The 57,671-nt window shown below is 70.7% G+C and carries 48 protein-coding genes (2 of these 48 cut by a window edge); 12 read left to right on the forward strand and 36 right to left on the reverse strand.

The annotated features are described in order from the left end of the window. From chvE to NVV95_RS04570, 6 genes are all read right to left on the reverse strand, one after another. Positions 1-555, reverse strand: the 5' portion of a protein-coding gene (gene chvE / locus NVV95_RS04545; RefSeq protein ID WP_269909032.1) for a multiple monosaccharide ABC transporter substrate-binding protein. Its footprint begins 573 nt before the window's first position; the window shows 555 of its 1,128 coding nt (coding positions 1-555); it begins with the start codon at positions 553-555; the stop codon falls past the left edge of the window. Beyond that, positions 552-1,250: an L-ribulose-5-phosphate 4-epimerase gene (locus NVV95_RS04550; protein ID WP_259485360.1), complete on the reverse strand. Its 699-nt coding sequence runs from the start codon at positions 1,248-1,250 to the stop codon at positions 552-554. Before NVV95_RS04550 ends, chvE begins: the two co-directional genes overlap by 4 nt. 160 nt (positions 1,251-1,410) lie before the next feature. After that, positions 1,411-2,469 carry a LacI family DNA-binding transcriptional regulator gene (locus tag NVV95_RS04555; protein ID WP_259485361.1) on the reverse strand — a complete coding sequence of 353 codons (1,059 nt, stop codon included), beginning with the start codon at positions 2,467-2,469 and terminating at the stop codon, positions 1,411-1,413. Between the two features lie 197 nt (positions 2,470-2,666). Continuing rightward, a complete protein-coding gene (locus NVV95_RS04560) occupies positions 2,667-3,188 on the reverse strand; it encodes a hypothetical protein (RefSeq protein ID WP_259485362.1) in 522 nt (173 codons plus the stop codon). Between the two features lie 267 nt (positions 3,189-3,455). Then, positions 3,456-4,961 carry an MFS transporter gene (locus NVV95_RS04565; RefSeq protein ID WP_259485363.1) on the reverse strand — a complete coding sequence of 502 codons (1,506 nt, stop codon included), beginning with the start codon at positions 4,959-4,961 and terminating at the stop codon, positions 3,456-3,458. Next, positions 4,958-5,590, reverse strand: coding sequence for a PadR family transcriptional regulator (locus NVV95_RS04570; RefSeq protein ID WP_259485364.1), 633 nt, complete (start codon positions 5,588-5,590; stop codon positions 4,958-4,960). Before NVV95_RS04570 ends, NVV95_RS04565 begins: the two co-directional genes overlap by 4 nt. A 144-nt stretch (positions 5,591-5,734) precedes the next feature. On the opposite strand from NVV95_RS04570, the gene xylB reads away from it, so the two are divergent. The 4 genes from xylB to NVV95_RS04590 all read left to right on the forward strand — a co-directional run bounded on the left by xylB (position 5,735) and on the right by NVV95_RS04590 (position 15,155). Further along, entirely contained in the window at positions 5,735-7,174 is a 1,440-nt protein-coding gene (xylB, locus tag NVV95_RS04575) for a xylulokinase (RefSeq protein ID WP_259485365.1), read from the forward strand. 146 nt (positions 7,175-7,320) lie between these two features. Continuing rightward, a complete protein-coding gene (locus tag NVV95_RS04580) occupies positions 7,321-9,465 on the forward strand; it encodes a hypothetical protein (RefSeq protein WP_259485366.1) in 2,145 nt (714 codons plus the stop codon). A 198-nt stretch (positions 9,466-9,663) separates the two neighbouring features. Further along, a complete protein-coding gene (locus tag NVV95_RS04585) occupies positions 9,664-13,854 on the forward strand; it encodes a DUF5107 domain-containing protein (protein ID WP_259485367.1) in 4,191 nt (1,396 codons plus the stop codon). Further along, positions 13,851-15,155, forward strand: coding sequence for a cellulase-like family protein (locus tag NVV95_RS04590; RefSeq protein ID WP_259485368.1), 1,305 nt, complete (start codon positions 13,851-13,853; stop codon positions 15,153-15,155). The genes NVV95_RS04585 and NVV95_RS04590 overlap by 4 nt, the downstream gene beginning before the upstream one ends. Here NVV95_RS04590 and NVV95_RS04595 read toward each other — a convergent pair. The 6 genes from NVV95_RS04595 to NVV95_RS04620 form a co-directional block, all read right to left on the reverse strand. Next, positions 15,127-16,209, reverse strand: coding sequence for an acyltransferase family protein (locus tag NVV95_RS04595; RefSeq protein ID WP_259485369.1), 1,083 nt, complete (start codon positions 16,207-16,209; stop codon positions 15,127-15,129). The genes NVV95_RS04590 and NVV95_RS04595 overlap by 29 nt on opposite strands. A 171-nt stretch (positions 16,210-16,380) precedes the next feature. Then, complete coding sequence (gene nrdF / locus NVV95_RS04600; RefSeq protein WP_259485370.1) at positions 16,381-17,361, reverse strand: class 1b ribonucleoside-diphosphate reductase subunit beta; 981 nt, start codon at positions 17,359-17,361, stop codon at positions 16,381-16,383. A 34-nt stretch (positions 17,362-17,395) separates the two neighbouring features. Continuing rightward, positions 17,396-19,543 (reverse strand): class 1b ribonucleoside-diphosphate reductase subunit alpha, encoded by a 2,148-nt coding sequence (gene nrdE, locus NVV95_RS04605; RefSeq protein WP_259485371.1) that lies wholly within the window; start codon positions 19,541-19,543, stop codon positions 17,396-17,398. Beyond that, the gene (nrdI, locus tag NVV95_RS04610; protein ID WP_259485372.1) at positions 19,528-19,932 is read right to left on the reverse strand and encodes a class Ib ribonucleoside-diphosphate reductase assembly flavoprotein NrdI; all 405 of its coding nucleotides are present in this window, start codon (positions 19,930-19,932) and stop codon (positions 19,528-19,530) included. The genes nrdE and nrdI overlap by 16 nt, the downstream gene beginning before the upstream one ends. Positions 19,933-19,987: 55 nt before the next feature. Then, complete coding sequence (gene nrdH / locus NVV95_RS04615) at positions 19,988-20,227, reverse strand: glutaredoxin-like protein NrdH (RefSeq protein WP_194680452.1); 240 nt, start codon at positions 20,225-20,227, stop codon at positions 19,988-19,990. Positions 20,228-20,559: 332 nt separating this feature from the next. After that, on the reverse strand, positions 20,560-21,066 hold the full coding sequence (locus NVV95_RS04620) for a MarR family winged helix-turn-helix transcriptional regulator (protein WP_259485373.1): 507 nt from the start codon (positions 21,064-21,066) through the stop codon (positions 20,560-20,562). A gap of 39 nt (positions 21,067-21,105) precedes the next feature. Between NVV95_RS04620 and NVV95_RS04625 the strand changes: the two genes are divergently transcribed. Both NVV95_RS04625 and NVV95_RS04630 read left to right on the forward strand, forming a co-directional pair. Next, positions 21,106-22,065, forward strand: a complete 960-nt coding sequence (locus NVV95_RS04625) for a DMT family transporter (protein ID WP_259485374.1) — start codon at positions 21,106-21,108, stop codon at positions 22,063-22,065. Positions 22,066-22,078: 13 nt separating this feature from the next. After that, a complete protein-coding gene (locus tag NVV95_RS04630) occupies positions 22,079-23,881 on the forward strand; it encodes a M1 family metallopeptidase (protein ID WP_259485375.1) in 1,803 nt (600 codons plus the stop codon). A 157-nt stretch (positions 23,882-24,038) separates the two neighbouring features. On the opposite strand, the gene NVV95_RS04635 is transcribed toward NVV95_RS04630, so the two are convergent. The 4 genes from NVV95_RS04635 to NVV95_RS04650 all read right to left on the reverse strand — a co-directional run bounded on the left by NVV95_RS04635 (position 24,039) and on the right by NVV95_RS04650 (position 28,800). Beyond that, entirely contained in the window at positions 24,039-25,313 is a 1,275-nt protein-coding gene (locus NVV95_RS04635) for an FAD-binding protein (protein WP_259485835.1), read from the reverse strand. A 40-nt stretch (positions 25,314-25,353) separates the two neighbouring features. Further along, complete coding sequence (locus NVV95_RS04640; RefSeq protein ID WP_259485376.1) at positions 25,354-26,511, reverse strand: cystathionine gamma-synthase; 1,158 nt, start codon at positions 26,509-26,511, stop codon at positions 25,354-25,356. Between the two features lie 101 nt (positions 26,512-26,612). Next, the gene (locus NVV95_RS04645; protein WP_259485377.1) at positions 26,613-27,980 is read right to left on the reverse strand and encodes a cystathionine beta-synthase; all 1,368 of its coding nucleotides are present in this window, start codon (positions 27,978-27,980) and stop codon (positions 26,613-26,615) included. 235 nt (positions 27,981-28,215) lie between these two features. Next, the gene (locus tag NVV95_RS04650) at positions 28,216-28,800 is read right to left on the reverse strand and encodes a hypothetical protein (RefSeq protein ID WP_259485378.1); all 585 of its coding nucleotides are present in this window, start codon (positions 28,798-28,800) and stop codon (positions 28,216-28,218) included. Positions 28,801-28,953: 153 nt separating this feature from the next. On the opposite strand from NVV95_RS04650, the gene NVV95_RS04655 reads away from it, so the two are divergent. Beyond that, the gene (locus NVV95_RS04655; RefSeq protein WP_259485379.1) at positions 28,954-29,622 is read left to right on the forward strand and encodes a response regulator transcription factor; all 669 of its coding nucleotides are present in this window, start codon (positions 28,954-28,956) and stop codon (positions 29,620-29,622) included. Then, complete coding sequence (locus tag NVV95_RS04660) at positions 29,619-31,415, forward strand: sensor histidine kinase (protein ID WP_259485380.1); 1,797 nt, start codon at positions 29,619-29,621, stop codon at positions 31,413-31,415. The genes NVV95_RS04655 and NVV95_RS04660 overlap by 4 nt, the downstream gene beginning before the upstream one ends. Before the next feature lie 64 nt (positions 31,416-31,479). Here the strand turns inward: NVV95_RS04660 and araA are convergent, their stop codons facing one another. From araA to NVV95_RS04725, 13 genes are all read right to left on the reverse strand, one after another. After that, positions 31,480-33,003 (reverse strand): L-arabinose isomerase, encoded by a 1,524-nt coding sequence (gene araA, locus NVV95_RS04665; protein WP_259485381.1) that lies wholly within the window; start codon positions 33,001-33,003, stop codon positions 31,480-31,482. Continuing rightward, complete coding sequence (locus tag NVV95_RS04670) at positions 33,000-33,710, reverse strand: L-ribulose-5-phosphate 4-epimerase (RefSeq protein WP_259485382.1); 711 nt, start codon at positions 33,708-33,710, stop codon at positions 33,000-33,002. The genes araA and NVV95_RS04670 overlap by 4 nt, the downstream gene beginning before the upstream one ends. Beyond that, positions 33,707-35,353, reverse strand: coding sequence for a xylulokinase (locus NVV95_RS04675; RefSeq protein ID WP_259485383.1), 1,647 nt, complete (start codon positions 35,351-35,353; stop codon positions 33,707-33,709). The genes NVV95_RS04670 and NVV95_RS04675 overlap by 4 nt, the downstream gene beginning before the upstream one ends. A gap of 106 nt (positions 35,354-35,459) precedes the next feature. Continuing rightward, entirely contained in the window at positions 35,460-36,491 is a 1,032-nt protein-coding gene (locus NVV95_RS04680; protein WP_259485384.1) for a LacI family DNA-binding transcriptional regulator, read from the reverse strand. Positions 36,492-36,546: 55 nt separating this feature from the next. After that, complete coding sequence (locus NVV95_RS04685) at positions 36,547-37,623, reverse strand: LacI family DNA-binding transcriptional regulator (RefSeq protein ID WP_259485385.1); 1,077 nt, start codon at positions 37,621-37,623, stop codon at positions 36,547-36,549. A 62-nt stretch (positions 37,624-37,685) separates the two neighbouring features. Next, the gene (gene yjfF, locus NVV95_RS04690) at positions 37,686-38,732 is read right to left on the reverse strand and encodes a galactofuranose ABC transporter, permease protein YjfF (RefSeq protein WP_259485386.1); all 1,047 of its coding nucleotides are present in this window, start codon (positions 38,730-38,732) and stop codon (positions 37,686-37,688) included. Further along, complete coding sequence (locus tag NVV95_RS04695; RefSeq protein ID WP_259485387.1) at positions 38,729-39,781, reverse strand: ABC transporter permease; 1,053 nt, start codon at positions 39,779-39,781, stop codon at positions 38,729-38,731. Before NVV95_RS04695 ends, yjfF begins: the two co-directional genes overlap by 4 nt. Further along, positions 39,778-41,487: a sugar ABC transporter ATP-binding protein gene (locus NVV95_RS04700; protein WP_259485388.1), complete on the reverse strand. Its 1,710-nt coding sequence runs from the start codon at positions 41,485-41,487 to the stop codon at positions 39,778-39,780. The genes NVV95_RS04695 and NVV95_RS04700 overlap by 4 nt, the downstream gene beginning before the upstream one ends. A gap of 166 nt (positions 41,488-41,653) precedes the next feature. Continuing rightward, complete coding sequence (locus tag NVV95_RS04705; RefSeq protein WP_259485389.1) at positions 41,654-42,643, reverse strand: ABC transporter substrate-binding protein; 990 nt, start codon at positions 42,641-42,643, stop codon at positions 41,654-41,656. 468 nt (positions 42,644-43,111) lie between these two features. Then, on the reverse strand, positions 43,112-45,010 hold the full coding sequence (locus NVV95_RS04710; protein WP_259485836.1) for an ABC transporter ATP-binding protein: 1,899 nt from the start codon (positions 45,008-45,010) through the stop codon (positions 43,112-43,114). A 116-nt stretch (positions 45,011-45,126) separates the two neighbouring features. Further along, the gene (locus NVV95_RS04715; protein ID WP_259485390.1) at positions 45,127-46,110 is read right to left on the reverse strand and encodes a carbohydrate ABC transporter permease; all 984 of its coding nucleotides are present in this window, start codon (positions 46,108-46,110) and stop codon (positions 45,127-45,129) included. Beyond that, complete coding sequence (locus NVV95_RS04720) at positions 46,107-47,237, reverse strand: carbohydrate ABC transporter permease (protein WP_259485391.1); 1,131 nt, start codon at positions 47,235-47,237, stop codon at positions 46,107-46,109. The genes NVV95_RS04715 and NVV95_RS04720 overlap by 4 nt, the downstream gene beginning before the upstream one ends. A gap of 148 nt (positions 47,238-47,385) precedes the next feature. Further along, the gene (locus NVV95_RS04725; RefSeq protein ID WP_259485392.1) at positions 47,386-48,708 is read right to left on the reverse strand and encodes an ABC transporter substrate-binding protein; all 1,323 of its coding nucleotides are present in this window, start codon (positions 48,706-48,708) and stop codon (positions 47,386-47,388) included. A gap of 250 nt (positions 48,709-48,958) precedes the next feature. Between NVV95_RS04725 and NVV95_RS04730 the strand changes: the two genes are divergently transcribed. Then, positions 48,959-49,981, forward strand: coding sequence for a LacI family DNA-binding transcriptional regulator (locus NVV95_RS04730; protein ID WP_259485393.1), 1,023 nt, complete (start codon positions 48,959-48,961; stop codon positions 49,979-49,981). An 83-nt stretch (positions 49,982-50,064) separates the two neighbouring features. Here the strand turns inward: NVV95_RS04730 and rplL are convergent, their stop codons facing one another. From rplL to NVV95_RS04755, 5 genes are all read right to left on the reverse strand, one after another. Then, on the reverse strand, positions 50,065-50,451 hold the full coding sequence (gene rplL / locus NVV95_RS04735; protein WP_259485394.1) for a 50S ribosomal protein L7/L12: 387 nt from the start codon (positions 50,449-50,451) through the stop codon (positions 50,065-50,067). Between the two features lie 51 nt (positions 50,452-50,502). Beyond that, a complete protein-coding gene (gene rplJ / locus NVV95_RS04740) occupies positions 50,503-51,018 on the reverse strand; it encodes a 50S ribosomal protein L10 (protein ID WP_259485395.1) in 516 nt (171 codons plus the stop codon). 239 nt (positions 51,019-51,257) lie between these two features. Continuing rightward, positions 51,258-51,476, reverse strand: a complete 219-nt coding sequence (locus NVV95_RS04745) for a hypothetical protein (protein ID WP_259485396.1) — start codon at positions 51,474-51,476, stop codon at positions 51,258-51,260. 54 nt (positions 51,477-51,530) lie between these two features. Beyond that, positions 51,531-52,979: a sensor histidine kinase gene (locus NVV95_RS04750; RefSeq protein ID WP_259485397.1), complete on the reverse strand. Its 1,449-nt coding sequence runs from the start codon at positions 52,977-52,979 to the stop codon at positions 51,531-51,533. Further along, the gene (locus NVV95_RS04755; RefSeq protein WP_375163787.1) at positions 52,976-53,740 is read right to left on the reverse strand and encodes a response regulator transcription factor; all 765 of its coding nucleotides are present in this window, start codon (positions 53,738-53,740) and stop codon (positions 52,976-52,978) included. Before NVV95_RS04755 ends, NVV95_RS04750 begins: the two co-directional genes overlap by 4 nt. 192 nt (positions 53,741-53,932) lie before the next feature. On the opposite strand from NVV95_RS04755, the gene NVV95_RS04760 reads away from it, so the two are divergent. After that, on the forward strand, positions 53,933-54,580 hold the full coding sequence (locus tag NVV95_RS04760) for a YqaJ viral recombinase family protein (protein WP_371741862.1): 648 nt from the start codon (positions 53,933-53,935) through the stop codon (positions 54,578-54,580). Next, positions 54,577-55,347 carry an alpha/beta hydrolase gene (locus NVV95_RS04765; protein WP_259485398.1) on the forward strand — a complete coding sequence of 257 codons (771 nt, stop codon included), beginning with the start codon at positions 54,577-54,579 and terminating at the stop codon, positions 55,345-55,347. Before NVV95_RS04760 ends, NVV95_RS04765 begins: the two co-directional genes overlap by 4 nt. Positions 55,348-55,434: 87 nt before the next feature. Here the strand turns inward: NVV95_RS04765 and NVV95_RS04770 are convergent, their stop codons facing one another. Then, positions 55,435-56,142: a DUF998 domain-containing protein gene (locus NVV95_RS04770; protein ID WP_259485399.1), complete on the reverse strand. Its 708-nt coding sequence runs from the start codon at positions 56,140-56,142 to the stop codon at positions 55,435-55,437. A 247-nt stretch (positions 56,143-56,389) separates the two neighbouring features. Between NVV95_RS04770 and NVV95_RS04775 the strand changes: the two genes are divergently transcribed. Then, positions 56,390-57,415: an NADP-dependent oxidoreductase gene (locus tag NVV95_RS04775; RefSeq protein WP_375163781.1), complete on the forward strand. Its 1,026-nt coding sequence runs from the start codon at positions 56,390-56,392 to the stop codon at positions 57,413-57,415. Positions 57,416-57,519: 104 nt separating this feature from the next. On the opposite strand, the gene NVV95_RS04780 is transcribed toward NVV95_RS04775, so the two are convergent. Next, positions 57,520-57,671, reverse strand: the end of a protein-coding gene (locus NVV95_RS04780) for a cell wall-binding repeat-containing protein (RefSeq protein WP_259485400.1). The gene runs 826 nt beyond the window's last position; only the last 152 of its 978 coding nucleotides appear in the window; its start codon lies off the right edge, out of view; the stop codon is at positions 57,520-57,522.

Raw genomic sequence — 57,671 nt, forward strand, 5'->3', positions numbered from 1 at the left:
GGGCGAACCGGCGAACAGCTCGATGTTGAAGGGGCCGGCGGGGGCACCGTCGGTGGCCTTGCCCTCGAGGTCGACCAGGCCGAGGCCGTTCAGCACCGAGTTGGCCTGCTGCACGCCGACCTTGTAGTTGTCGAACGACGCGTAGTAGTCGACGTTCTCGGTGTCGCGGATGAGGCGGTCGTAGGCGATGACGGGGATGTCGTTGTCCGCGGCCTCCTGCAGCACGCTGGTGAGCGTGGTGCCGTCGATCGAGGCGACGATCAGGGCCTTGGCGCCCTTGGTGATCATGTTCTCGATCTGCGAGACCTGGGTGGGGATGTCGTCCTCGGCGTACTGGAGGTCGACGGTGTAGCCCTGGTCCTCGAGCTGCGACTTGACGGCGTCGCCGTCCTGGATCCAGCGCTCCGACGACTTCGTCGGCATCGCGACGCCGATCAGGCCGCCGTCTCCGCTTCCGCTGTCGCCACCGGAGCTGCTGCCCCCGCTGGAGCAGGCGGCCAGGCTGACCATCAGGGCGCCGGCGGCGACTCCTGCGAGCAGTGTCTTGATCTTCACTGTGTTTCCTTTCGTGATGTGGTGTAGGACTTCTTCGTCGTGATCGGACTCGTGGCATCGGGACTGAGTTCCCGCGGTTCGCCGAGCTGGCGGGCCAAGTGCGCGACCCGGGCAGCGTCTTCGACGAGCACCGCCGTCTTCACCGCGGTACGGGCATCCGGACCGATGGTGAAGGGGCCATGGCTCTGCATCAGCACGGCCGGAGAGCGGTGGCCCGCCAGCGTGTCGACGATCCCCCGCCCGATCGAGTCGTCGCCGATGCGGGCGAGCGGACCGACCGGGATCTCCCCGCCGAACTCGGCCACCATGGTCGTGGTGACGCAGGGGATGGGCTCCCCGAGCGTCGCCCAGGCCACGGCGTAGGGCGAGTGGGTGTGGGCCACTCCCCCGACCTCCGGCATGGTGCGGTACACGTAGGCGTGCGCCGCGGTGTCGACCGAGGGGGCGCGAGCGGCGCCGGGCGTGCCCGGAACGACCGCGCCCTCGAGGTCGCAGAGGATCATGTTCTCCGGTGCCAGATCTTCGTAGGAGACACCGGAGGGCTTGATGACGAACAGGTCTGCGCCGACCACACGACCCGAGATGTTCCCGCCCGTCCAGACCACGAGCTCGTAGCGCGTGAGCTCGGAGTGCAGACCAGCGATCTCCGCCCGCAAGCGGGCGATGCCCACCTCGAGTTCGGCTCGCATCGTCATCCTCATGACCCCTTCGTCTTGTGTGACCGTTCACAAATCAGTTCATGTGAACGGTCACATCGGATTGATATTACGCCCATGGCGGCCGAGCCTGTCAAGTCGCCGATTGTCTCGGTTCGGTAACCGAGCGGATGCGCCCCGTTCGGGGGCCGCATCGCGATCAGGCGGCCGGCGGAGCCGTCGATCGCCGCACGACGAGCGACGGCAGCAGCGACCCCGGATAGGCCGGCGCGGGCTCGATGGCCGCGCCCTCCCCCGCCGCGTCCTCGTCGACGGCGGCCACCAGCAGCGCGACGCAGCGCCGGCCGAGCTCGGCGAAGTCCTGCCGCACCGTGGTGAGGGGTGGCCAGAAGTGGGCCGCCTCCGGGATGTCGTCGAAACCGACCACGCTGATGTCGCCCGGCACGTCGAGCCCGGCGTCGCGGATGGCGTGGATGAGCCCGAGCGCCATCTGGTCGTTCGAGGAGAAGATCGCGGTGAAGTCGCGCACGCGCAGCAGCTCCAGCCCGGCGTAGTAGCCGAACTCCGCGGTCCAGTCGCCGAGGATGGGCGCCGTCGTCGGCACGTCCTGATCGCTCATCTCGCGCAGGAACCCCTCCATCCGCGCCTCGGCCTCGACCCAGTCCTGCGGGCCGGCGAGGTGGTAGATGCCGCGGTGGCCGAGCTCGATCAGGTGCCGGGTCGCCAGCCGGGCGCCTTCGATCTGGTCGACCGAGAGCGAGTGGTCGCCCTGGCGGCCCGTCGACTGCAGCGTCACGTAGGGCAGGTCGAGACTCAGCTCGTGCAGGGTGTCGAACACTCGCACCTGCGGGGCGATGACGACCATCCCCTCCACCGCCTGGTCGAGCAGGTGGGTGATGGCGCGGGCGATCGAGTTGCGGTCGGTGCCGTCGGCGTTGGCGGTGACCACCAGGTAGCCGTGCAGCAGCGCGGCCTCCTCGATGGCCTTGATGCTCGACGCCGGCCCGTACTCCGAGCGCGACGAGGTGAGCACCCCGATGGCGCGGGAACGGCTCGTGACCAGGGCGCGGGCCGCGCGGTTCGGGCGGTAGTTCAGCTCGCCCATCACCTCGAGCACGCGGGCCTTGGTCTCGTCGCGGATGCTCGGGTGGTTGTTCAGCACCCGGGAGACGGTCTGGTGCGAGACCCCGGCGAGCTTCGCGACGTCGCGGATGCTCGGCGCCCGGGGGCGCTTGGCCTCCGCCGAGGGCTCGTTCATCCCGTACCTGCTCTGGTGCCGATGTGCACGTTCACACGGCGTGAACGCCCTTACATTATGCACGTCGGCGACGTGACCAGAACTGTGAGTCGCGGATGCCCGGCCGAGCTCGATGTGACTGTCACACGTCCCCGTTCCCACGAGGGGGACGAGCGTGTGACAGTCACACCGACGATCGGCGCGGCCACCCGGTCCCGCTACACACCCGCGTGGACGCGGGTGCCGCGGGGCGCCGGGACGGCTCGGGCCGAGTGCCGCAGCTGCAGCACGCCGCCCTCGAGCGCCGTCTCGGTGACGACGCCGAGACCGGCGGCCTGCGCCGCCTCACGCCGCCAGGCGAGGGCGTTCTGCACCTCGTCGTCGTGACGTGCGGCGGCCGGCACCTCGATCACGAGGTCGGGGGCGAGGATCGCCCCGGCCTCGGCGAACGAGCGGTGCGCCGAGCGGATCAGCGCCGACGCCCACACCTCGGGGTGCGGCAGCGACGCGTCGACGATCAGGCAGTGCAGCTCGATGGGATGCACCGAGCCGACGGGGCCCCACCAGACGCCCCGGGCGACCGGGCGGTCGTCGAGGACGGCCAGCCAGGTCCAGTCGCGGCGGTAGGTGCCGGCCGCGAGACCGCGGCCGAACTGCAGGGCGTCGACCCACGAGACGGGGTCGTGTTGATGGAACAGGAGCAGCTCGCTGTCGTGCGAGCGGGATGATGCGGTGAACACGGGAAGTCTTCCTCCATGAGATGACGAGCGATGGAGGCGCTTCCTGGCGTTCGGGTCGCGGCTAGGCCGTGACGCGCATGAACGGGGGAAGCGCCATGTCGAAGTTCCGATTCGGAATCATGGTGTTCACCTCCCCTTTCGTTCATGGCGGCCGAGTTGCCGCGGGTACTGACGTTAGCGGGTGCTCGCGGGTGGGCGCAAGGGTTTTCCCAGGATCGTGGCCTGGTGCCCGGTCTCTGCGTCTGTGCCCGAGTGCGTGCCTGTGCCCTAGTGCCCGGTCGAGGTGCGCCGCGGGAGGGCGAACACGAGCAGGAAGGCCAGCACCGCGAAGCCCGTGCTCACGGCCATCGCCAGGGCGGAGCTGTTCACGAAGCCGGTGGCGAGAGCATCCGGAGACCCCTGGCCGACGACCAGCGAACCGAAGAACACACTGCCCACCACCGCGATGCCGATCGCGCTGCCGACGCGCTGCATGGCGCTGATGACGCCCGAGGCCGAACCGGCCTCCTTGCGGTCGACGGTGGCGACGATGAACTGGGCGTTCGGGGCGATGAACAGGCCGTTGCCGGCACCGGCGATCAGCAGCGGGGCGAGCAGCAGCCAATTGCTGAGGTCGGCCGGCGGCGTGACGAGCAGGATGACCCAGATCGCCGCGAGGCCGACGACGACCGCGCCCGTGCCGATCACGAGCACGGTGCGACCGAGGCGCTGGGCGAGCCGGGCGCTCTGGCTCGAGCCGACGATGGACCCGATGGCGAACGGGATCGAGACGGCACCCGACTCGAGCGCGGTGTGGCCGAGGCCGGCCTGCCAGAGCAGCGAGATCGTGAAGAAGATGCTGGTGAAGCTCGCGAAGTAGACCAGGGCGAGCACGACGCCGCCCGTGAACGCGGGGTGGCGGAAGAGGCTCGGCGGCACGAGGGGGATGCTGCCGCGGCGGGTGTACCGCACCTCCCAAGCGCCGAACGCGACGAGGAGCAGGGCGCCGGCGACGAGCGAGAGGATCGTCCAGAGCGGCCAGCCCTCGTCCTGCCCCTCGATCAGCGGCACGAGCAGGGCGACCAGGGCCGCCGAGACGAGCACGAGGCCGAGCCAGTCGAGCGCGAGCTTCGGGCGGGCGGCGGGGGCGGGGGCAGCGCTTGCCGGGGCGGCGGCTGCGGCGGCGGTCGCGCGGCCGGGCAGCAGGAAGACGGCGGCGACGAGCGTCGCGAGGCCGATCGGCAGGTTCACGCCGAAGACGAGCCGCCAGCCCGACTCCTCACCGAAGGCCTGGATGATCAGACCGCCGACGATCGGACCGAGGGCCGACGAGACGCCGATCACGGCGCCCATGATGGCGAAGGCCTTGCCCCGGGCCTGCGGCGGGAAGAGCAGCTGGATGAACGCGGTGACCGCCGGCACGAAGATGCCGCCCGCGAGACCCTGCACGACGCGGGCGACGATGAGCTGGGTGCTGTCCTGCGCGAGACCGCAGGCGAGGCTCGCGAGGGTGAACAGGGCGACACCGGTGAAGAACACCCATTTGTGGCCGATGCGGTCGCCGATGCGCCCGGCGGGGATGAGGGCGAGACCGAAGGCGAGGGCGTAACCCGAGATGATCCACGACAGGGTCGCCTCGGAGGCGTCGATGCTCGTGCGGATCGTGGGCAGGGCGACGTTGACGATCGTCGTGTCGAGCAGGGCGATGAACATGCCGGCGAGCAGCACGATCAGGGCGCGCCAGGCGCGGGTGGGAACGGCGGGAGGCGCCTTCGTGGTGGCGGCGTCGGTCATGGGGTGGGGGCCTTTCGGGGGGTTCCGGATGCCCGGCGGGGCGTTCCGGGAGCGAGGGGTTCTGGCAGTCGACCGGCGCGCCGGCGCTCGTCGGCGACGATCTCGGGCACGAGGGAGATGAGTCGTTCGTGGGAGGCGATCTCGGAGCGCAGCCGATCGGCCCGGTGCTCCATCACCCACCCCTCGGCGACGGACAGGTAGGGGCGCGCCTGCTCCAGGCGCTGCTCGTGGTCGGCGAGCAGCGTGCGGAGCGCGTCCACCCGCCCCGCGAGCTCGGCGGGGAGCTCGTCGAGCCGCTCCTGGTCGAGTCGCGAGACGGCGAGGTCGAAGGGGTCGTGCTTCAGCACGAGGGTGCGGAGCCCCTCCCCGCGGAGCTCGGCGAGCGCGGCGCGCCCGCTCGGGGTGATCGCGTAGACCTGGCGCTCGGGGTAGGAGCCCTCGCGCTCGGTGCGCTCCTCGACGATCAGCCCCTCGGCGGCGAGCCGCTTCAGGGCGCCGTAGAGCGAGCCGACGCTGACGTCGGTCCAGAGGTGGATGCGCTCCTCCTCGCCGAGCAGCCGGAGCTGGTGCCCGTGCATCGCTCCGCGCGCGTCGAGCGAGCCGAGCACGAAGAGACGGAGGGGAGACACCGGACTACTCTCGCACGAGTAGTTCAGTGTGGCAAGACTCGTCGTCGGTCGGGCCGGATTGCCCCGGCGGGCATCCGTCGAATATGTTGTGAAAGCAAACTTTTTCGGCCACACCAGGCTGCCCACCCGCACCAGGAGACACCAATGACGCTCGTCGCCGGCATCGACTCATCCACCCAGAGCTGCAAGGTCGTGATCCGCGATCTCGAGAGCGGGGAGCTCGTGCGGCAGGGGCGGGCCTCGCACCCGGCCGGCACCGAGGTCGACCCCGCGTTCTGGTGGGACGCGCTGCTCGCCGCCCTCGATGCCGCCGGTGGGCTCGACGACGTCGCGGCGATCGCGATCGCGGGCCAGCAGCACGGCATGGTCGTGCTCGACGAGGGCGGTGAGGTCATCCGGCCGGCGCTGCTCTGGAACGACACCCGCTCGGCCGACGCGGCCCGGGCGCTCACCGAGGAGTTCGGTGCCGCCGGGATGGCCGCGCGCACCGGGTCGGTGCCGGTGGCGTCGTTCACGGCCACAAAACTGCGCTGGCTGCGCGACGCCGAGCCGTCGAACGCCGGCCGCGTGGCCGCCGTCGCCCTGCCGCACGACTGGCTCACCTGGCGCCTGCGGGGCTTCGGACCCGCATCCGTCGCCCCGCTCGGGCCGGTGCTCGAGGAGCTCGTCACCGACCGCTCCGACGCGAGCGGCACCTCGTACTGGAACCCGCGCACCGGCGAGTACGACCGCGAGCTGCTGATCGCGTGCCTCGGGCACGACGCCGTGCTGCCCCGGGTGCTCGGGCCCGCCGAACCCGCCGGCCGGACGGTGGCACTCTCGGCATCCGGCGTCTCGATCCCCGCCGGCGTGGTGGTGGGAGCCGGCGCGGGCGACAATGCGGGCGCCGCGCTCGGACTCGGCGCAAACGAGGGCGACGTGGTTGTGTCGATCGGCACCAGCGGCACCGTGTTCGCCGTGACCGGGGAGCCCTCCGCCGACGAGACCGGCACCGTGGCGGGGTTCGCGGATGCGTCGGGGGCGTTCCTGCCGCTGGTCGCCACTCTGAACGCGGCGCGCGTGCTCGACTCCACCGCGGCGCTGCTCGGCGTCGACCACGCCGAACTCGGCACGCTGGCCCTGCAGGCGCCCGCCGGGTCGGACGGCCTCGTGCTGCAGCCCTACTTCGAGGGTGAGCGCACGCCCAATCTGCCCACGGCCACCGCCACGCTGTTCGGCATGACACTGGCCTCCACCACCCGGCCGAACCTGGCACGCGCCTCGATCGAGGGGCTGCTCTGCGGCCTGGCCGACGGACTCGACGCCGTTCGCCGGGTGGGCGTGGTGCCCACGCGCATCCTGCTGATCGGCGGGGCGGCGTTCAACCCGGCGGTGCAGGCCGCAGCGGCCCAGGTGTTCGACGTGCCGGTGGCGGTGCCGGAGCCCGGCGAGTACGTGGCCGACGGCGGGGCCGTGCAGGCCGGTTGGGCGCTCACGGGCACGCGGCCGACGTGGACGGTGTCGCTGGCGGCCGCGCCCGCGCCCGATCATCGGCCCGTCATCCGCGAGCAGTACGCGGCGCACGCGGCCTCCGTTCAGGGGTAGGCCCCTTGCCGGCCTGCGGCAGCCGGCGTGTTATACCTGAGGACATGTCACTTTACGGTCGGGTCACTCGTCTGGTGGTTCTCGGGTTGGCGACTTGCCTTCTGCCTGTCGGATTCATCTCTCTCGGCGCCTCCTCGGCGAGCGCGATGCCGGGAGACTGCCGGCTGGAGACCAAGTGGCAGAGCGACGGCTCGCACTACGACGACTCAGGAGCTCTGGTCGAGGTGGGCATCAACGGCACGGACAGCATCGTCTGCGACGTGGTGCGGGCGCCCGGCGACGGCGGCGGTGGCGGGCGCGGGGGTTCCAAAGACGGCGGTGGCTCAGACGCCCCTCCTCCACCACCGCCTGGTCCCCCGGGGCCGCTCCTGCCGAAGCCGCCGGCGTCCACGCCGGCCTCGGCCGCGCCGGCGTGCGTCGAGGGAGCCAACAACGCCGAGTACCCGGGGCGCGGCGACTCCCAGACGGGCAGTGGCGACATCGTGCGCGACAACGTCGAGACCCTCGAACGCAGCGGAGACCTGAAGATCGACTCGACGTCGCCGTCCCGGATCGTGTCGATGGACGTCAATCTGGGGCCCTCCTCGAGCGGAGTCGACGGAGCGAACCCGCTCGAAGGGATGTCGCCGGAGGAAGCTGTCCGAGCCATGTACTGGCCCGGGACCTTCGACCCCACGTACACCGAGGTCGGCCCCCGCGGGAGGCTGGTGGCCCAGGCGGTGAAGTTCGTCTTCCGCGCGGTCTCCGGCGACGCCTCGGCCCGGCGCTCCTTCGAGTTGATCATGCGGAACATGTCTCCGGCCGCGAAGGACCAGGTCTTCCTGGAGGTCACCCGCCAGACGAGAATGGTGTGGAACGCGTGGCCGCTGTCCGTGCCTCCGGAGATCAAGCAGCTCATGAGCGAGGCCGTCGGCCTCGTCTTGGATCTCCTCGAGTCCGGCCCGATCGGCACGGACGCGCCACCCTCGAGCGCCTACATCGAGGTCGCGTCGACGTCGACGGCGCTCGGGATGAGCGCCACCGGAGGAGAACGTGGCTACGGTCACAACAAGGGCGCCTGCGGACAGCTCGCACGAGCCTCGGTCTCGAGTGCGGCGACGCTGTTGCCCGGTTCGTCGTGGGTGCGGATCACCTTCCAGAGCACCGAGCACGGAACCCTGGTCGACCGCATCAAAGCCATCGACTCGCGCGACTTCTCCTGCCCACCCGTTCACGCCACGGTGACCGCCGGGCAGGCCACCCGCATCGACGTCGGGTCTCACTGCACCGGTGATGCCGTCTCGGAGATGACCGTGCTGACACGCCAGGACATCTCCCGGTTGCCAGGCGCCGAGCTGGCCGCCCTCGCGAACAGTATCGCGACCGACCCCATGGCCGGCTCGATCTTCCAGTACGACCGCGACTCCTTCGAGCACACCGACCCGTGGCCGACGCCATCGTCGACCGCAACCTTCGCAGACGGCCGGGTCGGCTTCATCGACAGAGGAGCCGACGGTCTCATGACCTACTCCTCTGCGCTGTCCGCCGGTGGATTCGTCGATCATGTCGTCGTGTCGGCGAAGACAGCCTCGGGCGAGAGACAGGCATTCGTCGTCGCCGTCGAGGTGAAGGCCCAGCCCAGCTGCTCCGGGGCGGACAAACCGGCGGGGCCCGAAGCGGAGGGCTTCCGAGCGGTCATCCAGGACGGTTCTCTTCAGCTGCTCCGGAACCAGGCGTTCGTGCTCGACCCGAAACTGCTGTGCACCGCCGATTGGCGGGACACCTACCGGGTCACGATCGACAGCGACATCCCGGGCGTGGAGCCCACGTTCGCCGCCGACGGCACGATTCACTTCACCTGGTCGGCGACGGACACGATCGGGGTCGACGTGGCGCACCTCGACGTGATCGGTTGGGACGAGGTCACGGGGGTCCCCAGCGCGCCGATCACCGTTCCGGTCACGATCCGAGACGTTCCGGCGACCTGCAACGACGTCGAGATCGACTACGACTGGTCAGAACTGGGAGGTGCGGCGATCGAGATTCCCCTCGACTGCGCCATGACCCAGGATCTTCGCGTGCTCCGGTCGCCGTTCCTCACCTTCACCGACGCCGGGGCTGTGCCGGGTCGACTGGACGTCGACGGCGGATCGTTCACGTCGGACGGAACGACCGTCCTGTTCACCCCCGACCCCGATGGCACCGAACTGTCGACCGCGCGCGCGGTTCCCTGGTCGACAGACCCGGCCACCTACACGCCGTACCGCACCCACGGCCCGAGCTTCTACATCGATGTCCGTGTCCAGCGGTAGAGGCGAGCCCGACCCGAGAAGAAGTCCGTGGTTCTCGTCGGCGTTCGGCGAGAGCGCCGAGAGGCTCTCGGCGTCGCGTGGCCTCGCTTCGCGTCGTCCTGCCTCGCTTCACGGGCTTCGGCGGATCAGCGAATCGTCCAGGTCGGGCGGCGTCTCGGCCATGGTGCGGGGCGGTCGCGCATCCGTACCCTCGAAGGCGTGACGACCGACGACGACCGCACTGCGCCTGCCCCGAGCGCCCCCGCCCGCACCCGCGACCTGATCGCGCTGCCGGATGCGCCCCCCGAGCAACAGGCCCTGATCGACGCGGGCGGCGTCGCCTGCTGGAGCGAGCCGGTCGAGATCGGCACCTACGAGCCGGGCGAGCCCGACCGGTATCCGCTGTTCCTCGATCGGCGGGTCTACCAGGGATCGAGCGGCAAGGTCTACCCCATCCCCTTCGTCGACCGCATCGCGGCCGAGAAGTCGCCGCGCCGCTGGCAGGCCATCCACCTCGAGAACCGCTGGGTGCGGCTGATGCTGCTGCCCGAGATCGGCGGGCGCATCCACATCGCCTACGACAAGAGCTGCGGCTACGACTTCTTCTACCGCAACAACGTGATCAAGCCGGCGCTCGTCGGCCTCGCCGGCCCCTGGATCTCGGGCGGCGTCGAGTTCAACTGGCCCCAGCACCACCGGCCCGGCACCTTCCTGCCCGTCGAGACGTCCATCTCGCGGGCCGCGGGCGACGACGTGACCGTCTGGCACAGCGACATCGACCCGCTGCAGCGGATGCGCGGCTCGCACGGCGTGCGCCTGCGCGGCGACCGCTCGACGATCGAGGTCGTGGCGCGGCTGCACAACCGCACCGACGAGCCGCAGACGTTCCTGTGGTGGGCGAACGTCGCCGCGGCCGTGCACGAGAACTACCAGTCGTTCTTCCCGACCGACGTGCGGTACGTCGCCGACCACGCCCGCCGGGCCATCACCGGGTTCCCGCGGGCCGACCGGCCGTACTACGGGGTGGACTACCCGGCGCTGGCGTCGGCGGCTCTGGCCGCTTCGGCCTCGGCGTCGCCCACGGCGGGGGGCGGGCATCCGGATGCCGACCGCCTCGACTTCTACTCGAACATCCCCGTGCCCACCTCGTACATGGTCACCGACACCCGCGACGACTTCTTCGGCGGCTACGATCACGACGCCCGGGCCGGCTTCGTGCACTGGGCCGACCGTTCGATCTCCCCGGGCAAGAAGCAGTGGACCTGGGGCGACGGCCCCATCGGACGCGCCTGGGACGCCCAGCTGACCGACGACGACGGCCCCTACGTCGAGCTGATGGCCGGGGTCTACACCGACAACCAGCCCGACTTCAGCTACCTCGCGCCCGGGGAGACGCGGGTGTTCAGTCAGTACTGGTTCCCGATCCGCGAGATCGGGCCGGCGCATCAGGCGTCGCGGTCGGTCGCGGTGAGTCTGGTGGTGGATGCTCGCCCGTCGCCCGTGGCGCGCGTCGGGGTTTCGACGGCGGTCGCGGTGCCGCGGGCGCGGGTGCGGCTCGAGGGGGTGGGTGTCTCTGCCGCATCAGCGGTGGTGCCGCTCGCGGGGACGTTGATCGCGTCGCTTGCTCCCCGGGAGACGGGCTGGGCGTGGGAGTGGTGGGTCGAGCTCTCGCCGGAGTCGCCGTTCCTCATCGAGGTGCCGGTCGCGTCCGGGGTGATGGCATCCGAGCTGACGCTGCGGGTGCTCTCCGGCGACGAGGAGCTGCTGGCGTGGAAGCCGCGCGCGGACGCACCCGCTGCCGGCACCGCTGGTGGCGCCCAGGCCGGCGCCGGTGCTGTTGCCACCGCCGGTGACGCTGCCACTGCCGGTGCCGCTGGTGGCGCCGATGCCACTGCCGCCGCCGCCCCGCCCGAACCGTGGGTCGCCACCGAGCCACCGCTCCCCGCCGACGTCGCGAGCACGGACGAGCTCTACCTCACCGGCGTCCACCTGCAGCAGAACCGCCACCCCACCCGCGCCGCCTCGGACTACTTCGCCGAGGCGCTGCGCCGCGACCCGCTCGACTCGCGCGCCGGCATCGCGCTCGGCGCCTGGCACCATCGCCGCGGAGAGTACGTCGAGGCCCGCGCCTGCTACGAGCGCGCCCTCGAGCGCCTCACCCGTCGCAACCTGAACCCGGCGAGCGGCGAGGTTCACTACCGTCTCGGCCTCACGCTCGAGCGCCTGAACGCCCTCACCGCCGCCACCGACCACTTCGCGAAGGCCGCGTGGGACGCCACCTGGGCCCACCCCGCCGAACTCGCGCTCGCCCGCCTCGCCCTCCGCGCCGGATCCCCCGCCACGGCCCTATCCCACGCCGAGGCCGCGCTCCGCACCGCCCCGGTCACCGGCCCGGCCGAATCCGTCGCCGCCCACGCCCGCGAGCACGCCGGGTCGGTCGTCGGCGGCGCGGCGGCCCACCTCGCGATCCTCGCCCTCCGCGACCTCGACCGCTCCGACGAAGCAGAGCGGATGCTCGCCACCCTCCTCGACCGCGACCCCCTCGACCCCACCGCCCGCGCCCTCCACCACCTCGCCGCCCCCGACGACGCGGCCCGCCTGGCCGCCACCACCCGCACCCTCCACCACCTCGGCACCGCCGACGGCGCGGCCCTCGCCTCCACCGCCCGCACCCACCACGACCTCGGCACCGCCGACGGCGCGGCCCTCCTGGCCGCCACCACCCGCACCCTCCACCACCTCGGCACCGCTGACAGCGCGGGGCCCTTCGACCTGGGCGTCACCGACCCGACCGTGACCGTGCTCGCCGCCTGTGAGCTGGCCCGCGCCGGCCACCTGCGCGACGCTCTCACAGTCACCGAGTCACTGGTGGCCGGGACGCCCCTGTCCGCCGCCGCGCAGCGATTCGGCAACCCGCGCCCCATCGCCCACTACCTCCGCGCATCGTGGCTCGACCGCCTCGCCGAAGCCCATGCCGCTGATGGCATGGATGCGGCGGAGTTCCGCTCGCGAGCTGCGGCGGAGCGGCACGCGGCCCAGACCGGAGACCTCCGCTGGGCCTTCCCGGCCGGCCTCGACGAGTACGACGCCCTCCGGGCAGCGATCCACGCCCCCGACACTGCCGGCCTCACGGACGCCGTCGCGCCCGCTCTCCTCGGCGGCTGGCTCCTCGACGCCGGACGCACCGCCGACGCCGCCGACGCCCTCCGCCGCGCCACCGCCGCCGGATCCACCGACCCTGTCGCCTGGCGGAACGCCGCCGTCGCCACCGTCAACGCGTCGGCCTCCCCCACGACGACGCCCCCGCCCCCCGAACGCTCAGGCCTGCACCCCTCCACTCCCACCGCGACGGGCCACGAAGGCTCACTCGACGAGGCCGATCGGATGCTCGCACGCGCCCTCGAGCTCAGCCCGCACGACCCCCGGCTCGTGTTCGAGCGCGACCTGCTCGCCGGGCTCCGAGGGGTCCCCGTCGAGGAGCGCCTCGCCGCCATCGACGCCCACCCCGGCGCCGCTGGCGCCCGCGACGACCTGACCCTCAACCGCCTCGACCTCCTCCTCACCACCGGACGCGTCCCCGAAGCCCTGGACATCCTGCTGACCCGTCGCTTCCAGCCCTTCGAGGGCGGCGAGGGCAAGGCGATCGCCGCCTACGATCGAGCCACGCTCGCCACCGCACGCGAGCTGCTCGACCGCGACCCCGCGGGTGCCGCGGCCCTCCTCCGCGACGGGGTGGGGGTCCCGGCGAACCTCGGCGAGGGCCGCCACCCCGCCGGGAGCATGGCCGAGCGGTATCTGCTGCTCGGCGACGCGCTCGACCGCGCCGGCGACACCTCGGGCGCCCGGGCGGCCTGGCAGCGCGCCCGGTCCGGCGCGGGTGCGCTCGACGTGGCGCCCCGCCCCGCCGAGCTCGCCGACCTCTATGTCGGCCTGGCCCACCTCCGCCTCGGCGAGGCGGCCGCCGCGGCCGACGTGGCCACCCGCCTCGACGCCGCGGCCGCCGACCTCGACCGCCCGGCCCCGCCGGTGGACTACTTCGCCACCTCCCTCCCCGAACTCCTCCTCTTCGCCACCGACACCGCCTCCACCCGCGCCACCACGGCGACAGCCCTCCGCGCCGCCGCCACCACCCTCCGCGCCGCCGCCACCTCTCCGCCCACCGCTGCCGCCGCCACCCCGGCGACCCATGGCACCACACCCACCGTCGCCAGCCCTCGTGCCGCTCTGGCCCCCCGCGCCACCACACCCACCACCCGCGGCGCCACACCCGCCACCCGCGGCGGCACCCCCACCGAACGCGGCATCGGCGCGAAGCGGGAGGATGGACGCGACGGCGAGCACGCGCATCCACTCACCCCCACCGACCGAAGCAGCACCACCACCACCCCCACCGAACGGCGACCCGCATGACCCACCTCACCGGCCCCGTGCCCCCGCACCTGCCGCCGCGCCTCGCCATCAGCCTCTGGGACTTCTCGTGGTACACCCGCGCCGAGCCCGGCGGCCCCTTCGCCGACCTCGACCGCGCCTTCGCCGAGACCGTCGACCGCGGCTATAACGCCGTGCGCATCTGCGCCGCGCCCCTGCTGCTGTTCGGCGAGCTGGAGCACGACGGGCATCCGCTCGCCGAGCTCGCCCATGACCTCGAGATCGAGGGGCTCGGCGCGGCCCCCGGCAGCGGGTTCTACGGTGAGGGCACCCGCTGGTACGACGTGCCCGGCGGATACTCTCTCGACGTCGGTGCCCGCCTGATCGAGCTCGTCGAGGCGGCCGAGCGCTACGGCGTCGTGGTGATCCTCGCGAGCTGGGAATACCAGCAGTCCCCCGCGTTCGCCCGCTCGAGCGCCTGGTTCGAGGCCATCCACGCCGTGCCGGACGCCGAGCGCTATGCCCTCCTCGACGCATCCTGGCAGCGGATGCTCGACCACCTGACCGCGGCCGGCCACCGCGACACGATCGCCCTGGTCGAGCTGCACAACGAAGTCGACTTCTCCCGTCTGCCCGACTTCGCGGCGAACAGCGACGATGCCCATGCCCCCAGCGGCATACAAGCCGTCGAACGCCTGCGCGCGGCGAACCCCGACCTACTCGTGACGGCGAGCTGGGGCAAACCCCCGCACCTCGCGATGCATCAGCTGCCCGACGGTCTCGGCGCGGCCCAGTTCCACGTCTACAGCTACGGGGTGCTGGATGCTCTGCAGCAGCGCCTCGACATCCGCTCCGAAGGCACCGAGGGGTTCCCGAACGCCACTCTCCGCGACCTTCTCCGCCCCGATGCGCCGACCCCCGCCGAGTACGGTCGCGCCGCCGACTGGAAGTTCCGCGCCACCGTCGTCACCGACCAGATGATCTACGGCTACGACCAGCTCGACGCCGACCGCTGGGACACCTGGCTCTACGAGAACTACGGCCCGCACCGCGCCGTGATGGAGCGGGAGATCGAGTCGCGCACGATCGCGATCGCCGAGTGGGCGCGCTGGAAGGGCGTCCCGGCCGTGATCGGCGAGGGGTGGATCGGCTACACCCCGCTGCGCGGAACCTTCGAGGAGGGTCCGATCGGGCGCGCACTGGCCGAGATCGGCATCCGCACCGCGCTCGAGCACGGCGTCTGGGGCGTGGTGCTCTGCTCGAACGCGGCACCCCACCACCCGATGTGGGCCGACGTCTCCTGGCAGCGCCGACTCACCGCGGAGATCCTGGCCCATCCGTGACCGCGCCGGGGCTGCCGGCCGCCCCGGCAGTCCCGGTCCGGCTCGGCAGCGCGAAGAACCACCCCAGCCCGACGCGCCGCGCCACCGCCTCCACGCCCACGCAGGCCGCGAGGGTCGCGGCGAGCAGCACCCAGGGGTAGGCGATGACCACGAGGTCGTGGTCGCGCATCCATTCGGCCACCCCCGGCCGGGCCAGCAGCAGGTCGTTCGCCAGGATGAACACGAACGGGTGCACCAGGAAGATCGCCAGCGTGTGCCGCCCGAGATACCGCACCGGTGCAGCGAGCGGATGCGCGGCCACCCGCACCGACACCTGCACCGCGAAGGCGACCGAGGCCACCCCCGCCGCGAGGAGCAGCCCGAGATCGGCGAACGTCGCGACGTACAGCGCGGTCAACCCGACGGCGAGCACCCCGGTCACCGTGGTGACCGCCCACCCCGAGCGGCGCACCAGGAGGTCGATCAGCTGCGGTGCCCGGGCGGCGAGCAGATAGAACACGAGTGAGCGCAGCAGATGCTGCGGCAGCCCGTCGAAGAACGTCGTACCGACCACGGAGAGCACGGCCGCCGCCACCACGAGCGGCAGCACGGGCACCCACCGGGTGAGTCGCGCGACGACGAAGAACAGCAGCAGCGCGTACAGATACCAGAGCGTGGTCTGCGGCCAGAGCAGGTTGTCGAGCAGGAACCGCGGCACGTCGACGGGCCCGCCCTGCCCGAACTGCTCGCGCAGCACGTCGAACACCGCGTTCACGACGACCCAGACCAGGTAGAGGTAGACCAGCAGCAGCACGCGCGGCCGCAGCACCGCCCGCCAGGGTCGCTGGACGGCGCGCGCCGCGAGGTAGCCCGAGACGAGGAAGAACAGCGGCATCCGCAGCGGCAGGGTCGCGTCGACGACGGCGTTGACGACGTCGGACCCGGGGAAGCCGTAGAAGAAGTAGAGGTAGTGCAGCAGGAACAGGTGCAGCAGCACCACCATCACGATGCTCGCCCCGCGCGCGAAATCGGGCCAGTCCAGCCGCGGCGCGACGGTCTCGGGGGGCGCAGGCATGTCCGTCCACGCTAGTCGACGGATGCGCGGCCGCCGAAACGGGGCCCCCGACCATCGCGGCCGCCCGCAGGCGCCCGCAGGCGCCCGCTGTCGCCCGCTGTCGCCGCACGATGCCGAAAACGCCGAAGGGCCCTCCCCCGAAGGGAAGGGCCCGGTGACGGAGAGCAGGACCTAGAAGTCCCAGTCCTCGTCTTCGGTGTTGACGGCCTTGCCGATGACGTACGAGGAGCCCGACCCCGAGAAGAAGTCGTGGTTCTCGTCGGCGTTCGGCGACAGCGCCGAGAGGATCGCCGGGTTCACGTCGGTGACCGACTTGGGGAACATCGGCTCGTAGCCGAGGTTCATCAGCGCCTTGTTCGCGTTGTAGTGCAGGAACTTCTTGACGTCCTCGGTCAGACCGACCTCGTCGTAGAGGTCTTGGGTGTACTGCACCTCGTTCTCGTACAGGTCGTACATGAGCGAGAACGCGTAGTCCTTGATCTCGTCGCGCTTGGCCTGGTCGACGAGCTCCAGCCCGCGCTGGAACTTGTAGCCGATGTAGTAGCCGTGCACGGCCTCGTCGCGGATGATCAGGCGGATGAGGTCGGCCGTGTTCGTGAGCTTCGCCCGGCTCGACCAGTACATCGGCAGGTAGAAGCCGCTGTAGAAGAGGAAGCTCTCGAGCAGCGTCGAGGCGACCTTGCGCTTCAGCGGCTCGTCGCCGTGGTAGTAGTCGAGGACGATCGACGCCTTCTTCTGCAGGTTCGGGTTCTCGGTCGACCAGCGGAACGCCTCGTCGATGTCTTTCGTGTTCGACAGGGTCGAGAAGATCGACGAGTACGACTTGGCGTGCACCGACTCCATGAACGCGATGTTCGTGTAGACGGCCTCCTCGTGCGGGGTCAGCGAGTCGGGGATGAGCGAGACCGCGCCGACCGTGCCCTGGATCGTGTCGAGCAGGGTGAGGCCGGTGAACACGCGCATGGTGAGCTGCTGCTCGGCCGGCGTGAGCGTGGCCCACGACTGCACGTCGTTCGACAGCGGCACCTTCTCGGGCAACCAGAAGTTGTTGACGAGGCGGTTCCACACCTCGACGTCCTTGTCGTCCTGGATGCGGTTCCAGTTGATCGCCTGCACCTTGTTGAGGAGCTTCAGCGGCTCGGGAGGGGTCATCGGAGAGTCCTTCGGATAGTCGATCGGGCGATCATCAGAGCATGCACGAGACGCAGCCGTCGATCTCGGTGCCCTCGAGCGCGAGCTGACGCAGGCGGATGTAGTAGATCGTCTTGATGCCCTTGCGCCAGGCGTAGATCTGCGCCTTGTTGATGTCGCGCGTGGTCGCCGTGTCCTTGAAGAAGAGCGTCAGCGAGAGGCCCTGGTCGACGTGCTGCGTGGCCGCGGCGTAGGTGTCGATGATCTTCTCGGCGCCGATCTCGTAGGCGTCGTCGTAGTACTCGAGGTTGTCGTTCGTGAGGAACGGCGCCGGGTAGTAGACGCGCCCGATCTTGCCTTCCTTGCGGATCTCGATCTTCGAGGCCACCGGGTGGATCGACGAGGTCGAGTTGTTGATGTACGAGATCGAGCCGGTGGGCGGAACCGCCTGCAGGTTCTGGTTGTAGATGCCGTGGGCCTGGATGGAGGCCTTCAGCGCACGCCAGTCGTCCTGCGTGGGAATGCGCACGTTCGAGGTCTCGAACAGCTCGGCCACGCGGGCCGTCGCCGGCACCCACTCGGCGTCGGTGTACTTGTCGAAGAACTCACCCGTGGCGTAGGTCGACTCGTCGAAGCCGTCGAACTTCTCGCCGCGCTCGATGGCGATGTTGTTCGAGGCCCGCAGCGCGTGGAAGAGCACGGTGTAGAAGTAGATGTTCGTGAAGTCGACACCCTCCTCCGAGCCGTAGTAGACGCGCTCGCGGGCGAGGTAGCCGTGCAGGTTCATCTGGCCGAGGCCGATGGCGTGCGAGCGGTCGTTGCCGGTCTCGATGGAGCGAACCGAGGCGATGTGCGACTGGTTCGACACCGAGGTGAGGCCGCGGATGGCGGTCTCGACCGTGGTGCCGAAGTCGGGCGAGTCCATGGTCAGCGCGATGTTCAGCGAGCCCAGGTTGCACGAGATGTCCTTGCCGATCTCGGCGTAGGAGAGGTCTTCGTTGTAGGTCGTCGGCGTGTTGACCTGGAGGATCTCCGAGCACAGGTTCGACATGTTGATGCGGCCCTTGATGGGGTTCGCCTTGTTGACGGTGTCTTCGTACATGATGTACGGGTAGCCCGACTCGAACTGGATCTCGGCGAGGGTCTGGAAGAACTCGCGGGCCTTGATCTTGGTCTTGCGGATGCGCGGGTCGTCGACCATCTCGCGGTACTTCTCGGTCACCGAGATGTCGCCGAAGGGCAGGCCGTAGACCTTCTCGACGTCGTACGGCGAGAAGAGGTACATGTCCTCGTCGTTCTTCGCGAGCTCGAAGGTGATGTCGGGCACGACGACACCCAGCGAGAGCGTCTTGATGCGGATCTTCTCGTCGGCGTTCTCGCGCTTGGTGTCGAGGAACTTCATGATGTCGGGGTGGTGCGCACTGAGGTACACGGCCCCCGCACCTTGACGCGCGCCGAGCTGGTTGGCGTAGCTGAAGCTGTCTTCGAGGAGCTTCATCACGGGGATGATGCCCGAGGACTGGTTCTCGATCTGCTTGATCGGTGCGCCGGCCTCACGGATGTTCGACAGCAGCAGCGCCACACCGCCGCCGCGCTTGGAGAGCTGCAGGGCGGAGTTGATGCCGCGGGCGATCGACTCCATGTTGTCCTCGATGCGGAGGAGGAAGCAGGAGACGAGCTCGCCGCGCTGGGCCTTGCCCGTGTTGAGGAAGGTGGGGGTGGCCGGCTGGAAGCGGCCGCCGATGATCTCCTCGACGAGGTTGGTGGCGAGCGTCTCGTCGCCCTGGGCGAGGCCGAGGGCGGTCATGACCACGCGGTCCTCGAAGCGCTCGAGGTAGCGCTTGCCGTCGAAGGTCTTCAGCGTGTAGCTCGTGTAGTACTTGAAGGCGCCGAGGAAGGTGTCGAAGCGGAACTTCTTCGAGTACGCGAGGTCGTTCAGCTGCTGGATGAACTCGAACGAGTACTGGTCGAGCACGGCCTGCTCGTAGTACTCCTTCTCGACGAGGTAGTCGAGGCGCTCACGCAGGTTGTGGAAGAACACCGTGTTCTGGTTGACGTGCTGCAGGAAGTACTGCTTCGCCGCCTCTTTGTCCTTATCGAACTGGATCAGTCCGTTCTCGTCGTAAAGGTTCAGCATCGCGTTGAGCGAGTGGTAGTCGAGCGCCGGCGCCGCCGTCGGTGCGTCGATCAGAGTTGCTTCCACAGTCTGTCCAATCCAATCTGGACGGCCTCGCGGTCATCCGGTGTTCCGAATACTTCGAATCGATAGAGCAGCGGGACCTTGCATTTGCGCGCGACGATGTCGCCCGCAAGGCAGTAGGCCTCGCCGAAGTTGGTGTTGCCGGCGGCGATGACGCCGCGGATCAGGCCTCTGTTCTCCTCGTCGTTGAGGAACTGGATGACCTGCTTGGGAACCGCACCGCCCGTCTCCCCACCTCCGTAGGTGGGGAGCACGAGCACGTACGGCTGCGTGGCCTTCAGTCGCTCTTCGCGGGCGTAGAGGGGGATGCGGGAGGCCGGACGCCCCAGCCCTTCGACGAACCGGCGGGTGTTGCCCGAGACGCTCGAGAAGTAGATGAGGTCGGTGGACATCGGACTGCCTGCGCTGAACTGGCCGGTCTGGATGATCTGGCCGGTCTCGATGGGACTAGACGGCGGCGCGGCTGGCCAGCTCGGCGATCTTGTCGGGGCGGAAGCCCGACCAGTGGTCGCCGTCGTCGGTCATGACGACCGGAGCCTGGAGGTAGCCCAGCTCCTTGACCGTCTCGAGGGCCTTCTCGTCGACCGAGAGGTCGAAGATCTCGAACTCGAGACCCTTGTTCTCCAGGGCGCGGTACGTGGCCGTGCACTGGACACAGGAGGGCTTCGTGTAGACCGTGATTGCCATAGGTGCTGCACCTTTCTCGACGATGGAAAAACAGGAGGTTCTGTGGTTCTGCGGGCTGTTCACGTCGTTCTGACGCACTCCCCGGCCCGGGAGTTCAATACTACATCTAGTTGTCACGCCTGGCGAGCACCCCTAGATGAAGTGTTACACCCGTGTAATTATCCACAGGCCCCGGAGATCTGTGCACAGCTTTCACGACCATTCCTCCACAGCTTCTTCCGCGAAAAGACGCCATTCGATGCGCGCCTGTGGAGACTGCGCATCCGATCGCCTGAGGATAACTTCGACCACCGACATCGAGCGGGCCGGGCGTGTCGCGCGGTCGTCGGGCGTCAGAGACCCAGGCGGCGCAGCCAGTGCGACAGAATGCGCTCCAGCTCGGCCCGGTCATCCGCCGGCAGCTCGGCCAGCAGTCGCGCCTCGTTGGCCATGTGGGCGGCGAAGGCCTCGTCGATCAGGCGCCGCCCGTCACCGGTCAGCGCCACGACGCGGCGGCGACCGTCTCCGGCCGCCGAGCGCCGCACCACGAGCCCCGCCGACTCGAGCCGGTCGAGCCGCTTGGTCATCGCGCCGGTGGTCACCATGGTGTGGCCGGCGAGCTCGCTCGGGGCCAGCTCGAACGGGTCGCCCGAGCGTCGCAGGGTGGCCAGCACGTCGAACTCCCCCTCTCCCAGCCCGAAGCGCGCGTAGACCTCCACCAGCTCGGCGGTGAGCCGGCCGGCCAGGCGGTGCACGCGGCCGACCACCCCCTGCGGCGAGACGTCGAGGTCGGGACGCTCGCGGCGCCACTCGGCCTGGATCTCGGAGACGCGGTCGGGGGCGGGATCGGGGCGGGCCATGTCTCGACTATAGCTTCCTGGGAAGTTATAGTCACTTCCATGGAAGCTAAATGGCGCTGGATGCTCCTCACGGCGATCGCACCGATCGCCTGGGGGTCGAACTACTACGTAACGCGGTGGTTCCTTCCCGACGACGTGCCGCTCTGGGGGGCGGTGCTGCGGGCGCTCCCGGCCGGGCTCGTGCTGCTCGCGGTGGTGCGGGAGCGGCCGCACGGCGCCTGGTGGTGGAAGGCGGCCGTGCTCGGGGTGCTCAACGTGGGGGCCTTCTTCGTGCTGATCTACGCGGCCTCGCAGCTGCTGCCGACGAGCACGGCGTCGACGCTGATGGCGTCGTCGGCGGGGGTGCTGCTGCTCGTCGCGTGGCCGCTGCTCGGGGAGCGGCCGCGGGCCGCCGGGCTGCTGGGGGCGGGGGTCGGGATCGCGGGGGTGGTGCTGATGCTGGCGGGCGGGGTGGGCGGTGTGGGGCCCGCGGTGGGTGGCTCGGTGGGGCTGGGGGTCGCGGCGTCGCTCGGCGCGATGGCGATGTCGTCGGTGGGGTTCGTGCTGACGAAGAAGTGGGGTGCGGGCATCCGCGTGCTCTCGCTGACCTCGTGGCAGCTGGTGGCCGGAGGGCTGGCGGTGCTGCCGTTCGCCCTTCTGCTCGAGGGTGCGCCGCCGCGGCTCGACACGCCCGCGGTGATCGGGTTCGGCTACGTGTCGCTCGTGGCCACCGCGCTCGCGTTCGCGGCCTGGTTCGCAGGCCTCCGACATCTGCCGGCCGGGTCGGTGGGATTGATCGGTCTGCTCAACCCGGTGACCGGGGTTCTGCTCGGCACGCTGCTGGCCGGCGAGCCGTTCGGACCGCCGCAGGCACTGGGAACGGCGTTGGTGCTCGGTGGTGTGTTGCTCGGGCAGCGTCCACTCCTGCACAGGCGGGCTCATGTTAAACGTATGAGACGGGATGTCCCGTCGGGTGGCGCGGGCGACACGGGGTCGGATAAGGTCGCGTCACCGAACTGAGATGAGGTCGTCCGTGACGAGTTGTGTGCTTGCCGCCACCGGTTTCGAGTCCTGGCCGCTGCTGCTGGCCGTGGGGCTCCTCGCCATCGGCGGTGGAACGGCCGCCTGGCTGCTGCTCGGGCGCCGCAACCGCACGGCGAAGACCGCGGCGTTCGCCGCGATCCCGCTGCTCGTGCTCGCCCTCGTCGCCTCCGGCGGCTTCGCCCCGGCTCCGGCGAGCGCCGCGGCCCCGTGCCCTCCCGGCTCGACGCCGTCCCCGATGCCCAGCACGCCGGCTCCGATCATCACGCCCACGCCCACGGCCAGCCCTTCCCCGGTCGACTACCAGCCGGGGGCGGCCGGCATCGGCGACGCCTACTTCCCGCTCGACGGCAACGGCGGCTACGACGTGCAGCACTACGACCTCGACCTCGCCTACGCGCCCGACACCGACGTGCTCTCGGGCACGGCGACGGTCACGGCCGTGGCCACCCAGAACCTGTCGACCTTCAACCTCGACTTCGACACCCGCGCGGTCGACGGCACCGACTCCATCGTCATCTCGGCCATCACCGTCAACGGCCAGGCCGCCGACTGGAGCCTCGCGTCCACGCAGATCAGCGACGTCACCGGGCAGCCCCGCGTCGACGGAGACGAGGGCGGCGACGCGACTCCCCCGCGCACCGAGCTCACGGTGATCCCGTTGTCGGGCATCCCCCTCGGCGAGACGATCTCCACCACGGTGGCCTACAGCGGGGTGCCGATCGAGGTCGCCGACGCCTTCGGCCCGGCCGGCGTGTTCGCCACGCCCACGGGCGCCGTCGTCGTCGGCCAGCCGCGGGTCGCGGCGACCTGGTTCCCCGCGAACGACCACCCCTCCGACAAGGCCACCTTCTCCACCCGCATGACGGTTCCCGAGGGCCTGCAGGTGATCGGCAACGGCCGCCTCGCCGGTCAGACCACGGCGAACGGGCAGACCACGTTCGACTGGGAGATGGACGAGCCGATGGCCACCTACCTCGCGACGGCGACCCTGGGCGACTACGCGGTCACCAGCGAGACGGGGGCCGACGGCATCACCTACTACGACGCGATCGACCCGACGCTGTTCCAGCGCGACGTCGACGGCGCGCCGGGTGTGAAGGTCGGCGCCGTGGCGAAGACCATCTTCGAGAGCGAGCCCGAGGTCATCTCCTTCCTGTCGCAGTACTTCGGCGCCTACCCGTTCACCGAGGCGGGCGGCCTCGCCATCGGGTACATCGGCGAGCACGTCGACCCCGACACGGGCGAGACCGTGCCCGACGACCTGCCCTACGCGCTCGAGAACCAGACCCGGCCGATCTACCCGGCCTGGGCGTTCCCGGCCGACGCCGACCCGAGCGTGGTCGTGCACGAGCTGGCGCACCAGTGGTACGGCGACAGCCTGTCGATGCAGCGCTGGTCCGACATCTGGCTGAACGAGGGCTTCGCCACCTACGCCGAGTGGCTGTGGGCGGCCGAGCACGGGGGGCCGAGCACGCAGGAGGCGTTCCAGGCGGCCTATGACCGCCGCGACGCGAGCTCTCCGTTCTGGCAGACCGTCGTGGCCGACCCCGGAGCGGCCGGCATCTTCGACGGCGCGGTCTACGACCGGGGCGGCATGACGCTGCAGGCCCTGCGCACCGAGGTGGGCGACGACGACTTCTTCGCCATCCTGAAGGGCTGGGCCACCGAGCATGCGGGCACCGCGGTCTCGACGGAGCAGTTCGTCGCCTACGCCGAGCAGGTCTCGGGCGACGACCTCACCGCGTTCTTCGACACCTGGATCTACTCCGCCGGCAAGCCCGCCCTGAACTGACCCGCACCCGCGCCCGATCCGGGTCGCGCAAACGCCCCTTCCCCCCACCGGGAAGGGGCGTTTGTGCGACCCCGTCGGGTGGGCGGGTGCGGAGCCCGGGCCGGACGCGCGCTGGAGCGGGGAGCGGGGTGCGCGGTGCGCGGTGCGCGTGCGCGCGCTAGGCCGGGAGGCCCAGGGTGCGGGTGAGGTACGGGTTGCGGAAGCGGTGGGCGGGGTCCCGCGACTCCGCGAGGGCCGCGAAGTCGGCCGCGTGCTCGTACTTCGGCTTCAGCTCAGCTGCACCAAGACTGAACCACTTGCCCCAGTGCGGCCGCACGTCGAACGGCGCGAGCGCCGCCTCGAGCGCGGGCAGCAGCGAGCGCACCTCGGCGGGGTGCGGCTGCCAGGTGAAGTGGATGGCGAGGCTGTCGCGTCCGAAGGCGGGGCTGAGCCAGAGCCCGTCGGCGGCGACCGTGCGGAGTTCGGTCACCAGGAGGTGGGGGCGGAGGCGGTCGCCGAGGGCGCGCACGGCCAGGAGGGCGGCACGCGCATCCGCTCTCGACACGAAGTACTCGGTCTGGATCTCGTCACCCGCGCTCGGCGTGACGTCGGCCCGGAAGTGCGGCAGCCGCTCCGACCAGGGGCCGGGCACACCGCCCTGCACGGTGGTGTTGTCGAGGTCGTCGCCCGCGGGCGACATGACCTTCGACCCCGCCGGCCGCGCCCCGAAGAACGAGTCGGAATAGGGGAAGGGCGCAGCAGAACCCTCCACCCGCGTCTTCACCCACGCCTGCTTGAACCCCGCGTCGCCCCAGTCGCCGAACAGGCTCACGCTGTACGCGGCACCCATGACCGCGTCGAATTCCTCGAGCGCGGCCTCCCACGAGAGGTCGACGAAGATGTCCTGCCGCACCTGGTAGCTCGGCTGGATGTCGAGGGTCACCCGTGTGACGATGCCGAGCGCCCCCAACGCGACGACCGACCCCTCGAAGCCCTCGTCGCCCCGGACGACGCGGCGGAGCGTCCCCGACCCGTCGACGAACTCGAGCGCGGCGACCGCCGTCGAGAGGCTGCCGTTGCCGACGCCGGACCCGTGCGTGCCGGTGGCGACGGCGCCGCCGATCGAGATGTGCGGAAGCGATCCGAGGTTGTGCAGCGCCCAGCCGCACGGCTCGAGGAAGGCCGCGAGCGAGGCGAAACGGGTGGCCGCGCCCACGGTCACGGTGCGGTCGGCCTCGGAGACCGTCGGCTCCTCGTCGCCGAACAGCGCGTCGACCGACACGAGCACACCCGGGCTGTCGGCGACGTCGTTGAACGAGTGGCGCGATCCGAGCGCACGCAACCGCGGCGTCGACGTGACCAGCGACACCAGTTCGTCGAGCGACTCAGGGCGCACGAGGGCCGAGGCCCCGTACTCGTAGCTTCCGGCCCAGTTCGGCCCCACCGCGCTCATCGCCGGCACGCCCATCCCACCCCGCTCATTGCGGCCCCGCTCAGCGACGCGGCAGCGCGCGGTCGAGGTCGGCGATCAGGTCGTCGACCGACTCGATGCCCACCGACAGGCGGATCACGTTCTCGGGCACCTCGAGCACCGTGCCCTTGACCGACGCGTGCGTCATCTCCGACGGGTAGCCGATCAGCGACTCCACCCCGCCGAGCGACTCGGCCAGCTGGAACACGCTCGTCGACTCGGCGAACTTGCGCGCCGCCTTCGGCCCGCCCTTGAGGGCGACCGAGATCATGCCGCCGAACGACTTCATCTGCCGCTTGGCCAGTTCGTGGCCGGGGTGCTCGGGCAGGCCGGGGTAGTACACGGCCTCGAGCGCCGGATGCCCGACCAGGTGCTCGGCGATGGCCTGCGCGTTGGCCGAGTGCCGGTCCATCCGCACGGCGAGCGTCTTGATGCCGCGAACGGTGAGCCACGCATCCATCGGCCCGCTGACCCCGCCTGAGGCGAACTGCAGGAAGCGCACCTTCTCTTCGAGCGCGTCGTCGTTAAGCACGACGGCGCCCCCGAGCACGTCGGAGTGGCCGCCGAGGTACTTGGTGGTCGAGTGCACGACGATGTCGGCGCCGAGCGTGAGCGGCTGCTGCAGGTAGGGCGAGGCGAAGGTGTTGTCGACCACGACGAGGGCGCCGGCCGCGTGACCGATCTCGGCCAGCTCGGCGACGTCGCTGATCTTCATCAGCGGATTGGAGGGGGTCTCCAACCAGAGCAGCTTGGTGCGCCCGCCGGCCACGGCCTTCGACACGGCCGAGAGGTCGCTCATCTCGACGACCACGTTCTCGACGCCCCACTTGCCGTGGATGCGCTCGATCAGGCGGTGGGTTCCGCCGTAGACGTCGTTGCCGAGCACGATACGGTCGCCCGGCTCGAGCAGGGCGCGCAGCAGTGCGTCCTCGGCGGCGAGACCGGACGCGAACGACAGGCCGTGCTTCGCGCCCTCGAGCGAGGCGAGCAGCGTCTCGAGCGAGGTGCGCGTGGGGTTGCCGCCGCGGGAGTACTCGTAGCCGTTGCGGAAACCGCCGATGCCGTCCTGCACGTAGGTCGACGTCAGGTAGAGGGGCGGGATGATGGCGCCGGTGGTGGGGTCGAACTCCTGGCCGGCGTGGATGGCGCGCGTCTCGAACGCGTCGATGTTCTTGGCCATGATGGCTCCTTACTTGCGGGTGTGGTGAAGGCTGTGGTGGCGACGCGCGTGAAGCGACGTCGGGTGGGGCGAAGTCGGGTGAGGTGACCGGATGAGCCGGCTCAGGCCTCGGCGAGGAAGGTCAGCAGGTCCTGCCGGGTGATCACCGAGACGGGCTTGCCGTCGTCGGAGACCAGCAGGGCGCTCGACCCGGTGAGCGCCTGCCGGGCCGCCGAGACGGGCTCGTTGGCCCCGATCAGCGGCAGGGCGGGCGCCAGGAGGCCGGCGACCGTGTCGGTCATGCTGGCCTGTCCGCTGAAGACCTGATCGAGCAGGCTCTGCTCGTCGAGCGAGCCGGTCACCTCGCCCATCACGACGGGCGGCTCGGCCGAGAGCACCGGCAGCTGCGACACCCCGTACTTCGCCATGATCTCGATCACGTCGTGCACGGTGTCGGCCGGATGCGCGTGCACCAGTGCGGGCAGCTCGCCGCTCTTCGCCTTCACGATGTCGCGCACGGTCGATCCGGCGGGGGAATTCGTGAAGCCGTAACTGCGCATCCACTTCTCGTTGAAGATCTTGCCGAGATAGCCGCGGCCCCCGTCGGGGAGCAGCACCACGACGACCGCCTCGGCGGGCAGCTCGCGGGCCGCCTCGAGTGCCGCGGCGACCGCGAGGCCGCTCGAGCCGCCGACGAGCAGGCCCTCCTCGCGGGCGAGGCGGCGGGTCAGCTCGAAGGAGGTGGCGTCGCTGGCCGCGATGATGCGGTCGACGACCGTGCCGTCGTAGGCGGTGGGCCAGAAGTCCTCGCCGACACCCTCGACCAGGTAGGGGCGCCCGGTGCCGCCGGAGTAGACCGAGCCCTCGGGGTCGGCGCCGATGATCTGTACCGCGCCGCCCGAGACCTCCTTGAGGTAGCGGCCGACGCCGCTGATGGTGCCGCCGGTGCCGACGCCCGCGACGAAGTGTGTGATCTCGCCCTCGGTGTCGCGCCAGATCTCGGGGCCGGTCGTCTCGTAGTGGCTGAGCGGGCCGTTCTGGTTGGAGTACTGGTTCGGCTTGAAGGCGCCGGGGATCTCGCGGGCCAGACGGTCGGAGACGGAGTAGTAGGAGTCCGGGTCCTCCGGGGCCACGGCCGTCGGGGTGACGACGATCTCGGCGCCGTAGGCGGTGAGCACGTTGCGCTTGTCCTCGCCGACCTTGTCGGGCAGCACGAACACGCAGCGGTAGCCGCGCTGCTGGGCCACGAGGGCGAGGCCGATCCCGGTGTTGCCCGAGGTGGGCTCGACGATCGTGCCGCCCGGCTTCAGCAGGCCGTCGCGCTCGGCGGCGTCGATGATGCGGGTGGCGATGCGGTCCTTCGAGGATCCGCCCGGGTTGACGTACTCGACCTTGGCGAGCACGGTGGCGCGGATGCCCTCGGTGACGCTGTTGAGCTTCACGAGCGGGGTGTTGCCGACGAGGTCGATGACGCTGTTCGCGTACTTCATTGCTGTGTCCTTGATGGGGCTCGCAGCCGCTACGTGCTCAGATTCGCACGGCGCGCGCTGGAGAGCGGCGGCTTCGGGGCTGTGACGAACCTGGTCTGTGGGAGGGGTCGTCGCTCAGCGACGACAACAGAGGAGATTCACGAACACCCTTCCACTGTAGCCCATGTGCCCTGCGACGCGGCCGGCCCCGCTCGTCTTTCGGGAGCGGGGCCGGGTGGGGCGGTGTGCGCGGGGGTCAGGAGCCCTCGACCTGGGGGGTGGTCGTGGGCGGCGTGGGGGCGGTGCCGTCAGTGGGAGGGGTCGGCGGGGTGGGCGCCGAGCCGTCAGTGGGCGGGGTGGGGGCGGTGCCGTCGGTGGGCGGCGTGGGCGGGGTGGGAGCCGAGCCGTCGGTCGGCGAGGTGGGCGGGGTGGGTGCCGAGCCGTCAGTGGGCGGCGTGGGCGGGGTGCCCGCGGGGCCTCCAGCGAGCGGGCCGCCGGTCGCGCCCGGGCCGCAGTCGCCGCCGGGGGCTCCGGCGCCGGGCGCGGGGGGTGTCGCCGCATCGCTGGAAGGAGCATCCGTCGACGGCGTGGCCGGCGTGACCGCACCCGGGGTGGGCGCGACCGCACCCGGCGTGGCCGACGCCGACGCCACCACCGTCGGCACCGCTCCCGCCCCGCCCGAGGCGGCGAACGCGGCGGTCGTGCCGACGAGGCCGAGCCCCACCACGCCGCAGGCGGCACCGATGGCGATGCGGCGGGCGAGCGAGGGGCGGCGGGGCGGCTGCGGCTCCATCGGGATGGGCTTGGTCGCGTCGTCGAAGTAGCTGTTCAGGTCGGACATGGGGTCTCCGTTCGATTCGGCACCGGGTGCCGTCCGGGCGACTTCGGCCCGGCATCCCCCACTCTCGAAAGCGAATCTGAAGCTCCACTTAAGGTCAGCCCGCTCACAGCCGACCGATAGGAAGCGGATAGCCGCGGTGCCTACCGTCGCACCATGACCACCCCCGCGCGCATCCTGCTGGTCGAGGACGACGACACGATTCGCGACGCCGTCGCCACCGCACTGAGCGCCGAGGGCTTCACGGTCGCGGCCCGCCCCGACGGCCACGACTTCGCCGCCGAGCTCGCCGCCTTCGTGCCCGATCTCGTCGTGCTCGACTGGATGCTCCCCGGCGCCAGCGGCCTGCAGCTCGCCGCGACCGCACGCACCAGCACCGACTGCGGCGTGCTCATGCTGACCGCCCGCGACGAGGTCGACGACCGGTTGCGCGGCTTCGCGGAGGGCATCGACGACTACGTCGTGAAGCCGTTCGCGATGGCCGAGCTGATCGCGCGGGTGACCGCGGTGCTGCGGCGGCGGGGCCGCATCCCCGCCGTGATCGAGGTGGCCGACCTCGTGGTCGACGTGGCCGGTGCGCGATCGAGGCGAGCCGACCGGATGCTCGAACTGACCGCCACCGAGTTCCGGCTGCTCAGCTTCCTGGCCGAGAGCCGCGGGCGAACGCTCTCGAAAGGTCAGATCCTGACGCAGGTGTGGGGATACGACGACGTCGACCCGAACGTGGTGGAGGTGCACCTGAGTTCGCTCCGGCGCAAGATGGAGCAGAACGGGCCGCGCCTCATCCACACCGTGCGCGGCATCGGGTATCGGCTGAGCGCGTGAGCCCGGACGCCGCTGAGGCCTCCCGCGGGTCGCGAACGCACGGTGCCGGTCGCGGCGGCGGGCTCCGCACCGGGTCGCTCCGCACGCGCACCGTGCTCGCGGTGCTCGGGCTGCTCGCCGTGCTGCTCGTCGGCCTCGGCCTCACCGTTCAGCTCGTGCTCGGCGAGCGCCTGCGCGCCCAGATCGAGGAGCGGCTCGCCGACCGCGCCGCCGCGGCCGCCGCCCTGATCGGCACGGTCTCGAACGACGACCTCGCCGCGCGGCTCTCGGCGCAGGGCGTGTCGGTGCTGATCGAGAGCCCCGACGGCGGCGCGGTCGTGGCCGGCCCCACCCCCGACGAGCTCCGCCGCGGCCCCGACCCGGCGGCCCTCCCCCCGCTCGGCGGCCCGGGTGGCGACGGGGCGCCCGCGCCGACCGACGCGCCCGCACCCACCGACGACACGCCCGCTGCGGCCGACGACACCGCCGCGCCGACCGACACCACGTCCACCGCACCGACCGACACCGCCTCGCCCGCCCAGACCGGCGCGACCGTCACCGCCTCGAGCATCGACAGCTCGGATGCGCGGCTCCTCACCCTGCGCTCCGAGCTCAGCGACGGCAGCACCCTCACCCTCACGACCGACACCTCGGGCGTCGAGCAGACGCTCGCCCAGCTGCGCGGCATCATGCTGGCCGCGTCGGCGGCGTTCCTCGTGGTGGCGGCCGGAGCGCTCGTGCTCGTCGTGCGCCGGTCGCTGCGCCCGCTCGACACGATGACCGCTCTCGCCCGCGACATCGGCGGCGGAGACCGCGGCCGCCGCCTGCGGCCCTCCCGCCCGCGCACCGAGATCGGCCGCACCGCCCGCGCCTTCGACGAGATGCTAGACGAGATCGAGGGCGCCGAGCGCGCCGCCCGCGAGGCCGAGGCGGCCGCCCGCGAAGCAGCGGCGACGGCCCGCGAGGCCGAGGGCGCCGCCCAGCAGGCAGAGCTCGTCGCACGCCGCGCGGAGGCCGACTCCCACGCGTCCGAGCTCGTCGCGCGCCGCGCCGAGGCCGAGTCCCACGCGTCCGAGCTCGTCGCCGTCGAGGCCGAGCGGCGGGTTCGCGCCTTCGTCAGCGACGCCGCGCACGAGCTGCGCACCCCGGTGGCCGGGATGCGCGCCGCCGCCGACACGCTCGTGCGGGCATCCGTCGACCCCGCCGGACGGGAACGTCTCGCGGTGCACGTGGTGCGCGAGGCAGGGCGGGCCGGCCGCCTGATCGACGACATGCTGCTGATGGCGCGGCTCGACGAGGGCCTCACGCTCGCGCGGCGCCCGGTCTCGCTGCGCGAGGTGGTCGACGCCGAGGCCGAGCGGCAGCGCATCCGTCACCCGCAGCTCGAGCTGCGTGTGCACGCCCCCGCCGAGCTGCGCGTCGACGGCGACCCCGAGCGTCTCGGGCAGGTGCTCGCCAACCTCGTCGACAACGCGAGCCGGATGACCGGCGGACGCGGCCCCGTCACCGTCACCCTCGCGGCCTCCGCCGACGGTCGCGCGGCTCACCTTGAGGTCGCCGACGACGGCCCCGGGGTGCCCGCCGCCGACCGCGAGCGCATCTTCGACCGCTTGGTGCGCCTGGACGCGTCCCGCGCCACCGCCGGAGGCGCCGCCGGCTCGGGCCTCGGCCTCCCGATCGCCCGCGGCATAGCCCGCGCCCACGGCGGCGAGCTCCGCTGCCTCGAGCCGCTCACCCCCCGCGGCGCCCGCTTCGCCCTCACCCTCCCGCGAGCGCTCCCGCCCGATTCGCCCACGATCGTCCCGGCCGGGTAGCGCAAACGGCCCTCCGGGCGATGCCGAAGGGCCGTTTGCGCGACCCCGCGGGCCGGAATCCGGGCTAGAGGCCCTGGGCCAGGCGGTAGTAGGCCTGGTTCCAGCGCACCTCGTTCTGGAAGCCGCGCAGCGTGGTCTCGGCGTCGATGCGCAGCAGCTCGGTCTTGGCGATGGTGGCGAAGTCCTGGAAGACCTCGACGCCGACCGCGGTCGACATGACCGTGTGGTGCGCGGCGCCGGCGGTCAGCCACGCTGCCGCCGAGACGGCGAACGAGGGCTCGGGGCGCCAGACGGCGCGGCCGACGGGCAGGTTCGGCAGCGGCGCGCGCGGCGGCACGACCTCGACGACGTTCGCCACGAGGCGGAAGCGGTCGCGCATGTCGCTGAGCGCGACCACGACGGCCGGGCCGGGGTCGGCGGTGAAGACCAGGCGCACCGGGTCGTCCTTGCCGCCGATGCCGAGCGGGTGGATCTCGAGCGTCGGCTTCGAGGTCGTGAGCGACGGGCTCACCTCGAGCATGTGCGCGCCGAGGATGGTCTCGGCGCCGTCGACGAGGTCGTAGGTGTAGTCCTCCATCAGGCTGGCGCCGCCGGGCAGGCCCGCGCCCATGACGTTGGCGGCACGCACCAGGATGGCCGTCTTCCAGTCGCCCTCGGCGCCGAAGCCGTAGCCCTCGGCCATCAGGCGCTGCACGGCGAGGCCGGGCAGCTGCTTGAGAGAACCGAGGTCCTCGAAGCTCGTGGTGAACGCGCCGAAGCCGCCCTCCTCGAGGAACGAGCGCAGGCCGATCTCGATGGCCGCGCCGTCGCGCAGGGACTGGTGACGCTCACCGCCGGCCCGCAGCTCGGGAACGACGTCGTAGAGCTCCTCGTACTCGGCGACGAGCGCGTCGACCGCGGCGGTGTCCTCTTCGGCGAGCGACACCGCGGCGGCCAGCTCGTTGACACCCCAGGTGTTCACCTGCACGCCGAAGCGCAGCTCGGCCTCGGTCTTGTCGCCCTCGGTGACTGCGACGAAGCGCATGTTGTCACCGAAACGGGCGAGCTTCAGCGTCTTTACGGCCTGCCAGCCGGCGGCGGCGCGCGCCCACTGGCCGATCTCGTCCTGCACGCGGCGGTTAGTCGCGTGACCGACGACTGTCTTGCGCGCGACACCGAGGCGGGTCTGGATGTAGCCGAACTCGCGGTCGCCGTGCGCGGCCTGGTTCAGGTTCATGAAGTCGAAGTCGATCTCGGCGTAGGGCAGCTCGACGTTCGCCTGGGTGTGCAGGTGCAGCAGGGGCTTCTGCAGCGCGTCCAGCCCGGCGATCCACATCTTGGCGGGGCTGAAGGTGTGCATCCAGGCGACGAGGCCGATCACCTTGTCGTCGGCGTTGGCGTCGAGGGCCGCACGGCGGATGGACTCGGAGTCCTTCAGCACGGGCTTCCAGACGATCTTCACCGGGATGGCGTCGGAGCCGTCGAGGGTGGCCACGATCTGCTGCGACTGCTCGGCCACCTGGCGGAGCGTCTCCTCGCCGTAGAGGTTCTGGCTGCCGGTGAAGAACCAGATCTCGTAGGAGTCGAGGGAGGTGGTGAGCTTGGTCAATTGAGTGATCCCGTCGGGTCTTGTCCGTAGACGTTCTGGTAGCGGTTGAAGAGGGAGTCGATGGCCGGCTGCGGGATGGGGTTCGGCGTGCCGAGCTGGCGCGAGAAGAGCACCGAGCGGGCGACGTCCTCGACCATGACGGCCGCCTTGACGGCGTCCCGCGCATCCTTGCCGATGGTGAACGGGCCGTGGTTCTTCATCAGCACGGCGCGGGAACGGTGACCGCTCAGCGTCTCGACGATGCCGCGGCCGATCGAGTCGTCGCCGATGATGGCGAACGGGCCGATCGGGATCTCGCCGCCGAACTCGTCGGCCATCGCGGTGGTGACGCACGGGATGGGCTCGCCGTAGGCGGCCCACGCCACGGCGTACGGCGAGTGCGTGTGCACCACGCCGCCGACGTCGGGCATGTTGCGGTACACGTAGGCGTGCGCGGCGGTGTCGCTGGAGGGCGAGCGGTCGGAACCCGGTGAGCCGTCGACGACCGAGCCGTCGAGGGTGCAGAGGATCATGTTCGCCGGGGTCAGCTCGTCGTAGAGCACGCCGCTCGGCTTGATCACGAAGAGGTCGGCGCCGGGCACGCGGCCCGAGACGTTGCCGCCCGTCCAGACGACGAGGCCGTAGCGCACGAGCTCGGCGTGCAGCGCGGCGACGTCGTTCCGCACGCGGTCGATCGCCGCCTGCACCTCGGGGGTGATGTCGGTCATCGGGTGGTTCCTTCCAGGGTGAGGGCGTCGACCGCGGCGCGCTCGACCGCGAGGCCGGCGCTGTAGCGGTCGAGGTAGGTCGAGAAGCCGGCCACGTCGGCGGCGTCGGGCTCCGAGGTCTCGAAGACCGAGCCGGCGAAGACATGCTCGTCGAGGAATACGTCGAGGGCGATGTCCTCCTGCTGAGCCGCACGCACGTAGGCGGCGAGCACCGCGATGCCCCAGGCGCCGCCCTCCGAGGCCGACTCGGCCACCGACACGGGGGCGGCCAGCGCGCCGGCGAGGAAGCGCTGCGCCACACCGCTGGTGCGGAACATGCCGCCGTGGGCGAACATCCGGTCGAGCTCGACCCCTTCGCCGGCGAGCACGCGCATGCCGAGGGCGAGGGTGCCGAAGACGCCGTAGAGCTGGGCGCGCATGAAGTTCGCGAGCGTGAAGTCGCTGTCGGGGGTGCGCACCACGAGCGGGCGACCCTCGGTCAGGCCCGCGATGGGCTCGCCGGCGAGGTGGTTGTAGGCGAGAAGGCCGCCGGCGTCGGGGGCTCCGGTGAGCGCCTCGCGGAAGAGCACGTCGAAGACGGCGTCGGTGTCGACCGCGGCCGCGCCCTCCGGGCCCTGCGGTCGTGCGGCCTCGGCGAAGCGCCCGAACAGCCCCACCCACGCGGCCAGCTCGCTCGCCCCGTTGTTGCAGTGCACCATCGCGACGGGGTCTCCCGCGGGCGTGGTCACGAGGTCGAGCTCGTGGTGCACCGAGGCGAGCGGATGCTCGAGCACGACCATCGTGAAGATGCTCGTGCCGGCACTGACGTTGCCGGTTCGCGGCGCCACCGAGTTCGTGGCGACCATCCCCGTGCCGGCGTCGCCCTCGGGCGGGCAGAGCACCGCGCCCGCGCGGAGCGCACCGCTCGGGTCGAGCAGCGCGGCACCCTCGGACGTGAGCGTGCCGGCGTCGCGGCCGGCCGGCAGCACCTCGGGCAGCAGCTCGCCGAGCGGCTTCGGCAGGGCGGTTCCGGCGGCGAGGGCGTCGTAGCGCGCCACCAGCTCGACGTCGTAGTCGTTCGTGCTCGAGTCGATCGGGAACATACCCGAGGCGTCGCCGACACCGAGCACGTTGCGGCCGGTCAGCTTCCAGTGCACGTAGCCCGCGAGGGTGGTGACCGAGTCGAGCTGCGGCACGTGGGCCTCGTGGTCGAGCACGGCCTGGTGCAGGTGCGCGATCGACCAGCGCAGGGGGATGTTCACACCCAGCAGCTCGCTCAGCTCGGCCGCGGCGGGGCCCGTGCTGGTGTTGCGCCAGGTGCGGAACGGCACGAGCAGCTCACCGGCCGCGTCGAACGCGAGATAGCCGTGCATCATGGCCGAGACGCCGACGGCGCCGAAGGTCTCGGGGCGCACGCCGTGACGCCGCTCGGCGTCGGCCACGAGGTCGGCGAAGGCCGCCTGCAGGCCGGTCCAGACGCTGTCGAGCGAGTAGGTCCAGACGCGGTCGACGAACTCGTTCTCCCAGGCGTGGCTGCCGACGGCGAGCACCTCGGTGGGGTCGTCGCCGATCAGGCAGGCCTTGATGCGGGTCGAGCCGAGCTCGATTCCGAGGGTGGCACGACCGCTGCGGATCGCGTCGGCCGGGGCGCTGTCGCTCGTCATCGGGGCTCCTTCGTCGTGATGATGGGGTGCTGCCGAGCCCGGATGTGATCGATCACATTGCGGGCCCACCTGCGAGTGTACGGCATCCGGATGCCCGGGCGCAGGGTCAATCCGCCGGCGCCGGCGGCGGCGCGGTCGAGGCGCGGACGACCAGCACCGGGTCGGCCGAGGGGCTCGTGCCGTCCTCGTCGAGCAGTCGGGCGAGGGCGCGGCGGCCGGCCTCGGCGAAGTCCTGCCGCACGGTGGTGAGCGGCGGAAGATAGTGGGCCGCCTCGGGGGTGTCGTCGAAGCCGACGACGCTCAGATCCTGCGGAACCGCGAGGCCGGCGTCGTGCGCCGCGTGCAGCAGGCCGAGCGCCATCTGGTCGTTCGCCGAGAACACCGCGGTGACACCCCGCCCGATCAGCTCCCGACCCGCGCGGTAGCCCGACGGGGCGCTCCAGTCGCCGTCCGCCTCGGGGCCGGCGGCGATGCCCCGCTCGGCGAGCTCGGCCCGGAAGCCGGCTCGGCGGGAGGCGGCGTCGATCCAGTCGGCGGCCCCGGCGAGGTGTCCGATGCGGCGATGGCCGAGCTCGCCGAGGTGCGCCGTGGCGAGCCGCGCACCCTGAACCTGGTCGAGTGCGAGCTCGGCGCCGTCCGTCTGCCGCAGCGTCTGCAGCGTCACGAACGGGATGCGGAACGACCGCGCCGTCAGCGCCGACAGCACCTGCAGCTGCGGCGCGATCACCACGATGCCCTCCGCCGAGAGGTCGACCAGGTGCGCCAGCGCCTCGTCGATCGAGCGCTGGTCGACGCCGTCGGCGTTGGCGATGCTGACGCTGTAGCCCCGCGCCCGCGCGGCGGCCTCGACGGCGGCGATGCTCGACGCGGGGCCGTACTCGCCGCTCGACGTCGAGAGGATGCCGATGATGCGCGACCGGCTCGTCACCAGTGCCCGGGCGGCGAGATTCGGCCGGTAGTCGAGCGCGCGCATGGCATCGAGCACCTTCTGCCGGGTGGCGGGCCTGAGGCTCGGATGATCGTTCAGCACCCGCGACACCGTCTGATGCGACACCCCGGCGGCCTTCGCCACGTCGAACACACTCGCGGCCCGCACCCGCGTGCCCCCCGCGCCCCCGCCCGTGCCCCCGTCCGTCATCCCCCGATTATCCCGCGCCCCATCGCCCCCGGCGATCGACCCGTCGCAAATCGCCCTATGAGGGCCGGGAGAGGGCGCTTTGCGACGGCTCGATCTCCGCGGCGGCGAGGGCCGCCGGCGGCGCCGTGCTGGCGCGGCGGACGAGGGAGACGCCGGAGACCGGCGTGGGGGGCGGCGCGTCCGGCGGGCGCTCGCCGAGGACGTCGAGCACCGTCTCCATCGCCGCCCGGCCCAGCACGGTGAAGTCCTGCCGCACCGTCGTCAGCGGCGGAGACAGGTACTCCGCCTCGGGGATGTCGTCGAACCCCACCACGCTCAGGTCGCCCGGCACCGACAGCCCCGCCTCCGTGTATGCGCGCATCAGCCCGACGGCCATCTGGTCGTTCGCCACCACGACCGCGGTCGCCGACCCCTCCGCGGCGAGCCGCACACCGTGCGCGTAGCCGCTCGCGGGCGTCCAGTCCCCCACCATCGGCTCGCGGCTCACCAGCCCGTGCGCCGCGAGCCCGCCGAACCAGCCGCGCAGCCGCTCGGCCGCGTCCATCGAGTCGGCCGGCCCCGCGATGTGCCGGATGTCGCGGTGCCCCAGGGCGGCCAGGTGGTCGACGGCGGCCCGCGACCCCGCGTACTGGTCGAGCTGCACCCGGTGCGGCACGCCGCGGTCCTCCGAGGCGACGGCCACCACCGGCACCCCGAGGTCGACGCCCGCGATGCCCTCCACGGCGGCCCGCTGCTGCACGATCAGCACGATCGCCTCGACGTTCTGCCGCACCAGCAGCTCGGCCGCGCTGCGCACGTGCACGGCATCGGCCTCGAGCAGCCCCGCGGTGATGACGGCGTAGCGCGCATCCCGAGCCGTCTCGTTGAAGTGCAGCGCGGTCGAGGAGGGCCCGTAGTCGGCCGACCCCGTGGTGATCAGGCCGATGGTGCGCGAGCGGCGGGTGACCATGGCGCGCGCCGCCGGCGAGGGCACGTAGCGCAGCTGCTTGATCGCGTTCTCGACCCGCTGCCGGGTGGCCGGCCGCACGTTCGGCATGTCGTTCAGCACCCGCGAGACCGTCTGGTGCGAGACCCCGGCGAGGCGCGCCACATCGAAGATCGTGGCGGCCCTCGCCCTGTCGTCTTCAGTCACAGTCGATCCTCATCGGCGCCGCGGATGCGCGCGCGTCTACGTATTATGTCGGGCCCGGATCGTCACCTCCTGCGAGCGGTCAGCACCTTCTGCAGAATGATGAAGACGAGCAGCAGCGCGCCGATGAAGATCTTGGTCCACCACGACGACAGGGTGCCCTCGAAGGTGATGATCGTCTGGATCACGCCGAGCACCAGCCCGCCGAGCACCGAGCCGAGCACGAAGCCGTAGCCGCCGGTCAGCAGGGTGCCGCCGATGACCACCGCGGCGATGGCGTCGAGCTCGGTGCCGACCGCCGTCAGCGGGTAGCCCGAGAGCGTGTAGAACGAGAACAGCACGCCCGCGAGACCCGAGCAGAAACCGCTCACCACGTACACGATCACCTTGGTGCGCGCCACGGGCAGGCCCATCAGGATGCCCGACTGCTCGCTCCCGCCGATGGCGTACACCGTGCGCCCGAACCGCGTGAAGCCGAGCACCCACACCGCGACGATCACCACGGCGAGCGCGATCACGACGCTCGGGGTGATGCTGAGGCCGCCGCCGAGCGGGATGCGCGTGACGGCCAGCGCCACGAAGGTGGGCTCGGTGATCGAGATCGAGTCCTTCGAGATCACGTAGCAGAGGCCGCGGGCGAGGAACATCGCGGCCAGCGTCGCGATGAACGGCTGCACCTTGAACACGTGGATCATCAGCCCCACGAGCAGCCCCAGCACACTGGTCAGCACCAGGATGAGCGGGATGACCACCCCCGGCGACCACCCGGTCTGCAGCAGACTCGCCGCGATCATCGTCGACAGCGCCACGACCGCCCCGACCGAGAGGTCGATGCCACCGGTCAGGATGACGAAGGTCATGCCGACCGCGAGCACGATCAGGTAGGAGTTGTCGACGAAGAGGTTCAGCAGCACCTGGCCCGAGAAGAAGCCGTTGTAGCGCACGCCCCCCACGATGAAGACGGCGACGAAGAGCACCGCCGTGACGAGCACGGGGCCCGACTTCGGGCTCGTGAGCACGTCGCGCAGGCGGTCGATCGGGCGGCGCGGCGGGCGGCCCGGCCGCAGGGGCGCGGGTGCGCCGGTGCGGGGGCGGTCGATGGTGGCGGTCATGATGCGGCTGCTTCCTTGACTCGGGCGGTGCGGGCGGCGAGCCGCTGGCGCAGCTGGGCGAACGCGGCGTTGGTGGTGGGCGACTGCAGCAGGCACACGGCCGTGACGACGGCGGCCTTGAACACCATGGTGACGATCGGCGGGATGCCGACGGTGTACACCGTGGTGACGAGGGTCTGGATGACCAGCGCCCCGACGAGCGTCCCGGCCAGCGAGTAGCGTCCGCCGGCGAGCGAGGTGCCGCCGATGACAACCGCGAGGATGGCGTCGAGCTCGATGAACAGTCCGGTGTTGTTCGCGTCGGCCGCGGTCTGGTTCGCGGTGAGGATGAGCCCGGCGATACCGGCTGACAGCGCGCAGAAGGCGTAGACGGTGAACAGCAGCACCCGCGCCCGCACGCCGGCCTGCCGGCTGGCTTCGGGGTTGATGCCGACCGACTCGATCAGCATGCCGAGCGCGGTGCGGCGGGTCAGCAGGGCGGCGACCGCGAAGATCACGGCACCGATCACGACCGCGACCGGGATGCCGAACCAGAAGCCCGAGCCGAGTTCCTTGAACGGCGCGCTGTCGACGGTGAGGATCTGGCCCTCGGTGATGAGCATCGCGACACCGCGACCGGCGGTCATCAGGATGAGCGTCGCGATGATGGGCTGGATGCCGATCACCGAGACGAGGAAGCCGTTCCAGACGCCCAGCACCAGCGAGATGATCAGCGCGACGATCACGGCGACGGCCACCGTGCCGGGGTTGCCCGGGTCGGAGGAGCCGAGCAGGATCGAGCAGGCCACCGCGCCCGAGATCGCCGCCACCGCGCCGACCGAGAGGTCGATGCCGCGGGTGGCGATCACGAGGGTCATGCCGACCGCGATGATCAGCGTCGGCGCCCCGTTCCGCAGGATGTCGATGATCGAGCCGAAGAGGTGCCCGTCCTTCACCGTGACGGTGAGGAAGTCGGGGAACGCGATGACGTTGATCAGCACGAGGACGAGCAGCATCACGATCGGCCAGAACAGCCGGCTCGAGACGGTGCGGAGCAGCAGGGCGTTCATCGTCGGTCTCCCGAGGTCTCGAGGGGTGCGGGTGCGGTGGTGCTGTCGGGGTCGGATGCGCGACCGGCGCCCGGGCCGGAGCCGGCGGTCGGAGCATCCGGAACCCCGCCCTCTTCGGCCACCGAACCGTCGGCGATGAGAGCGAGCAGCGCGTCGACCGTGAGCCCGTCGTTCTCGATGTCGGCCACGAGGCGGCGGTCGCGGAGCACGGCGACGCGGTGCGAGAGGCGCAGCACCTCCTCGAGCTCGGCCGAGATGAAGACGACGCTCATGCCGTTCTCGGCGAGCGTGTAGACGAGCTTCTGGATCTCGGCCTTGGCGCCGATGTCGATGCCGCGGGTCGGCTCGTCGAGGATGAGGAGGCGGGGTGCGATGGCGAGCCAGCGGGCGAGCAGCACCTTCTGCTGGTTGCCGCCGGAGAGGTTGCGCACGAGCGCGTCGGGGTTCGCGGGCCGGATGTTGAGGGCCTGGATGTAGCTCTGCGCGAGCTCCTCCTGGCGCTTCTTGGGGATGGGGCGGAACCAGCCGCGGTCGGCCTGGAGGGCCAGCACGATGTTGTCGCGGACGGTCAGCTCGTCGATGATGCCCTCGCCGCGGCGGTCTTCCGAGGAGTAGGCGATGCGGCGCGAGATGGCCTGGCGCGGGGTGCGCAGCTTCGAGCCGCCGCGGCCGCCTCGACCTGAGCCGCCGCCGGCGCCACCACGACCGGTGCCGCCGGTGCCGCGGCCGGTGCCGCCGATCGACAGCGTGCCCGAGTCGGCGCGGTCGATACCACCCAGGATGCGCGCCAGCTCGGTGCGGCCGGAGCCCAGCAGACCGGCCAGGCCGATCACTTCACCCTCGCCGATCACGAGGTCGAACGGCTCGATGGCGCCCGTGCGACCCAGTCCCTCGGCGCGCACGAAGTCGGCCGGCCGGTCTGCGGCCGCCCCCTCGGCGTCGGCGGAGTGGGCCTTGCGGCCGATCTCGTCGAGGACGGTCAGCTCCTTGCCGATCATCTTCTGCACGAGGTCGATGCGCAGCAGCTCCTCGGTGAGGTACTCGCCCACGAGGCGGCCGTTGCGGAGCACGGTGAGGCGGTCGGTGATCTCGTAGATCTGGTCGAGGAAGTGCGAGACGAAGAGGATGGCGACACCCGAGTCGCGGAGCGAGCGGATGACGCGGAACAGCTCGGCGACCTCGTCGGCGTCGAGGCTCGAGGTGGGCTCGTCGAGGATGAGCACCTTCGCGTCGACGTCGATCGCGCGGGCGATCGCGACCAGCTGCTGCACGGCGAGCGAGTGCGAGCCGAGCAGCGAGCCCGGGTCGATGTCGAGGTTCAGGCCGTCGAGCAGCTCGGCGGCGCGGCGGCGCATGGCGCGGCCGTCGATCGAGCCGAAGCGGCGGGGCTCGCGGCCGAGCAGGATGTTCTCGGCGACCGAGAGATTCGGCAGGAGGTTGACCTCCTGGTAGACCGTGGCGATGCCGGCGGCCTGGGCGGCGGCGGGTCCGGTGAACGAGACCGACTCGCCGTCGACGACGATGCTGCCGCTGTCGATCTGATAGACGCCGGTCAGCGCCTTGATCAGCGTCGACTTGCCGGCGCCGTTCTCGCCCATCAGCGAGTGCACCTCGCCCGGGAACATGCGGAAGCTGACGTCGTCGAGCGCTTTCACCCCCGGGAAGGAGATGGAGATGGCGCTCATCTCCACGACTGGTTCGGTCATGAGTTCTCTCTTCTTCGAGGGAGGGGGTGCGGGGGTGTTCGGGGTGTTCCGGTTCGGGGTGAGGCGGTGACGGATGCGGGGCGTCGGCCCGCGCATCCGTCACCGCGCTCAGGTGGTGCTGGTGGTGCGTGCGGTGCTGGTGCTGGTGCTGGTGCTGGTGGTGCTTCTAGTACTGGCGGGTGGGGAGCGCCTCGGCGGCCTGGTCCTTCGTGAAGGTGGTCTCCTCGGTGATGATGCGCTTCTCGGGGGTGTCACCGTCGTTGATCTGCTTGACGATGTCGACCAGCTGCTTGCCGAGCAGCGGCGAGCACTCGACGATGAAGTTGATCTTGCCATCGGCGAGGGCCTGCATGCCGTCCTTCACCGCGTCGACGCTGACGATCTTGATGTCGACGCCCGGCTTCAGGCCGGCCGCCTCGATCGCCTCGATGGCGCCGAGGGCCATGTCGTCGTTGTGGGCGTAGATCAGGTTGGCGTCGGGGTTCGACTTCAGCAGCGCCTCGGTGACCTGCTTGCCGCCGGCACGGGTGAAGTCACCGGTCTGGCTGGCGACGACCTCGAACTTGTCGTCGCCCTTGATCGCCTCGGCGAAGCCCTCGGCGCGGTCGATGGCCGGAGCGGCGCCCGTGGTGCCCTCGAGCTGGATGATCTTGACGGGCTCGGTGGAGTCCTTGTACTCGTCGAGCACCCACTCGCCGGCCTTCTTGCCCTCTTCGACGAAGTCGGAGCCGAGGAAGCTCTCGTAGAGCGAGTCGTCGGCCGAGTCGACCGCGCGGTCGGTCAGCACGACGGGGATGTTCGCGGCCTTCGCCTCGTTGAGCACGGCGTCCCAGCCGGTCTCGACGACCGGGGAGAACGCGATGACGTCGACCTTCTGCTGGATGTAGGAGCGGATCGCCTTGATCTGGTTCTCCTGCTTCTGCTGCGCGTCGGAGAACTTCAGGTCGATGCCGGCGTCTTTGAACGCGGCCTGGATGTCGGTGGTGTTGGCCGTGCGCCAGCCGCTCTCGGAGCCGACCTGCGAGAAGCCGACGACGAGCTGGTCGACGGGCTTGGGGCCGGCGGATTCGCCGGCGCTGGTTCCGCCGCCGGCACAGCCCGCGAGCGTCAGGAGCATCGCTCCGGCCGCGGCGAGACCGAGGAACTTCTTCTTCATGGTGAACCTCTCTGTTCATCGTCCCGGCCGCGTCGTGCTGCGTGATGGTGCCGGGTCGGCCGCCACGTCGGGGCCGGTGCGCCATGGTAATCACAAAATGTGAGCCTTCACAATTGGCAGTTCGGTAACGAATCGATAACCGGTTCGAAGCTGGCGCTGGCGCGCCGGAGGCCCTAATGTGAACGCTAATATTCCGACGGCCCCGGCAACGATGCCCACCCGCCGGATGCGAAAGGAGAGGATCAGCGGCCGCGCACGAGCGACCGCACCAGGCGGGCGCCGACCCGCACCGGCAGCGACGTGCCCGCGAGCAGCCGTACCGCCGCAGCCACGCGCTGGCGAGCAGTCGCGCGGCCGCAGCTGCACAACGGCCGCACCAGGCGGGCGTCGACCGACGCTCGCCGCTACGCGGTCGCGAGTACCTGCGCGGACGCAGCTACGCGGTGGCGAGCAACTGCGCGGCCGCCGCTACGCGGTCGTCAGCTGCTGCGCGTACAGCGCCGCGTACGAGCCGCCGCGCGCGAGCAGCTGCTCGTGCGTGCCCGACTCGACGATGCGCCCCGCGTCGACCACGAAGATGACGTCGGCGTTCACGATGGTCGACAACCGGTGCGCGATGGCGATCGTGGTGCGCCCACGCGCGGCGGTGTCGAGAGCATCCTGAACCACCCGCTCGGAGATCGAGTCGAGCGCACTCGTCGCCTCGTCGAGGATGAGCACTGCCGGGTCTTTCAGCAGCACCCGCGCGATGGCGATGCGCTGCTTCTCGCCGCCCGACAGCCGGTACCCGCGCTCGCCCACCAGCGTCTCGTACCCCTCGGGGAAGCTCATGATGCGGTCGTGGATGTTCGCCGCCCGCGCCGCCGCCACGACCTCCTGCTCGCTCGCCCCCGGCTTCGCGTAGCGCAGGTTCTCGCCGATGGTCGCGTGGAACAGGTAGGTCTCCTGGCTGACGATGCCGAGCCGGTCGATCAGCGACTCCTGCCGCAGCTCCCGCACGTCGTGCCCGTCGACCAGCACGGCACCCTTCGTGGCCTCGTAGAACCGCGGCACGAGGTACGACACCGTCGTCTTGCCGGCCCCCGACGGCCCGACGAACGCGGCGAACTGCCCGGGCTCGATGGCGAACGAGACGTCGTCGAGGGTCGGATGCTCGGGCTCCCCGTCGGGGTACACGAAGCTCACGTGGTCGAACTCCACCCGCCCCGCCCGCGCCGCACCGGCCCCGCGGGGGAGGTCGATCGCGTCGGGCGCATCGGCGATGCTGGGCTTGAGATCGAGGTATTCGAAGATGCGCGCGAACAGCGCCCCGGAGGTCTGCAGGTCGAGCCCGACCCGCATGAGGCCGAGCAGTGGCCAGGTGAGTCGCGCCTGCACCGTGGTGAACGCCACGATCGTGCCCGCCGTGACGTCGACCCCGCCCTGGATGAGGTAGCCCGACACGAGGTAGACGACCGCCGGCACCACCGACAGCACGATGCTGACGATGGCGAAGAACCACTGCCCGCTCATCTGCTGGCGCACCTGCAGCGCGATCTGGTTCTGGTTCTCGTCGGAGTAGCGCTCGATCTCGGCGCCCTGGCGGTTGAAGCTCTTCGCCAGCAGGATGCCCGAGACGCTCAGCGTCTCCTGAGTGATCGCCGTCATGTCGGACAGCGACTCCTGCGTCTTGCCCGCGATGCGCGCCCGCACCTGACCGACGCGGCGTTGCGCCAGCACGAGCAGCGGCATGAGGATGACGGCGACCACCGTGAGCTGCCAGCTGAGCAGCAGCATGGCCACGAGCGCCGCGATGACGGTGACCGTGTTGCCGAGCACACTCGACACGGTGTTGGTGAGCACGTTGGCCACCCCGCCGACGTCGTTCTGCAGCCGCGACTGGATGATGCCCGTCTTGGTGCGGGTGAAGAACGCCAGCTCCATGCGCTGCAGGTGCGTGAACAGCCGGATGCGCAGATCGCCCATCACGCTGTTGCCGACCCGGGCCGTGAGGTAGGTCTGCCACACCCCGAGGGCGGCCGAGACCACCCAGATCAGCACCATCGCGCCGACCAGCTCGAACAGGACGGGGATGTTCGGCCCGCCCTGCGGGAACAGCCCGAGGTCGAAGGCTTGCTGCGTGAGGAGCGGGGGCAGCACCGTGAGGGCGGCCCCGATGAGCACGAGCACCGCGGTGACGATGAGCGCCGCGCGGTAGGGCCGGAACAGCTCGCCGATGCGGCCGAGCAGGTTCGGGATCTTCGGCGCCTCGGCGTTGGCCGCGCGCTGCGCGTCTCGATCGCCGCTGGAGACGCGGCCACCGCCACCGCCACCGCCGCCCACGCCACCCACCCGGGTGCGCCCGCCGGCCGCCGCGACGGCGCTCATGCGGCCACCGCCGCCCATTCCACTCATGAGTGGAGCGTACCTCCGCCCACCGACAGCGAGGCCCGGTTCCTCCCTCGGCGAAACGAGGGGTGAACCGGGCCAGGTGCCGGGCGGCGTCAGCCCTTGGTGGACCCCGCCAGCAGGCCGCGCACGAAGAACCGCTGCAGCGCGAAGAACACGATCAGCGGCACGACGATGGCCACGAACGCGCCCGCGGTGAGCAGATACCAGTCCTGACCGCGCGAACCGGTGATCTCGGCGAGCAGCTTGGTGATCGGAGCCACCCCGCCGTCGGCGAAGATCAGCGCCACGAGCAGGTCGTTCCAGACCCAGAGGAACTGGAAGATCGCGAACGACGCCAGCGCCGGCATGGTCAGCGGCAGGATGATCCGGAAGAAGATCTGCCCGTGACCGGCACCGTCGACGCGCGCCGCCTCGATGACCTCGCGCGGGATCTCCGACACGAAGTTGTGCAGCAGGAAGATCGCCAGCGGCAGGGCGAAGATCGTGTGCGCGATCCAGACCTGCGAGAAGGTGCCGTTGGAGGGCACACCCGAGAAGATCCAGTCGTTTCCGACCGCGATGCCCCGCGAGAACAAGCTGAGCAGCGGCACGAGAGCCATCTGGATCGGCACGATCTGCAGCGCGAAGACGCCGATGAACAGCCAGTCCTTGCCCTTGAAGTCGATCCACGCGAAGGCGTACGCGGCGAGGGCCGCGATCACCAGCGGGATCAACGTCGCCGGGATGGTGATGGCGATCGAGTTCACGAACGACGAGGCGATGGTGACCGAGGAGTTGCCCGAACCGAGCACCTCGACGTAGTTGTCGAGCGTGAAGCCCCAGTTCTGGAAGATCGTCCACCAGCCCGAGGTCTGGATGTCGTTCCGCTCGCGGAATGAGGAGATCAGCAGCCCGAAGGTCGGGATCGTCCAGATCACCGCGATGATCAGCGCGGCGACGGTCGCGCCGCGGCTGGTCAGGCGGCGCTTGGTGCGCTTGGTGACGGTCTCGTCGCGCTCGATCGCGCGTTCGCCCGACCTCAGCTGATTCTTCGTCGACTTGTCGACCGGCAGGTCGATCGGCTGCACGGCGCTCATCGGATCTCCCTCTGCTTCTTGATCTGCCTGGCGTTGTAGATGACGATCGGCATCACCAGGATGAAGAGGATGACGGCGAAGGCCGCCGACCGCCCGTACTCGAAGTTCTTGAACTGCGTGTACATCTCGTTCGCCAGCACGCTGGTCTCGTTCGCGCCCGCCGTCATGGTGCGCACGATGTCGAACACTTTCAGCGAGGCGATCGAGATGGTGGTGAGCACCACGATCAGCGACGAGCGGATGCCCGGCACCGTGACGTTGATGAAGCGCTGCCACGAATTGGTGCCGTCGAGCTCCGCCGCCTCGAGCTGCTCGGCGGGAACACCCTTGATCGCCGCCGAGAGGATGACCATCGCGAAGCCCGTCTGGATCCAGATGAGCACGACGATCAGGAAGAAGGTGTTCCAGGGCGACTCCTGCAGCCACTGCACCGGCTGACCGCCGAGCCACACGACGACCTGGTTCAGCAGACCGATCTGGCTCTCGTCGGTGGGTCGGTAGGTGTAGACGAACCGCCAGATGATGGACGCACCCACGAAGGAGATGGCCATCGGCATGAAGACGAGGATCTTGAAGAACTTCTCACCGCGGCTCTTGTCGATGAAGACCGCGTAGGCGAGACCGAAGATCGTCGAGGCGATCGGCACCACGAGCACCCAGATGATCGTGTTCAGGATGACGCGCAGGTTCTGCGGGTTGGTGAGCACCCAGGCGAAGTTGTCGAGACCGACGAAGTTGCCCCGGCTGGAGAACAGCGAGTCGATCGCCGTCTTGACGGTGGGGTAGATGAGGCCGATCACCAGCAGGATGATCGCGGGTGCCAGGAAGCCGAAGAGCTGGAAGAGATAGCCGGCGCCCTGCGAGGACCGCTTGTCGATCCAGAAGAACGCGAGGCCCAGGGCCGCGGCGATGAGGGCCGCCCACCAGACCGAACCCACGAGCACGAGCGCGAGGAACGGGGCGATGACGCAGACCGCGAGACGGATGATCGTGTACTTGCGCCCGCTTCGCGGAGCGATCTCCACGAAGAACAGGATCAGCGCGACGACGATGCCGAACGCGATGAGGACGATGGGGATCTGCGCCAGCGCGGGCAGCTTCCCCACCCAGAGAAGGAAATCGGACATGAAAACCTTTCGAGTGCGACTCTGGACTCAGGAACGGCCCGGCGCCCTCGGCGCCGTGAGGACACCGTAGCACCAGGGTGCAAGGAGGCCGCCCGGGGGTGCGGGCGGCCTCATCGCGACCGTTCTGGCTAGGGGTGGACGGGTCGACCTACTCGGTCGGCCAGCCGCCCTCGATGGACGTCAGGACTTCCTCCTGGGGAGTGCCGTTGATCCAGTCGACCATGCCCTTCCAGAAGGTGCCGGCGCCGACGGCACCGGGCATCAGGTCGGAGGCGTCGAACCGGAACGTGGTGTTCTCGTCCTGGAGGATGCCGATGGCCTGCTGCAGGATGGGGCTCTGCGCGTTGGAGGCCTCGAGGCCCTTGTTCGCGGAGATGACACCACCGAGCGACACGCGGCTGTTCGCCCACTCGGGGCTCGAGAGGTACTCCTGCACCTTGACGGTGTCGGCGTCGTTCGAGAACGCGCCGACGATCTCGCCACCGCCGGTGACGGCGGTCTCGCCCTCGTTCACCGCGGGGGTGACGAACGCCCAGATGTCGGCGTCGGGGCCGACGGTCGCACCGGCGTCGGTGAGGAAGCCGTCGAAGAACGACGCCTGGTGGGTCAGCGCGCAGCTGCCGTCGGCCATGGCGTTCGCCACGTCGCCGAAGGCGGTCGCGTTGATCGACTTGACGTCACCGAAGCCGGCGTTGACGTAGCTCGGGTTGAGCAGGATGTCGCCGACGGAGGTGAAGGCGTCGCTGATCGCGGGGTCGGTGAACTTGACCTCGTTCTTGACCCACTGGTCGTAGACGTCGGGGCCGCTCTGACGCAGCACCAGGTCTTCGACCCAGTCGGTGCCCGGCCAGCCGGTGGCGTCGCCCGAGCCGAAGCCGGCGCACCACGGGGCCTTGCCCAGGGTGGTCTGCATCTTCGCGGTCAGGTCGAGCATCTCCTGGTAGGTCTTCGGGACCTCCCAGCCGTTGTCGGCGAACTGCTTCGGCGAGTACCAGATGAAGCCCTTGACGCTGGCCATCAGCGGAGCACCGTAGAAGGTGTCGTCGACGGTGCCGTAGGCCTTCCAGTCGGTCGACCAGTACTCGTCGACGTTCTTCTCGACACCCTCGGGGGCCTTCTGGATGAAGCCTCGCGACGCGAGGTCGGCGAGCAGGCCCGGCTGCGGGAAGATCGCGAGGTCGGGCGGGTTGCCACCCTGCGCGCGGATGCCGATCTGGGACTCGAACTCCTTCGACGACTCGTACTGGATGTCGATGTTGTTCTCTTTCTCCCAGTCCGCCCAGGACTGCTCGAGAAGCTCGGCCTCGGTGTCGGCGATGGTGCCGTAGACGGTGACGACGCCGTCGGCCTCACCGGCGGTACCGCCCGCCGCTCCGCCGCCGGCTCCGCCGGAGCAGCCGACGAGGGCGAGCCCGAGGCCCGCCGCGATGGCGATGGGTGCTGTGACACGGCGGTGCGAAAGTGACCGCATATCTCCTCCTCATTGAGTTTGTGCGCTCCGTAGTGGTGCCTTCGGTGGCGCGTGTAGGGAAACCTTTCCATAACTCTCACGAAATGACAAGCGAAGTCCTCGATGTCTCGAGAAGGTAACGATTGGTTCAGAGAGAGCGCTCTCACGCTAGCAGAACGGCCGGTGTTCGCGAAACTGGTCCTCCACATCCGCTGCAAGGTCACGCTAGGATTCTGGAAGCGTTTGCACACGAGAAGACGAGGAGGTCGTCGTGTCGGGGATCGAAGACGTGGCGACTCTCGCCGGGGTCTCGAAGGCCACGGTGTCGCGCGCCCTGAGCGGGCGCGGCTACGTCTCGGCCGAGACCCGCACCCGGGTCTCGGCCGCCGCCGCCACCCTCGGCTACGTCGTCTCCTCGAGCGCGTCGAGCCTCGTGACCGGCCGCACGAACAACGTCGGGGTGATCATCCCCGAGATCAACCAGTGGTTCTTCGGCAGCATCATCGAGGGCGTCGAGCGCGCCCTGCTCGACCGCGGTTACGACCTCATGCTCTACAACACCTCGAAGACGGTCGAGGAGCGCAGCCGCGTCTTCGAGTACTTCCTGGTGCGCAAGCGGGTCGACGCCGTGATCGCGGTCACGCTCGAGATCACGGCGCCCGAGGCCGAGCGCCTGCTGTCGCTCGGCAAGCCGATCGCCGGCATCGGCGGCCCGCTCGTCGGCATCCCGACGCTGAGCATCGACGACGTCGAGGCGGCCCGCCTGGCCACCGAGCACCTGCTGCTGCTCGGCCATCGCGCCATCGTGCACGTCGGCGGCGACATCGACGAGCAGATGGACTTCCACGTGCACTCCAAGCGCCTGCGCGGCTACCGCGAGGCCATCGAGGCGGCGGGCATCTCCTACGACCCGGAGTCCCACGTCGCGACACCCTTCGACATCCCGGGCGGCTACCGGGTGGGCAAGCAGCTGCTGGGCGACCCGCGGCGCCGTCCCACCGCGGTGTTCGCGGCCTGCGACGAGGTCGGGATCGGCGTGATCCTCGCCGCGCGCGAGCTCGGGCTGTCGGTTCCCGAGGACCTGTCGGTGATCGGCATCGACGACCACCCGCTGAGCGAGATGTTCGGGCTCACCTCGATCGGCCAGCGACCCGATCTGCAGGGCGAGCAGGCGGTCGACTGGGTCATCCGCCAGCTCGAGGAGCCGGGGTGGACCCCGCCGTCCAAGCACACCTTCGTGCCGGCACGGCTGGTCATCCGCTCCTCCACCGCGCCCCCGCGCCGGGTCGGTTGAACGCCGGGTCGGTTGAACGCCGGGTCGGTTAAACGACGGATGCCCGAGCCGTGAGGCCCGGGCATCCGATGTGGTGCAGAAGACTACTTGAGGGTGACGGTGGCGCCGGCCTCTTCGAGCTGGGCCTTGGCCTTCTCGGCGGTCTCCTTGTTGGCGCCCTCGATGACGGCCTTGGGAGCACCGTCGACGAGTGCCTTCGCCTCACCGAGGCCGAGGCTGGTGAGGGCGCGCACCTCCTTGATGACCTGGATCTTCTTCTCGCCGGCAGCCTCGAGGATGACGTCGAACTCGGTCTTCTCCTCGACCTCTTCGGCGGGGGCGCCACCGGCAGCGGCGGGGCCGGCGACGGCGACGGGGGCAGCCGCGGTGACCTCGAAGGTCTCCTCGAACGCCTTGACGAACTCGCTCAGCTCGATGAGCGTGAGCTCCTTGAAAGCCTCGAGCAGTTCCTCGGTGGAAAGCTTTGCCATGATGTTCTCCTTGTTGTGGTAGTTAGTTCAACCGCGTGCTGGAGCCGGAGCTCAGGACGCGGACTCCTGCTTCTCACGCAGCGCATCGACCGTGCGAACGGCCTTCGACAGCGGGGCGTTGAAGAGATATGCGGCACCGAACAGCGAGGCCTTGAAGGCACCGGCGAGCTTCGCCAGCAGGACTTCACGGGACTCGAGGTCGGCGAGCTTGGTGACCTCGTCGGCGGTCAGGGGGTTACCGTCGAAGTACCCGCCCTTCACGACCAGCAGAGGGTTTGCCTTGGCAAAGTCACGCAGCGACTTGGCGACGGCCACGGGGTCACCGTGGACGAAGGCGATCGCGGACGGACCGGCGAGCTCGTCGTCGAACGACGAGATGCCGGCGTTGTTCGCCGCGATCTTGGTCAGCGTGTTCTTTACCACGGCGTATGACGCGTGCTCACGGATGTTGCCGCGCAGCTGCTTGAGCTGGGCGACCGTGAGACCGCGATACTCGGTCAGCAGAACGGCGGTCGAGCTCTGGAAAAGTTCCGTGAGCTCGGCAACCGAGGCTTCCTTGTTCGCCATGGCGCTCCTAGTAATCGATGGTGTCGGCCGGGGCGACCACCGGGAGGCAAGAAAAAAGCTCCGGCGCAGGAGGCCGGAGCGAGAACTCAGCAGAACGCTGGAGACTTACTTCGTACACCTGCGCAGGTCTTCGCTCTCACGAATCTTCGGCCGGTGAACTCTGCTTCTCAGCAGCGCACACCGACGACCGGCGGTCTTTGGCCTCCTACAATCTAGGGCACCCGACCGCCGATGGCAAATCAGCTCTCGCCGGCCTCCCAGGCGGCCAGCCGCCCGATCTCGTCGTCGTCGACCTCGAGGCCGGCCTGGTCGAGGCGCTCGCGCAGCAGCTCGGCGATCTCGGCCGAGGAGGCGTCGGGGGCATCGGCCTTGACCTGGGTGAGCAGGCCCTCGACCTTCTCGGTGAGGGCGGCGTCGTCGGCGCCGGCCATGATGGGCTCGTTCTGCTGATCGGTCATGCACTCACCGTACCCCGAGCTGCGTCCCGGATGCCCCGGCCAGGCCCGCCCCGCTCAGGGCGCGTCGGCGGCCAGCGGCAGCGCCACCGTGAACACGGTCGACCCCGGCTCGCTCTCGACCGCGACGGTTCCGCCGTGCGCGTCGACGACGGCCTTCACGATCGCGAGGCCGAGCCCGGTGCTGCCCTGGTGCCGGGAGCGCGAGACGTCCCCGCGCACGAAGCGCTCGAACAGCGTCGGCAGCAGTTCGGGCGCGATGCCGGGGCCGTCGTCGGAGATGCGCACGAGGGCGACCGGAGCATCCGTCGACCCGGCCGAGCCGTCGACCGAGACCGTGACGCGCGTGCCGGGAGGGGTGTGCACCCTGGCGTTGGCCAGGAGGTTGGCGAAGACCTGGTGCAGCCGCTCGGGGTCACCCGCGACGGTCACCGGCTCCTCGGGGAGGTCGAGGTCCCACTGGTGGTCGCGGCCGGCCACGTGGGCGTCGCTGACGACGTCGACGAGCACCAGCGAGAGGTCGACGTCGGTGACGGCGAGCTCGGGCTTGGCGTCGAGGCGGGCGAGCAGCAGCAGGTCCTCGACGAGGGTGGTCATGCGCGTCGCCTCCGACTCGATGCGGCCGAGCGAGTGCGCCACGTCGCCCGGCAGCTCCGGGGCGGTACGCCGGGTGAGCTCCGCATAGCCCCGGATGCTCGCCAGCGGTGTGCGCAGCTCGTGGCTGGCGTCGGCCACGAACTGCCGCACCTTGTTCTCGCTCTGCTGGCGGGAGGTCAGGGCTGAGGCGACGTGCTCGAGCATCCGGTTGAAGGCGAGGCCCACCCGGCCCACCTCGGAGCGCGGGTCGGTGTCGCTCGCCGGCACGCGCTCGGCGAGGGCGACGTCGCCGCGGTCGAGGGGCAGCTCGGCGACCCGGGAGGCGGTGGCGGTCACCCGATCGAGCGGCCGCAGGGCGAGACGGATGATCAGGAAGGCCGCCACGCCCGCGAGAGCCATGGCGCCGGCCGTGACGAGCACGATCACGACGATCTGCTGCTGCAGTGTGCCCTCGACGTCCCGCAGCGGCAGGCCGGTGACGACCAGCGCCGGCGTGCCGGTCGTGGTCGCGACAGACTGCACCTCGACGCGGTAGCCGCCGAGATCGCCGATGTCGACCGTGACCGGCTCGGGGCCCGCGGTGACCCCGGCGAGCGCCGCGAGCTGGGCCGTGGTGAGGTACTCGGTCGTGCCGTCCTCGCTCAGCACCAGGCCGGCCGAGCCGCCCGCGGCGATGACGGCCGCCACCGTGCCCGTGGCCTGGCCGAGCCCGAAGCCCGCCTGCGGCGGACCGCCCTGGCCCTCCCCCTGCAGCGTCGAGAGCGTGCGGTTCGAGGCCTCGCGCAGCTGCGCGTCGAGCTGGTTGACGAGGTAGCCGTTCAGAGCCACCGAGCTCACGACGCCGATGATCACCCCGGCGAGGGCGATCAGGCCCAGCACGCTCGCGATCAGCGTGCGCCGCAGGGTCATAGCGCGGGCTTCAGCATGTAGCCGGCGCCGCGCACCGTGTGGATCATCGGGGTGCGTCCGGCGTCGACCTTCTTGCGCAGGTAGGAGATGTAGATCTCCACCACGCTCGACCTGCCGCCGAAGTCGTAGCTCCACACCCGGTCGAGGATCTGCGCCTTGCTCAGCACGCGCCGAGGGTTGCGCATGAGGTAGCGCAGCAGCTCGAACTCGGTGGCGGTGAGCTCGATCGACTCGCCGTCGCGGAAGACCTCGTGGCTGTCCTCGTTCAGCTCCAGGTCGCCGACCGTGACGATCGGGTCGTCGGCGTCGGCCACCACGAGGGTCGAGCGGCGGATGAGCCCGCGCAGGCGCGCCACCAGCTCCTCGAGGCTGAACGGCTTGGTCACGTAGTCGTCGCCGCCCGCGGTGAGCCCGGCGATGCGGTCGTCGAGCGCATCCTTCGCCGTGAGGAAGAGCACCGGCGTCTCGTGGCCGTCGCCGCGGATTCGGTTCAGCACCTGCAGCCCGTCGATGTCGGGCAGCATCACGTCGAGCACGATGACGTCGGGGCGGAACTCGCGGGCGATCGTGATGGCCTGACGGCCCTCGCTCGCCGTCTTGACCTCCCAGCCCTCGTAGCGCAGGGCCATCGAGAGCAGATCGGTGAGGGTGTTCTCGTCGTCGACGACGAGGGCGCGCACCGGCGAGCCGTCGGCCCGGCGCAGGCGGGGCTGCTTGGCGGGGTTGCTGCGGGAGTCGCCGCTGAGGAGGGAGCCGTCGATAGTCACATCTCCAGTATTGGCAGTGGGCTATGAGGAGTCTATGAGTGGGCACTGCGGGGTCTGAGAGTGCTCTGTCGATCGTGGCACGTCGCGGGGCCGTTCGGGTGGGCATCCGGTCGCCTCGCGGGGCCGTTCGGGCGGGCATCCGCTCGCCTGGGCCTCGATGACGGTGGCGCGGGTGACAATGGAGGGGTGACCGACACCCTGCTCTCCTTCCCGTGGGAGGAGCACGAGGTCGCCGTGCCCGCGCCGGCCCCGCCGCCGCACCTCGCGCGGCTCGTGGCGGCGTCGACCGACCGGGTGGCCTGGCTGCGCGCCCGCAGCCGCGGTGTCACGGCGACGGATGCCGCACGGCTCGCCAGCGACGCGGCCGTGCGCGCGGTCGCCTGGGAGAAGTTCAACGGCTCGGGCTTCGGCGGCAACGCCTTCACCGACCACGGCCGGGCCCGCGAGCCCGAGATCGCCGCCTGGGTGCTGCAGGAGCACCTGATCGAGCCGAGCGTCGCCCTCTTCCACGCCGCCCGGGAGCGCCGGCACCTCGCGACACCCGACGGCATCCGGGTCACGCCCGAGGGGTCGCTCGAGCTGGCCGAGATCAAGACGACGTCGAAGCCCTGGACGCGCATCCCTCGCTCATACCTCAGGCAGGTGTGGTGGCAGCAGTACGTGCTCGGCGCCGAGCGCACGCTCGTGGTGTGGGAGCAGCACGTCGACTTCGTGCCGCTGGCCTCCGACCCGCGGTGCCAGTGGGTCGACCGCGACGAGTCCCAGATCGAGCTGCTGGTGCGGCGGGCCGACGAGCTGCTGGCGTGGATGCGCGGCGAGCGGGGCCGCGTGTGACCACGCTGCTCCTGCACGGGCTCGGCGGGTCGAGGGCGCAGCCGCTGACGCTGTTCTCGCCGATCGTCCCGGTGGGCGAAGAGGTGCTGGCGCTCGACGTCAGGGCCCACGGGGAGGACGACCGGATCTCCGGGGAGGCGGCGTCGTTCAGCCTCGCGGCGCTGGCCGACGACGTCGCCGAGCGGGTGCGCGCCTCGGTCGGGTCCTCGCCGCTCACCGTCATCGGCATCTCGATGGGGGCGGGGATCGCGCTGCGGCTCGCGCTGGCCGCCGCCGCCTCGGCACCGGGTGCCCTTTCCATCGACCGACTGGTGTTCGTGCGGCCGGCGTTCACCGACGTGCCGCTGCCGCCGAACCTGGTGCCGTTCCCGGTGATCGGGGAGCTGCTGACGCGGCTCGGGGCGGTGGAGGGTGAGCGGGAGTTCCTGCGCACGGCGCTCTACCGGCAGGCGCTCGAGGAGTCGCCGCTCGGGGCCGAGGGGCTGCTGGAGCAGTTCCGGTCGCCCGGGGCGGCGGCCCGGGCGCGGCGGCTGATCGAGATCCCGCGGTCGGTGGCGTTCGACGACTCGGAGAGCCTCGCGTCGATCACGGTGCCGACGGCCATCGTCTGGGCGCCGCGCGATCCGGTGCACCCGGTGTCGGTGGCCGAACTGTGGATGGACGAGCTCGACGGGGCGGCGAGCATCCCCCTGCCGGCGCGGGATGACGGGTACGGGGCGTACGTGCGGGCGACGCGGGCCGGGGTGGGGGCGTGGTTGGGGTGGTAGCTCGTCGCGGTGCGGGCCGGGCCGGTCGGCATCGGGGTGGTCAGCGTCGGGGTGGGCAGTGGCGGGCCGAGCAGTGGCGCGCCGGCGTCAGTAGCGCGCCGGGGGGAGGTCGGCTCGCTGGTGGGCGCGACGTTCACGCGCTGCCGGCTCGGGCCGTCTGACGGGACGCCGCGCGGTCTCCGTGGCGAGCAGCAACGACAGCCCGACGAGCCAGGCCAGCGCCACGGTGGTCGCCGTGAGTTCGAGCAGGCCCCCGAGTTCGGTGCCGAAGCGCAGCAGCGACAGGATACCCCCGGTGGCGGCGATCAGCGCGACCGCGAGGGCCGCCACGAGCGAGAAGCGGGCGAGGCGCTTCAGCCGAGCATCCGACGCCACCTGCAGCATCACCCAGGAGGCGCCGACGAAGCCGACGACCGCGGCCGTGGTGTGCACCAGGTCCTGCCAGGTGAAGCCGGGGCCCACCGGGAGCGGGCAGTAGCGCGTGCAGGTGACCTGGGAGGCCACGGCGAAGGCGGCCGCCGCCGCGAGCAGCACGACGGCCGGCGGGACCGCCCGGAGCGCCCGGCCGCGCGGCGTCAGCGAACCCGGCGGCATGGCCAGGGCCGTGATGGCGGCACCGACCGCGACCGACGTCATCGCCCAGCGGAACACCTCGGCCGTCGGCTCGCCGATCGCGCCGAGCTCGCTGACGTAGAGGTAGCGGTCGGCGTGGAGCCTCGCCACCCAGATCAGGACCAGACCGATCGCCGCCAGCGCCGCGGCGAGGATCAGCGCCGCCGCTCGCACTCGGGTCATCGGGCGGTCTCTTCTCTGGGTCGTCTGCGCTGGCCGGCTTCACGCTGGGTCGTCTGCGCTGGGTCGTCTGCGCTGGCTGGCTTCACCGAATGTTAACCCGGGGCCTCCGAGTTTGCACCTCGGTGACGTTCCGGAAACACCGGCGAATCATTCGGACCCTAGCGTGGGAGCAGCCGACACGGCGACGCAGTGAGGCGGGTGGCCCGGACTCTCCCCCTGCACCAGGAACACGACGGAAGGGCAGTGGATGATCGAGCAGTGGAGTGGATCGCCGGGTGTCTCGAGTCCCACCCTCACCCATCCGAAGACGATGCGCGCCGTGCTGCTGGAGTCGTTCGGAGATGCGGCGCAGCTGCAGGTCGGCACCGTCGACTCTCCCGTGCGGGTGAATTCCGAGGTGCTCGTCAAGGTCGCCGCGGCCGGCATCAACCCGCTCGACGCGAAGACGCGGGCCGGGAAGGGCGTGGCCTTCGCGATCCCGTCGCTGCCGTGCATCCTGGGTTACGACTTCGCGGGCGTGGTCGTCGAGACGCCGTTCGCCGGGCATCCGCTTAACGTCGGCGACGAGGTCTTCGGCATGATGTCGGTGCCGCGGGGCGCCGGCTCGTACGCCGAGTACGTCGCGGCCCCGACGCTGCAGGTCGCCCGCAAACCGAAGTCGCTGTCGCTGATCGAGGCGGCGGCGGTTCCGCTCGCCGCCCTCACCGCCTGGGGGCTCGTGGTCGAGCTCGCGAAGGCGCACGAGGGGCAGCGGATGCTCATCCACGCCGGCTCGGGCGGAGTCGGCCACTTCGCGGTGCAGTTCGCCTCGTACTTCGGCGCCCAGGTGACCGCCACCGCGTCGACGGCGAACCAGGGCTTCCTGCGCGAGCTCGGCGCGACCACGGTGCTCGACTACGCCGCCGGGCCGTTCGAGGATCACGTGTCGAACCAGGACGTGGTGATCGACCTGGTCGGCAACGTGCACGACTCCACGGGGACCCGCTCGCTCTCGACCCTGCGGCCCGGCGGACTGATCGTGAACGTGCCCACCGGCAGCTGGCCCACCTTCGAGACCGAGGCCGCCGAGGCGGGGATGCGCGCCACGACCTTCAAGGTGGCCCCCGACGCGGCGACGCTCGCCGTGATCGCGCGACTGATCGACTCGGGCGACGTGCACGTGCACGTGGATCGCGTCTTCCCGCTCGACGACGCCGCCGGCGCGCACCGCGCGCTGGAGTCGGGGCACACGCGGGGCAAGCTCGTGCTGCAGGTGGCGTCGCTCCCGTTCTGACGCGAGGCCGGCGGCCCTCCGACCTGGGTGCCGACTTCTCTGCCGTTCTGAAGCCGCGTCGGCGGCATTCGGGCCTGGGTGCCGGTGCCGTTCTGGCGTGGGGGTCATGGGCACGGCACCAGCGCTTCGACATTCGCGCTCAGGACGAGCGGGCCGCCGAGCATCACGATCCTCCCGGGAGCCAGACGGGTGAGGTCGTCGAGCACCACCCTCGGCACGCAGTCCTGGCGCACGAGGTAGAGCGGGGCGTCGAAGT

The sequence above is a fragment of the Herbiconiux gentiana genome, assembly GCF_024978135.1.
Lineage (GTDB): Bacteria > Actinomycetota > Actinomycetes > Actinomycetales > Microbacteriaceae > Herbiconiux > Herbiconiux gentiana.

Excerpts from the sequence above, each read along its gene's own strand:
- NVV95_RS04550 (WP_259485360.1), bottom strand. The coding sequence starts at position 1,250 with ATGACGATGCGAGCCGAACTCGAGGTGGGCATCGCCCGCTTGCGGGCG.
- NVV95_RS04555 (WP_259485361.1), bottom strand. The coding sequence starts at position 2,469 with ATGAACGAGCCCTCGGCGGAGGCCAAGCGCCCCCGGGCGCCGAGCATC.
- NVV95_RS04565 (WP_259485363.1), bottom strand. The coding sequence starts at position 4,961 with ATGACCGACGCCGCCACCACGAAGGCGCCTCCCGCCGTTCCCACCCGC.
- xylB (WP_259485365.1), top strand. The coding sequence starts at position 5,735 with ATGACGCTCGTCGCCGGCATCGACTCATCCACCCAGAGCTGCAAGGTC.
- NVV95_RS04580 (WP_259485366.1), top strand. The coding sequence starts at position 7,321 with ATGCCGGGAGACTGCCGGCTGGAGACCAAGTGGCAGAGCGACGGCTCG.
- NVV95_RS04590 (WP_259485368.1), top strand. The coding sequence starts at position 13,851 with ATGACCCACCTCACCGGCCCCGTGCCCCCGCACCTGCCGCCGCGCCTC.
- NVV95_RS04595 (WP_259485369.1), bottom strand. The coding sequence starts at position 16,209 with ATGCCTGCGCCCCCCGAGACCGTCGCGCCGCGGCTGGACTGGCCCGAT.
- nrdF (WP_259485370.1), bottom strand. The coding sequence starts at position 17,361 with ATGACCCCTCCCGAGCCGCTGAAGCTCCTCAACAAGGTGCAGGCGATC.
- nrdI (WP_259485372.1), bottom strand. The coding sequence starts at position 19,932 with ATGTCCACCGACCTCATCTACTTCTCGAGCGTCTCGGGCAACACCCGC.
- nrdH (WP_194680452.1), bottom strand. The coding sequence starts at position 20,227 with ATGGCAATCACGGTCTACACGAAGCCCTCCTGTGTCCAGTGCACGGCC.
- NVV95_RS04620 (WP_259485373.1), bottom strand. The coding sequence starts at position 21,066 with ATGGCCCGCCCCGATCCCGCCCCCGACCGCGTCTCCGAGATCCAGGCC.
- NVV95_RS04625 (WP_259485374.1), top strand. The coding sequence starts at position 21,106 with ATGGAAGCTAAATGGCGCTGGATGCTCCTCACGGCGATCGCACCGATC.
- NVV95_RS04635 (WP_259485835.1), bottom strand. The coding sequence starts at position 25,313 with ATGAGCGCGGTGGGGCCGAACTGGGCCGGAAGCTACGAGTACGGGGCC.
- NVV95_RS04640 (WP_259485376.1), bottom strand. The coding sequence starts at position 26,511 with ATGGCCAAGAACATCGACGCGTTCGAGACGCGCGCCATCCACGCCGGC.
- NVV95_RS04645 (WP_259485377.1), bottom strand. The coding sequence starts at position 27,980 with ATGAAGTACGCGAACAGCGTCATCGACCTCGTCGGCAACACCCCGCTC.
- NVV95_RS04650 (WP_259485378.1), bottom strand. The coding sequence starts at position 28,800 with ATGTCCGACCTGAACAGCTACTTCGACGACGCGACCAAGCCCATCCCG.
- NVV95_RS04655 (WP_259485379.1), top strand. The coding sequence starts at position 28,954 with ATGACCACCCCCGCGCGCATCCTGCTGGTCGAGGACGACGACACGATT.
- NVV95_RS04670 (WP_259485382.1), bottom strand. The coding sequence starts at position 33,710 with ATGACCGACATCACCCCCGAGGTGCAGGCGGCGATCGACCGCGTGCGG.
- NVV95_RS04675 (WP_259485383.1), bottom strand. The coding sequence starts at position 35,353 with ATGACGAGCGACAGCGCCCCGGCCGACGCGATCCGCAGCGGTCGTGCC.
- NVV95_RS04680 (WP_259485384.1), bottom strand. The coding sequence starts at position 36,491 with ATGACGGACGGGGGCACGGGCGGGGGCGCGGGGGGCACGCGGGTGCGG.
- yjfF (WP_259485386.1), bottom strand. The coding sequence starts at position 38,732 with ATGACCGCCACCATCGACCGCCCCCGCACCGGCGCACCCGCGCCCCTG.
- NVV95_RS04695 (WP_259485387.1), bottom strand. The coding sequence starts at position 39,781 with ATGAACGCCCTGCTGCTCCGCACCGTCTCGAGCCGGCTGTTCTGGCCG.
- NVV95_RS04700 (WP_259485388.1), bottom strand. The coding sequence starts at position 41,487 with ATGACCGAACCAGTCGTGGAGATGAGCGCCATCTCCATCTCCTTCCCG.
- NVV95_RS04705 (WP_259485389.1), bottom strand. The coding sequence starts at position 42,643 with ATGAAGAAGAAGTTCCTCGGTCTCGCCGCGGCCGGAGCGATGCTCCTG.
- NVV95_RS04710 (WP_259485836.1), bottom strand. The coding sequence starts at position 45,010 with ATGAGCGCCGTCGCGGCGGCCGGCGGGCGCACCCGGGTGGGTGGCGTG.
- NVV95_RS04715 (WP_259485390.1), bottom strand. The coding sequence starts at position 46,110 with ATGAGCGCCGTGCAGCCGATCGACCTGCCGGTCGACAAGTCGACGAAG.
- NVV95_RS04720 (WP_259485391.1), bottom strand. The coding sequence starts at position 47,237 with ATGTCCGATTTCCTTCTCTGGGTGGGGAAGCTGCCCGCGCTGGCGCAG.
- NVV95_RS04725 (WP_259485392.1), bottom strand. The coding sequence starts at position 48,708 with ATGCGGTCACTTTCGCACCGCCGTGTCACAGCACCCATCGCCATCGCG.
- rplL (WP_259485394.1), bottom strand. The coding sequence starts at position 50,451 with ATGGCAAAGCTTTCCACCGAGGAACTGCTCGAGGCTTTCAAGGAGCTC.
- rplJ (WP_259485395.1), bottom strand. The coding sequence starts at position 51,018 with ATGGCGAACAAGGAAGCCTCGGTTGCCGAGCTCACGGAACTTTTCCAG.
- NVV95_RS04745 (WP_259485396.1), bottom strand. The coding sequence starts at position 51,476 with ATGACCGATCAGCAGAACGAGCCCATCATGGCCGGCGCCGACGACGCC.
- NVV95_RS04750 (WP_259485397.1), bottom strand. The coding sequence starts at position 52,979 with ATGACCCTGCGGCGCACGCTGATCGCGAGCGTGCTGGGCCTGATCGCC.
- NVV95_RS04770 (WP_259485399.1), bottom strand. The coding sequence starts at position 56,142 with ATGACCCGAGTGCGAGCGGCGGCGCTGATCCTCGCCGCGGCGCTGGCG.
- NVV95_RS04775 (WP_375163781.1), top strand. The coding sequence starts at position 56,390 with ATGATCGAGCAGTGGAGTGGATCGCCGGGTGTCTCGAGTCCCACCCTC.